This is a genomic window from Cobetia sp. 1CM21F (genome assembly GCF_023161745.1).
In the GTDB taxonomy this organism is placed as follows: Bacteria; Pseudomonadota; Gammaproteobacteria; order Pseudomonadales; family Halomonadaceae; genus Cobetia; species Cobetia amphilecti.
The window spans coordinates 1-57671 of record NZ_JALNTQ010000004.1; the positions used below are offsets into that span (position 1 = coordinate 1).

At 63.7% G+C, this 57671-nt stretch carries 43 protein-coding genes and 1 tRNA gene (1 of these 44 running past the window's edge); 19 read left to right on the forward strand and 25 right to left on the reverse strand.

The annotated features are described in order from the left end of the window. Window positions 1-362 precede the first annotated feature (362 nt). Together MSG32_RS13250 and MSG32_RS13255 are read right to left on the reverse strand one after the other, a co-directional pair. Window positions 363-3305 (reverse strand): FAD-binding and (Fe-S)-binding domain-containing protein, encoded by a 2943-nt coding sequence (locus MSG32_RS13250; RefSeq protein WP_248380180.1) that lies wholly within the window; start codon window positions 3303-3305, stop codon window positions 363-365. 62 nt (window positions 3306-3367) lie between these two features. Further along, on the reverse strand, window positions 3368-5074 hold the full coding sequence (locus MSG32_RS13255; protein WP_248380182.1) for an L-lactate permease: 1707 nt from the start codon (window positions 5072-5074) through the stop codon (window positions 3368-3370). A gap of 426 nt (window positions 5075-5500) precedes the next feature. On the opposite strand from MSG32_RS13255, the gene MSG32_RS13260 reads away from it, so the two are divergent. From MSG32_RS13260 to MSG32_RS13270, 3 genes are all read left to right on the forward strand, one after another. Beyond that, window positions 5501-6292 (forward strand): FCD domain-containing protein, encoded by a 792-nt coding sequence (locus MSG32_RS13260; RefSeq protein ID WP_248380185.1) that lies wholly within the window; start codon window positions 5501-5503, stop codon window positions 6290-6292. Window positions 6293-6375: 83 nt separating this feature from the next. Beyond that, window positions 6376-8775: an ATP-binding protein gene (locus MSG32_RS13265; RefSeq protein WP_248380187.1), complete on the forward strand. Its 2400-nt coding sequence runs from the start codon at window positions 6376-6378 to the stop codon at window positions 8773-8775. Beyond that, on the forward strand, window positions 8772-10307 hold the full coding sequence (locus MSG32_RS13270; RefSeq protein ID WP_248380189.1) for a sigma-54 dependent transcriptional regulator: 1536 nt from the start codon (window positions 8772-8774) through the stop codon (window positions 10305-10307). Before MSG32_RS13265 ends, MSG32_RS13270 begins: the two co-directional genes overlap by 4 nt. Window positions 10308-10370: 63 nt before the next feature. Here the strand turns inward: MSG32_RS13270 and MSG32_RS13275 are convergent, their stop codons facing one another. The 3 genes from MSG32_RS13275 to MSG32_RS13285 all read right to left on the reverse strand — a co-directional run bounded on the left by MSG32_RS13275 (window position 10371) and on the right by MSG32_RS13285 (window position 13455). Next, complete coding sequence (locus MSG32_RS13275) at window positions 10371-11078, reverse strand: metal-dependent hydrolase (RefSeq protein WP_052384803.1); 708 nt, start codon at window positions 11076-11078, stop codon at window positions 10371-10373. A gap of 293 nt (window positions 11079-11371) precedes the next feature. Then, window positions 11372-11914, reverse strand: a complete 543-nt coding sequence (locus MSG32_RS13280; RefSeq protein ID WP_043335714.1) for a gamma carbonic anhydrase family protein — start codon at window positions 11912-11914, stop codon at window positions 11372-11374. A gap of 197 nt (window positions 11915-12111) precedes the next feature. Continuing rightward, window positions 12112-13455 carry a sodium-dependent transporter gene (locus tag MSG32_RS13285; RefSeq protein ID WP_216061189.1) on the reverse strand — a complete coding sequence of 448 codons (1344 nt, stop codon included), beginning with the start codon at window positions 13453-13455 and terminating at the stop codon, window positions 12112-12114. 271 nt (window positions 13456-13726) lie between these two features. Between MSG32_RS13285 and prlC the strand changes: the two genes are divergently transcribed. Both prlC and MSG32_RS13295 read left to right on the forward strand, forming a co-directional pair. Further along, window positions 13727-15775, forward strand: a complete 2049-nt coding sequence (gene prlC, locus MSG32_RS13290) for an oligopeptidase A (protein ID WP_248380191.1) — start codon at window positions 13727-13729, stop codon at window positions 15773-15775. A gap of 147 nt (window positions 15776-15922) precedes the next feature. Next, window positions 15923-16174, forward strand: a complete 252-nt coding sequence (locus MSG32_RS13295) for a YheV family putative zinc ribbon protein (protein WP_043335719.1) — start codon at window positions 15923-15925, stop codon at window positions 16172-16174. Window positions 16175-16309: 135 nt separating this feature from the next. Here the strand turns inward: MSG32_RS13295 and sodC are convergent, their stop codons facing one another. Together sodC and metF are read right to left on the reverse strand one after the other, a co-directional pair. Next, window positions 16310-16879 carry a superoxide dismutase [Cu-Zn] SodC gene (sodC, locus tag MSG32_RS13300; protein ID WP_248380201.1) on the reverse strand — a complete coding sequence of 190 codons (570 nt, stop codon included), beginning with the start codon at window positions 16877-16879 and terminating at the stop codon, window positions 16310-16312. Between the two features lie 159 nt (window positions 16880-17038). Beyond that, complete coding sequence (gene metF, locus MSG32_RS13305; RefSeq protein ID WP_248380203.1) at window positions 17039-17890, reverse strand: methylenetetrahydrofolate reductase [NAD(P)H]; 852 nt, start codon at window positions 17888-17890, stop codon at window positions 17039-17041. Window positions 17891-18287: 397 nt separating this feature from the next. Here metF and MSG32_RS13310 point away from each other — a divergent pair, with 397 nt between their 5' ends. Next, a complete protein-coding gene (locus MSG32_RS13310; RefSeq protein WP_054556323.1) occupies window positions 18288-19217 on the forward strand; it encodes an AEC family transporter in 930 nt (309 codons plus the stop codon). Window positions 19218-19220: 3 nt separating this feature from the next. Here MSG32_RS13310 and MSG32_RS13315 read toward each other — a convergent pair whose 3' ends face one another. The 3 genes from MSG32_RS13315 to MSG32_RS13325 form a co-directional block, all read right to left on the reverse strand. After that, on the reverse strand, window positions 19221-20096 hold the full coding sequence (locus tag MSG32_RS13315) for a UDP-2,3-diacylglucosamine diphosphatase (RefSeq protein ID WP_248380205.1): 876 nt from the start codon (window positions 20094-20096) through the stop codon (window positions 19221-19223). Between the two features lie 178 nt (window positions 20097-20274). Further along, window positions 20275-21447, reverse strand: a complete 1173-nt coding sequence (locus MSG32_RS13320; protein ID WP_248380207.1) for a GGDEF domain-containing protein — start codon at window positions 21445-21447, stop codon at window positions 20275-20277. A gap of 283 nt (window positions 21448-21730) precedes the next feature. Beyond that, on the reverse strand, window positions 21731-23206 hold the full coding sequence (locus MSG32_RS13325; RefSeq protein WP_131431037.1) for an NCS1 family nucleobase:cation symporter-1: 1476 nt from the start codon (window positions 23204-23206) through the stop codon (window positions 21731-21733). A 412-nt stretch (window positions 23207-23618) separates the two neighbouring features. On the opposite strand from MSG32_RS13325, the gene MSG32_RS13330 reads away from it, so the two are divergent. Further along, window positions 23619-24374 (forward strand): aspartate/glutamate racemase family protein, encoded by a 756-nt coding sequence (locus MSG32_RS13330; protein ID WP_248380215.1) that lies wholly within the window; start codon window positions 23619-23621, stop codon window positions 24372-24374. Window positions 24375-24473: 99 nt separating this feature from the next. Here the strand turns inward: MSG32_RS13330 and MSG32_RS13335 are convergent, their stop codons facing one another. The 3 genes from MSG32_RS13335 to metK form a co-directional block, all read right to left on the reverse strand. Continuing rightward, a complete protein-coding gene (locus MSG32_RS13335) occupies window positions 24474-25745 on the reverse strand; it encodes a sodium:proton antiporter (protein ID WP_054556326.1) in 1272 nt (423 codons plus the stop codon). Window positions 25746-25898: 153 nt separating this feature from the next. Continuing rightward, on the reverse strand, window positions 25899-26402 hold the full coding sequence (locus MSG32_RS13340) for a YgjP-like metallopeptidase domain-containing protein (RefSeq protein WP_216061197.1): 504 nt from the start codon (window positions 26400-26402) through the stop codon (window positions 25899-25901). Between the two features lie 133 nt (window positions 26403-26535). After that, window positions 26536-27756, reverse strand: coding sequence for a methionine adenosyltransferase (metK, locus tag MSG32_RS13345; protein ID WP_043335733.1), 1221 nt, complete (start codon window positions 27754-27756; stop codon window positions 26536-26538). A gap of 508 nt (window positions 27757-28264) precedes the next feature. Here metK and tkt point away from each other — a divergent pair. From tkt to MSG32_RS13385, 8 genes are all read left to right on the forward strand, one after another. Further along, window positions 28265-30259: a transketolase gene (gene tkt / locus MSG32_RS13350; protein WP_248380217.1), complete on the forward strand. Its 1995-nt coding sequence runs from the start codon at window positions 28265-28267 to the stop codon at window positions 30257-30259. A gap of 462 nt (window positions 30260-30721) precedes the next feature. Next, a complete protein-coding gene (locus MSG32_RS13355; protein ID WP_248380219.1) occupies window positions 30722-31831 on the forward strand; it encodes a glyceraldehyde 3-phosphate dehydrogenase NAD-binding domain-containing protein in 1110 nt (369 codons plus the stop codon). Continuing rightward, window positions 31828-32991: a phosphoglycerate kinase gene (locus MSG32_RS13360; protein WP_248380221.1), complete on the forward strand. Its 1164-nt coding sequence runs from the start codon at window positions 31828-31830 to the stop codon at window positions 32989-32991. Before MSG32_RS13355 ends, MSG32_RS13360 begins: the two co-directional genes overlap by 4 nt. Before the next feature lie 119 nt (window positions 32992-33110). Next, complete coding sequence (fba, locus tag MSG32_RS13365; protein ID WP_043335741.1) at window positions 33111-34175, forward strand: class II fructose-bisphosphate aldolase; 1065 nt, start codon at window positions 33111-33113, stop codon at window positions 34173-34175. A gap of 181 nt (window positions 34176-34356) precedes the next feature. Continuing rightward, window positions 34357-34731, forward strand: coding sequence for a translation initiation factor Sui1 (locus tag MSG32_RS13370; RefSeq protein WP_043335744.1), 375 nt, complete (start codon window positions 34357-34359; stop codon window positions 34729-34731). A 51-nt stretch (window positions 34732-34782) separates the two neighbouring features. After that, complete coding sequence (locus MSG32_RS13375; protein ID WP_043335747.1) at window positions 34783-35235, forward strand: YbaY family lipoprotein; 453 nt, start codon at window positions 34783-34785, stop codon at window positions 35233-35235. Between the two features lie 92 nt (window positions 35236-35327). Beyond that, complete coding sequence (locus tag MSG32_RS13380) at window positions 35328-36248, forward strand: nuclease-related domain-containing protein (protein ID WP_248380223.1); 921 nt, start codon at window positions 35328-35330, stop codon at window positions 36246-36248. A 149-nt stretch (window positions 36249-36397) separates the two neighbouring features. Then, window positions 36398-37234: a hypothetical protein gene (locus tag MSG32_RS13385; RefSeq protein WP_107335810.1), complete on the forward strand. Its 837-nt coding sequence runs from the start codon at window positions 36398-36400 to the stop codon at window positions 37232-37234. Between the two features lie 118 nt (window positions 37235-37352). Here the strand turns inward: MSG32_RS13385 and MSG32_RS13390 are convergent, their stop codons facing one another. The 6 genes from MSG32_RS13390 to glnA all read right to left on the reverse strand — a co-directional run bounded on the left by MSG32_RS13390 (window position 37353) and on the right by glnA (window position 46386). Next, the gene (locus tag MSG32_RS13390; protein ID WP_248380225.1) at window positions 37353-39104 is read right to left on the reverse strand and encodes a BCCT family transporter; all 1752 of its coding nucleotides are present in this window, start codon (window positions 39102-39104) and stop codon (window positions 37353-37355) included. A 454-nt stretch (window positions 39105-39558) separates the two neighbouring features. Beyond that, complete coding sequence (locus MSG32_RS13395; RefSeq protein WP_043335753.1) at window positions 39559-40896, reverse strand: deoxyguanosinetriphosphate triphosphohydrolase; 1338 nt, start codon at window positions 40894-40896, stop codon at window positions 39559-39561. A gap of 151 nt (window positions 40897-41047) precedes the next feature. After that, window positions 41048-42457 carry a nitrogen regulation protein NR(I) gene (gene ntrC, locus MSG32_RS13400; protein ID WP_043335756.1) on the reverse strand — a complete coding sequence of 470 codons (1410 nt, stop codon included), beginning with the start codon at window positions 42455-42457 and terminating at the stop codon, window positions 41048-41050. Continuing rightward, on the reverse strand, window positions 42454-43548 hold the full coding sequence (gene glnL, locus MSG32_RS13405) for a nitrogen regulation protein NR(II) (RefSeq protein ID WP_264158090.1): 1095 nt from the start codon (window positions 43546-43548) through the stop codon (window positions 42454-42456). The genes ntrC and glnL overlap by 4 nt, the downstream gene beginning before the upstream one ends. Before the next feature lie 263 nt (window positions 43549-43811). Further along, entirely contained in the window at window positions 43812-44504 is a 693-nt protein-coding gene (locus tag MSG32_RS13410) for a DUF4124 domain-containing protein (protein ID WP_054556333.1), read from the reverse strand. Between the two features lie 475 nt (window positions 44505-44979). After that, on the reverse strand, window positions 44980-46386 hold the full coding sequence (glnA, locus tag MSG32_RS13415) for a glutamate--ammonia ligase (protein ID WP_043335758.1): 1407 nt from the start codon (window positions 46384-46386) through the stop codon (window positions 44980-44982). A gap of 642 nt (window positions 46387-47028) precedes the next feature. Here glnA and typA point away from each other — a divergent pair. The 3 genes from typA to rnk all read left to right on the forward strand — a co-directional run bounded on the left by typA (window position 47029) and on the right by rnk (window position 50976). Next, window positions 47029-48837, forward strand: a complete 1809-nt coding sequence (gene typA / locus MSG32_RS13420) for a translational GTPase TypA (protein ID WP_043335760.1) — start codon at window positions 47029-47031, stop codon at window positions 48835-48837. 647 nt (window positions 48838-49484) lie between these two features. Next, window positions 49485-50375 carry a WYL domain-containing protein gene (locus tag MSG32_RS13425; protein WP_043331776.1) on the forward strand — a complete coding sequence of 297 codons (891 nt, stop codon included), beginning with the start codon at window positions 49485-49487 and terminating at the stop codon, window positions 50373-50375. Between the two features lie 187 nt (window positions 50376-50562). Further along, window positions 50563-50976, forward strand: a complete 414-nt coding sequence (gene rnk / locus MSG32_RS13430; RefSeq protein WP_248380227.1) for a nucleoside diphosphate kinase regulator — start codon at window positions 50563-50565, stop codon at window positions 50974-50976. 6 nt (window positions 50977-50982) lie between these two features. On the opposite strand, the gene MSG32_RS13435 is transcribed toward rnk, so the two are convergent. Both MSG32_RS13435 and MSG32_RS13440 read right to left on the reverse strand, forming a co-directional pair. Further along, complete coding sequence (locus MSG32_RS13435) at window positions 50983-52488, reverse strand: coniferyl aldehyde dehydrogenase (RefSeq protein WP_248380229.1); 1506 nt, start codon at window positions 52486-52488, stop codon at window positions 50983-50985. Between the two features lie 358 nt (window positions 52489-52846). Next, window positions 52847-52923, reverse strand: a tRNA-Arg gene (locus tag MSG32_RS13440). A 144-nt stretch (window positions 52924-53067) separates the two neighbouring features. Between MSG32_RS13440 and MSG32_RS13445 the strand changes: the two genes are divergently transcribed. Beyond that, window positions 53068-53562: a c-type cytochrome gene (locus MSG32_RS13445; protein WP_248380231.1), complete on the forward strand. Its 495-nt coding sequence runs from the start codon at window positions 53068-53070 to the stop codon at window positions 53560-53562. Between the two features lie 30 nt (window positions 53563-53592). On the opposite strand, the gene rep is transcribed toward MSG32_RS13445, so the two are convergent. The 4 genes from rep to pyrE all read right to left on the reverse strand — a co-directional run. Then, window positions 53593-55674 (reverse strand): DNA helicase Rep, encoded by a 2082-nt coding sequence (gene rep / locus MSG32_RS13450; protein WP_043331771.1) that lies wholly within the window; start codon window positions 55672-55674, stop codon window positions 53593-53595. Window positions 55675-55773: 99 nt separating this feature from the next. Continuing rightward, window positions 55774-56247, reverse strand: coding sequence for a tRNA (uridine(34)/cytosine(34)/5-carboxymethylaminomethyluridine(34)-2'-O)-methyltransferase TrmL (gene trmL / locus MSG32_RS13455; RefSeq protein ID WP_248380233.1), 474 nt, complete (start codon window positions 56245-56247; stop codon window positions 55774-55776). Between the two features lie 144 nt (window positions 56248-56391). Then, window positions 56392-56952: a YfaZ family outer membrane protein gene (locus MSG32_RS13460; protein ID WP_153636709.1), complete on the reverse strand. Its 561-nt coding sequence runs from the start codon at window positions 56950-56952 to the stop codon at window positions 56392-56394. A 55-nt stretch (window positions 56953-57007) separates the two neighbouring features. Beyond that, window positions 57008-57671, reverse strand: the 3' portion of a protein-coding gene (pyrE, locus tag MSG32_RS13465; protein WP_107335804.1) for an orotate phosphoribosyltransferase. Its footprint extends 11 nt past the window's final position; 664 of the gene's 675 nt are visible here — the last part of the coding sequence; its start codon lies beyond the right edge, outside the window; it ends in the stop codon at window positions 57008-57010.

Genomic DNA, 57671 nt, shown 5'->3' on the forward strand with positions numbered 1-57671 from the left:
TTAAAGAGCGTCGCTGTTAAGCGAGGAGGCATATTCTACCCGGAACGCTTGAGAAGTCAAGCACTTGATGATGAGTCCGTCGACTGCCTCTAAGCATCATCAAGCGGTGAGGAGCGTTGCTCGATCACCTGTTCCGTAAGGAGTGCGGCGTATTCTAGCGAATCGCCCGGGATTGTCAATCGATGAATTCGAAGCGGACTTCAAAAACATCAAGCAAAACAACCACCTGCAAACCTCTTTCACCGCTGGTAACGCCATGCGTCCCCGGCAGCGGATGCGTACTTTACGCACGAACCGCCGTGAGGGCAAGGGCTTTTTCAAGAGATTGTCATCAGGGTGTCATGCATCTCGAACGCCTCCCATCACCTTGGTGCCGATGCTCTATCGACCAGACCGAGAATCGATTGATAGCTGAGCCCGGAGTGCTCACTCAGCCCTATCTCACAGGTGCGCGAGTTGGAAACCCCGTAGTCGCAATCGGCCACTACCTCCTTCAGCCCCTTCAATGCCGAGGCATTGAGCTCCGGTGTACTGAAGCCCTTGTCGCCTGCGAAGCCGCAGCAGGTGATCTCTTCCGGCACGACGACTTCACTGGCGCACTGCCGCGCCAGCGCCACGAACTGCTCTGCCAACCCCATGCGGACACTAGAGCAGGTGACATGCACCGCGACTTTCGCCTTGAGCGGTGTGATCGAGAGATAGGGCAATAGATAGTCGAGCACCAGCTGCACCGGCTCGACCAGAGTCAGCGACACCTCGAGATGCTCGCGTGCATAGGCCTGAGCCTGTGCCAGGCACGGACTGGTATCACAGAAGATCGGCAGCCGTCCGCCGCCACTCGCCTCCACCAGCGCCGTTGCCAACTCGGCGGCCTTGGCATCTCCCGCCTCGAACTGCCCCTTGGACTGGAAGGCCATGCCACAGCACAGCGCCTCCACCCCTTTCGGCAGCACGACCTCGAAGCCGGCCTTGTCCATCAAGGCCAGCGCCATTTCCGTGACACTGCGCGGATCGCGATCATCAGCAGCGACCCCGAAGACACGCGTGGCGCAGGACGGGAAGTAGACGACATGCCCATTAGGCGCTGCACTGCGCCCCAGTGGCTGCGCGAGACGCTTGAGATAATCACGCGGAGCGGCGGCCGGCATGCTGGGAGTCCATTGCTGCACCCTGTCGCCGGACACCTTGCGAGCAGCCTGGGTCAGGCGGCGCATGTTGCGCGTGCCGACGACACCATGCAGCCCATCCGCCAGCCTGAGCACGCCACGCATGCCGCTGGTGACACGCGTGAAGTGCTCACCGGCCCAATGCGCCACCTTCACCTTGCCTGGATGATCGGCACCGGCGTTCTCCTCATGACGCAGCCCCCGGATCAGATCACCGGTATTGATGCCGACCGGACACTGGGTCGCGCACAGGCCATCGCCCGCACAGGTCTCCATGCCCTGATAGGCGTATTCCTTCCTGAGCACTGCCAGCTGGTCGCGCTGTGCATCATCCGGTGCCTCGAGCGCTGCCAGGCGTGCGATCTCACGCCGGATGACGATACGCTGGCGCGGCGTCAGGCTCAGGTTCTTCGACGGGCAGACCGATTCACAGAATCCGCACTCGATGCAGCGGTCCACCAGCGGGTCCGCCGCCGGCAATGGCTTGAGGTTTTCCAGATGCAGGCGAGGGTTGCGCGTCAGGATCACTTCCGGGTTGAGCAGGTTGTCCGGATCGAAGGCCTCCTTGATACGCCACATCAGGGCATAGGCATCCTTGCCCCACTCAAGCTCTACATAAGGCGCCATGTTGCGACCGGTGCCATGCTCGGCCTTGAGCGAGCCACCGTATTCCTGCCCCACCAGCTGCGCGACGTCATCCATCAGCGCCTGATAGCGCGCCACCTCGCCTTCGCGCTCGAAGCCCTGCGGGAAGACGAAATGAAGATTGCCCTCCAGCGCGTGGCCAAACAGGATCGCCTGGGAGTAACCATGCCGCTGGAAGACCTCCGTCAGTGCACCGACGCCTTCCGCCAGCCGCTCGATGGGGAAGGCGACATCCTCGATGATCACGGTGGTCCCCAGGTCACGCACTGCACCGACCGCCGGGAACAGCCCCTTGCGGATCTTCCAGTACAGCGCATAACGCTGCGCATCCTGAGTGAAGGCCCACGACTCGCAGGTCTCGATGCCCTCCAGCACGCGGGCAACCTCGGCCATGCGCGCCTCCAGCTCCTGATGATGCGCGCCCCGCACATCCACCAGCAGCGCGACCGCCTCTCCCGGCAGGGTGCGCAACACGTCCGGCATGCCCGGTGCGTCCTCGACGGAGCGCAGCGCCGCGCGGTCCATCAACTCCACCGCCGCGACCGGCGCCGTCTTCAGCAGCATGGTGGCGCGACAGGCCGCATCGATGTTCGGGTAGTACACCAGCGCCGCCGCCTTGTGCGGCTCCTCGATCACGGTGCGATAGGTAATGGAGGCGATGAAACCCAGCGTGCCTTCCGAACCGATCATCAGATGCTTGAGAATCTCGAGACCATCGGCATAGTCGACCAGCGCATTGAGGCTATAGCCGGTGGTGTTCTTGAGCCGATACTTGTGGCGGATGCGCTCGGCCAGCTCAGGGTCGGCGCGCACACTGGCCGCCATGCGCTCCAGCTCCGCCAGCAGACCACCATGACTGGCGCGAAAGGCCTGCACGCTCTCCGGCGAGGCCGTATCCAGGCAGGTGCCATCGGCGAGAATGACGCGCAGGTCCTCGACGGTGCGATAACTGTTGTGCGCCGTGCCGCAGCACATGCCGGAAGCATTGTTGGCCGCGATGCCACCGATCATGCAGCTGTTGATCGAAGCCGGGTCCGGGCCGATCTTGCGCCCGAAGGGGGCCAGCAGCTGATTGGCACGCGCCCCGATCACCCCCGGCTGCAGGCAGATGCGACTGCCCTGCTCCAGCACCTGCGCCCCTCGCCACTCACCGCCCAGCTGGATGAGCACCGAATCCGTCAGCGCCTGACCGGACAGTGACGTCCCTGCCGCACGGAAGGTCACCGGCAACTTGCGCGCCCGGCACTCGCGCAACACATGCCCCAGCTCCTGCTCGTCATGCACCCGCACCACCAGCTGCGGCACCAGCCGATAGAAGCTGGCATCCGTGCCGTAGGCCAGGGTGCGCAGCGGATCATGGATCAGGCGCTCACCGGGAATGTGCTGCGCCAACGCCTCGCGCAGAGCGTCATAGGCAGCAGCACGCGCCTGGGGTGAGGCATGCCCGCCCATGGCAGGGTGAGCAGTGGAGTCAGGGGCAGCAGCGGCGGTCATGGCCAGTCTCTTTATCAGTCAGTCAGGATGTCTTTCAGGGTATCAGTCAGCACGGATCACGCTTACGGCAGCAGCGGATCACTCAGACCCAACAGGTGGAACGCCAGCATGCCCAGCACGCCGGAGGCCAATAGATAGTAGGCGGTCGGAATCGCCGTCATGCGCAGGGTACGACCCTCACGCCCCAGCAGACCGACGGTCGCCGAGGCCGCCACGACGTTATGGATGGCGATCATGTTGCCGGCCGCGGCCCCGACCGCCTGCAGCGCCACCATCAGCGCTCCCGACAGCCCGAGCTGGGCGGCGACGTTGAACTGGAACTGGGACAGCATCATGTTGGAGACCGTATTGGAGCCGGCGATGAAGGCGCCCAGCGCGCCGATGCCCGAGGCGAACAACGGGTACGCCTGACCGAGACTGTCAGCCACCACGTCCGCCATCACCACCGGCATGGACGCCAGGTCGTTCAGATTGACGCCGGAGTTGATCAAAATGCGCACCATCGGAATGGTGAACACCAGCACGAAGCCGGCGCCGACCAGTGTGCGCCAGGATTCGCTGGCCGCCGCCACCAGCTGGCGAGAGGCCATGCGATGCAGCAGCAGCGTGATCAGGGCCACGAAGACCATGATGCCGCCCGGCAGATAGAGCGGCTGTATCGCGCCGGAGATACCGCTGGCACCCAGCAGGTCAGTGGCACTGAATTGCACGCTGACCAGCCAGCCCTTGAAGTCACTCGATACGCGCGAGGCGACCAGCAGCAGCGCGATCAGCCCATAGGGCAACCACGCCAGCCACAGTGGCAGCGGCTTTCTGCCTGCCGCGGCGGCCTCGACATCATCACGCTCCAGCGTCAGGTCACCCAGCCAATGCTTGGGCCACTCGGCCTCGGGCGGAAAATCCCAGCTGTCCTTCGGCAGTAGAAAGCCGGCACGCGCCGCTGGCACCACGAGGATCAAGCCGACCAGAGCGCCGATCAGTGACGGGAATTCCGGGCCGAGGAAGATACCCGCCGCCACGTAGGGCAGCGTGAAGCACAGGCCGGCGAACAGCGCGAACGGCGCAATCGACAGCCCCTCGCTCCAGCTTTTCTTCGCGCCGAAGAAGCGCGTCATCATCACGGTCATGAACAGCGGCATCAGCAGGCCGACGATGCCATGCACGATGGCGACCTCCGAGGTGATCAGCTGCATGAAGGCCTCCCAGCTGGAATGGTTCGCCAGCAGCTGCTCACCGAGATTGGCCTTGTCGAGGCCCGCATTCACGCCGATCACGATCGGTGTGCCCACCGCCCCGAATGATACCGGCGTCGACTGGATCATCATGCCCACCATCACCGCCCCCAGCGCCGGGAAGCCGATGGCGACCAGCAACGGCGCCGCGATGGCCGCAGGCGTACCGAAGCCGGAAGCCCCCTCGATGAAGCTGCCGAACAGCCAGGCGATGATGATGGCCTGTACGCGTCGGTCGGGACTGACGGTGGTGAAGGCGCCGCGGATCACCGCGATCGCCCCGGAATGCTTGAGCGTATTGAGCAGGAAGATGGCGCCGAAGATGATCCACAGCACCGAGACGGTCACCATCAGCCCCTGCAGCGTGGAGGCCAGAATGCGCGTCAGCGACATCTGCCATACGAAATAGCCGATGGCAGCGGTGACGAGAAAGACCAATGGCATGGCGCGACGCGCGGGCCATTGCAGACCGACGAGCAGGATGCCCGCCAGCAGGATAGGGGTGAAGGCCAGCAAGGCCAGCAGTGGCTCGGACATGACGGAAACTCCGCAGGCGAATTGTTGTGATTGTTGTCTGGCACGGCAGTGAAGGACTCGGGGGTCGGCGCACCCTTGGGGTCAGGCCTTCCGATAAATTGGTAATACCAATTTACCCTGCTGTACTTCGGCATAATCTAGGCGTCGCCTCGAAAGGGGTCAAACATCATGTGGTGCAAGGCATCTAGACATTGGTCAAAGCAGCTTCATTGCGTAAAATTGGTCTTACCAATTATTGATAGCACTTATCTCCCATGCGAGGCGTGGTTATCACACATATTGGTAAGACCAATGTCGGCTGTGGCGTGGAATGCCCACGGGCCACACTGATCATCGGCAGCGCCGCAAGCGCCCCTCTTTTGCATGCCGCACACCGGCATTCCAGCGTTCGGCGCCGCCTTTCACCTTTGCCGCAAGGACACTTCCATGCGTTACGCCCCTGTCCGCCAACCCCGTATCGCCGATGTACTCACCGAGCGCCTCGAAAGCATGATCATCGAGGGCAGCCTGAAACCCGGCGAGCGCCTGCCACCGGAGCGCACCCTGGCCGAGCAGTTCGAGGTCTCGCGCCCCTCCGTGCGGGAGGCCATCCAGAAGCTGGCCGCGCGCGGACTGCTGACCTCACGCCAGGGCGGCGGCACCTATGTCTCTGAAGAGCTGGCGCGCGCCTGGTCGGACCCGCTCAGCGCGCTGCTGGGTCGCCACGGCGAGTTCAATCTCGACCTGCTGGAATTTCGCGATGCGCTGGAGGGCATCAGCGCCTACTACGCCGCCATGCGCTCCACACCTGCCGACAAGGCAATGCTGCGCCAGCGCTTCGAGGACCTGGAGAAGAGCTTCGAGGGACGTGACCCGGAGCGCGAGGCCGGCGCCGATGCCGCCTTCCACCTCGCCATCGCCGAGGCCGCGCACAACGTGGTGCTGCTGCACTCGATGCGCAGCCTGTTCCAGTTGCTGGAGAAGAGCATCGTGGCCAACCTGCGCCACCTGTTCGAGAAGCCGGAATCACGCCCGCGCCTGATTCAGCAGCACCGCAGCCTGTTCGAGGCGATCATGGAAGGCCGCGCCAAAGATGCGCGCAACGCCGCCCATGAGCACCTGGTATTCGTCGAGGATTCACTGCTGGAACTGGAACGCGCCGAGACTCGTGCCCAGCGCGCCTTGCGCCGTGCCCAGCGCGCCTTGCGCCGTGCCCAGGCGGCGCCGGATGGCTCATGACGCTCAGTCATGACGCTCTGGCTGAATATGGAGTTCCGGATATGCAGTGCTTGAGATGAGGGCCTGAACATGAAGGCTTGCCGATGAAGGACACGCGCCTGCCCCAGCTGTGGCGTCTCGTACTGGCGGTCGTGCTACCGCTGGGGCTGATGCTGTGCGTGTGGCAGGCGGTCTCGATGGCGCGCAGCGAGGGTCTGGAGCGCCTGGGGCATGAGGCAGACAACGAACTGCGTCTGACCGCCGCCAGCCTGCGTGGCCAGCTGAATCGCCACGCCTATCTGCCCAGACTGGTGGCAGAAAATGACCAGCTGCGCGACTTTCTCGATCACCCAGAAGACCCCAGCGCGGAAGTGGCGCTCAATCAGCGCCTGGACCGCATGCGTGAGCTGGCCGGCATCTCGGACCTCTATCTGGTCGATGACACCGGCACGACCATCGCCGCCAGCAACTGGCGTTCCGCCAATACCTTCATCGGCCAGAACTATCGCTTCCGCCCCTACTGGCAAGACGCCATCAACGGCGGCGAGGGGCGCTTCTACGGGCTGGGCACCAGCTCCGGTGAGCGCGGTTACTTCTTCAGCGCTGCCGTCACCAGCCCCCAGGGACGACGTGGCGTGGCCGTGGTCAAGGTGCAGATAGAGGCGCTGGAGGCGGCGTGGCTCGACCAGAATGCCGACATCATGGTCACTGATCCGCATGGCGTGATCTTCATCGCCAGCCAGGCGCAGCGGGTACTGCGCACGCTGGAGCCACTCAGCGAGGAGACACGCAACCGGCTGCTCGACACCCAGCGCTACGCCAATCAGCGCCTGCGCCCACTGCGCCTGCATCATCGCGAGGCGCTACCGGAGCTGCTGGGCTCGCCCTTTGAGTCGCGCCGCGACACGACCTCCATCGAGCTGTTGCAGCTGACACCGGGCGACCTCTGGCAGCACGCCTGGTTGAGCCTGTCCCAGCCACTGCCGGACATCGGCTGGCGCCTGCATGTGCTCAAGCCACTGGCACCGCTGCGCAGCGGTATCTGGCAAGCGGCCGGACTCGCGGCCGGTGGTTATGCCTTGCTGTGTCTGCTGGCAGGGCTGGGCTGGCAGCGACTGCGCATCCTGCGTGAGCGTCGCCTGTTCGCCGAGCGCGAGCGCCAGAATCTCGCCAGCAGCCAGCAACGGGTGCGCGGCATCATCGACCGCACTCAGGCTGGCCTGTGCATCCTCGATGAGCGGGTGCGGCTGGTGTATCTCAATCCGACGGCCATCGCGCTGTTCGGCTCGCCCTTGAGTGCCGATGCCTCACCGGGCGACTCACCCCGCCAGCCCAGCGCCCGCGAAGGGCGTGATCTGCGCGAGCTTTTCCTGCCGGCCGAGCGCCACCTGCTGGACCGCCTGACCCAGGCCCGCTCCGTCGGCCCACTGGAAGTGCATGGCCTGCGCGAAGGTGTCGCGGTGCCACTGGAGCTTTCCTGCTCGCCGCTGCCCAGCCCCAACGGTCCGCGCTGGCTGGTCACGGTCTTCGATGTCAGCGAACGCCGTGCCCAGGCCGAACAACTCGCCCAGGCACGCGATGCCTTCGAGCAACGGGTGGTCGAGCGCACCCGCGACCTCGCCGCCAGCAACACGCGCCTGAGTGCCGAAGTCGAGGAGCGCACCCGCGCCGAACGCGAGCTGCGCGAGACGCGTGATGAATTGATCCAGACCGCCAAGCTGGCGGTGCTGGGGGAACTGGCCGCCGGCATCAATCACGAGCTCAATCAACCATTGGCCGCCATCCGCGCCTATGCCGAGAACGCCAGCGCCTTCCTCGCCCGCGCCCAGACCTCCCAGGTCGAGAGCAATCTGCACCAGATCACCGAGCTGACCCAGCGCATGGGCGAGATCAGCGCGCAACTGCGTCAGTTCTCACGCAAGAGCGGTGACCGTCTGGAGGCCATCGATCTCACCACCAGCCTCGACTACGCCCTGCGCCTGCTGCATGCACGCTGCGAGGCACTCGGCGTGACCCTCATTCGCGAAGCGAGTCCAAAGCTGGCGCGGGTGCGCGCCGAGCCGGTACGTCTGGAGCAGGTATTGGTCAACCTGATCGGCAATGCACTGGATGCGCTTGCCGACATGCCCCCGGAGCGCACGGAGCCCCCCAGCATCCAGCTCAACCTGCATGAGCAAGCGGGCAGCGCCGGCAATCAGGTCGTGCTGGAAGTCCACGACAACGGCCCCGGCCTTGAGCCATCGCAACTGGCGCGCGTGTTCGAACCCTTCTATACCCAGCGCGCCGACGGCCAGGGGCTCGGGCTGGGGTTATCGATCAGCGCGCGTATCGTCGCCGACCTCGGCGGCACTCTAGAGGCGCATCCCTCGCCGCTGGGCGGCGCACTGTTCCGGCTGACGCTGCCGGCACTCTCGATGCCCTCACTTTCGACGCCCTCACATCAGCCGACACCCTCACATCCGTCGATGCCACCCACCGCCAACCATTCACAGGAGCCGTCATGAGCGACGTCACGAATACCGACATGCAGGTGCTGGTGGTGGATGACGAACCACACCTGCGCGACAGCCTGAGCCAGAGCCTGATGCTGGCCGATTACCGCACTCGCCCGCTGGCCAGTGCCGAGCAGGCACTGGCGATCCTGCGCGCCGAAGCGCCCTTCGAGGGTGTGGTGGTCACGGACATTCGCATGCCGGGCATGGATGGCCTGAGCCTGCTGCACGCGGCGCATGCCGTGGATGACGAGCTGCCGGTGATCGTGATGACGGGGCATGGCGACATCGATACCGCCGTCGCGGCCATGCAGGCCGGTGCCTGGGATTTCATCGAGAAGCCCTTCGATCGCGAGCGCATGCTCGATGGCGTGCGGCGTGCGGTGGCCGCTCGCCGGCTGGCGCTGGAGAACCGCTCGCTGCGCGAACAGCTGGATACCCAGCGCAACAGCGCCGGCCCCAGGCTGGTCGGCAGCAGTGACATCATGCAGCGCCTGGATGCTCAGGTGTCACGCCTGGCGGCGGTCGATGCCGACACCCTGCTGTATGGCGAGACCGGCGCCGGCAAGGACCGTGTCGCCCGCTGCCTGCACGAGCGCAGCGCCCGCGCCAGCAAGCCCTTCGTGGCACTCAACTGTGGCGGCATGCCGGAGACATTGATCGAGTCGGAACTGTTCGGCCATGAGAAAGGTGCCTTCACCGGTGCCAGCGAGCGCCGCATCGGCAAGCTGGAACACGCCGACGGCGGCACCCTGTTTCTCGATGAGATCGAATCGATGCCGATGTCGTTGCAGATCAAGCTGTTGCGGGTGCTGCAGGAGCGCAGCATCGAGCGACTCGGCAGCAATACACCACGCCCCATCGATATCCGCGTCATCGCCGCCACCAAGCGGGATCTGCGCGAAGCGGCCAGCGCCGGCGAGTTTCGCGAAGACCTCTACTACCGCCTGAACGTGGTCACGCTGTATCTGCCGCCACTGCGCGAGCATGCCGAGGATATCCTGCAGCTGTTCCGGCACTTCGCGATTCTGGCCAGCGAACGCACCAGTCTGGAAGTCCCGCCGCTGGACGCCACCACCCTGCAGGCACTGCTGGCGCATGACTGGCCGGGCAACGTGCGTGAGCTGAGAAACTGTGCGGAACGCCATGTGCTGCTGGGCGGACTGGAGGGCAACATCGGCGACAGCATGGCGGAAGGGCGACCGCTCACCGCGGGCACGAGTGGCCCGGCCGTGAACAGCACGGAAGCCACAGGAGAGACGGACAGAGAAGGCATCACCGCCGGCACGGGCGAGCGGCATGCTTCAGGCGCACCGGGGGAATCAGGCGAGCTGGGGGAACTGGAGCACAACGTGAAGGCAGCCACGCAGGCGCAATCGCTGCCGCAGCGCATGGAGGCGTTCGAGGCCGCGCTGATTCGCGAAGCCCTGGCGGCCAGCAAAGGTCAGGTGGTGATGGCCTGCGAACGGCTGGGCCTGCCGCGCAAGACACTCTACGACAAGCTCAAGAAGCACGGCCTGAGCGCCGAGCCCTATCGTGCCTGATGCATCACAACCAAGGCATCACAACAGCAACTGAGATTCGCGCCGGTCTTCAGCCAGACGGCATCAGACGCCGGCCATCAGCCGTGACAGGCCTGCGCCGAACACGGACAGCGGCCCCTGCAGGTGCATGATGTCCACCAGTACCGACAATGGCGGCAGCCAGGGCGTCATGGCGGCGATCACCGCCACCATCGCCAGCGAGTTGCCCGGCTCACGATAATCGAACAGCTTGAAGGCGGTGCCGAAGCTGCGCTTCAGGCGTGCGCCGACCATGTCGACGCTGTACATCTCATCGAGCAGCAGGTGGATCATGGCGCCGAACAACAGGGCCGCGCCCTGCCACCAGGCCTGCTCTTCACTCTGGCCCAGCACATGCAGGCTGGCGGCCGTCACGCCCAGCGAGCACAGCAGTGACGCCAGCAGCGAGTGCCAGATACCGCGATGGACGGTGAAGCGCTTGAAGATGGCGCTGGCCACATAGCGCACGCCCAGATAGGTGGCGCCGCCTGCCATCATCAGCGGCCCCGCCAGCAGGCGGTCCTGCAGCAACAGCACGCAGGCCATGGTCGCCAGTACCGCAAACAGCGTGAACAGGATACGGATGGCACGCGAGTTGTCGGAATCGATATCCGGCAGGATACCGCCGAAGGTGGTCAGGCTCGCCAGCGGAACCCCCTCCGCCAGCGACCACAGGCCGCCCTGCCAGCCCGCCGCCGCGACGATGCCGCCGGCGAAGGCCGCTACGGTGATATGGGTACGAAAATTGGCCATGAAATACGGGTCGCGAGCCCTCGACGATGTCACTGGACCAGACGCCACACGCTGGCACTGGATATACGTCCAGATTATGACGCAAGCATTTCATGAAAAACAATGGCTTGTCCTGGTTTGTGCGCGCCACTGCCACATCTGCCTTCTAAAGCTCGTGGAATAACCGATCCTGGCTTATGGAAAATCCGCCCCTGGCTTGCGGCAAATCCGGCCCTGAAACGAGCACTCCCCCGCCGGCCTGAGCCAACGGGGGAGTGATCATTGCTGCGTCTGCCGCTCTGTGCGAGGGAGATTCAGTCGACGTAGTCTTCGGCCAGATGCTGATCCTTCAGCTTGACGTAGTTCACCGCCGAATAGGTGAAGAACTCACGCTCACTGTCCTTGATCGGGCGCAGTGCCTTGGCCGGGTTGCCGGCATACACATGCCCGCCCTCGAGACGCTTGCCCGGTGGCACCAGCGCACCCGCCGCGATGATGACTTCATCTTCCACCACCACGCCGTCCATCACGATGGCGCCCATGCCGACCAGCACGCGGTCGTGAATGGTGCAGCCATGCAACACGGCCTTGTGGCCGATGGTGACGTCATCGCCGATTTCCAGCGGATAGCCGCCCGGATTGAAATCACTGGCGTGGGTGATATGCAGTACCGCGCCATCCTGCACGCTGGTGCGCGCGCCGATGCGGATACGGTGCATGTCGCCGCGAATCACCGCCAGCGGCCATACCGAGCTGTCATCCCCGAGGGCGACATCACCCAGCACCACACTGGCCGGATCGACGAAAACCCGCTCGCCCAGTCGCGGCGTCAGGCCCTTGAAGGATCTAATGCTCATGCCTTACCTCCTGAATTAGGCAACCAGCCTACTGCGCCAAACACCGGGATGCCAATAGCGCAACGGCCTGACTCGCGTTGCGATGTTTTCGACACCCCGTCCCGACGCCCCGCTTGCAGGCTCGCCATGCCCCACGCATCGCGCCACGCCGCGCGCTGACTCAACGCCAGATTCACGTACCGATTGCGCAGGCGCGCTTACTTGAAGAAGCTCCAGCCCAGCACGACGACAACCAGCGGAATCGAGATCCAGCGCAGCACCCAACGCCAGATGCGGAAGAAGCCACGCGAGGTGCCGAGGCCTGCCAGCGCACGATTCTGCGGCATCACCCAGGCCGCGAAGATGGCGATCAGCAGCCCGCCGATCGGCAGGAAGAAGTCCGGCGGAATCGTCGTCACCGCATCGAAGACATTCATCTCGCCCAGCACGTGCACGTCCTTGAGGCTCGAGAAGGACAGCACCGACAACAGCCCCATCGCCCACACCGAGACACCGACCACCAGCGCCGCGTGGCGACGCTTGAGACCCCAGCCCTCCAGCACCTCGACGATGGGCTCGGCGATGTTGATCGAGCTGGTCCAGGTCGCCAGCAACAACAGCAGGAAGAACAGCGCCAGCAGCACGCTGCCACCCGGCAGATTGGCGAAGGCGATCGGCAGGCTGACGAACATCAGGCCGGGGCCGGAGGCCGGGTCCATGCCCTGGCTGAAGACCGCCGCGAAGATGGCGATACCCGCCAGCAGCGCCACACCGATATCCAGCGCCGCCACGGCGATCGCGGCCGTCGGCAGGCTCTGGCGCTCCGGCATGTAGGCGCCGTAGGCCATCAGGGCACAGGCACCGACCGCCAGAGTGAAGAAGGCATGCCCCATGGCATTGAGCATCACGTCCAGCGTGATGGCGCTCGGGTTGGGCATGAACAGCCAGCTCAGCGCGGGGCCGAAGCCGGGCGTGCTGATGCTGTAACCGGCCAGCGCCAGCAACAGCACGTAGAGCAGCGGCATCATCAGGTTGTTGAGGCGCTCGAGCCCGGAAGAGATGCCGGCGGCCACCACGCTCATCGTCATCAGCATGAAGACGGTGTGGTTGAAGGTCATCGTGACCGGGTCTTCCAGGAAGGCACCGAAGGAAGCGCCGATCTCCGGCGGGCTCATGCCGCTGAAGTCACCCTTCAGCGAATCGACCAGATACTCGATCGACCAGCCCGACACCACCGAATAGAACGACAGGATGAAGAACATGGTGATGGCGCCGAACAGTCCCAGCCAGCGCCAGTGCGGGGTGCGGCCACCGCTGACGGCCAGATGGGCCAGCGCCTGCATCGGTCCGCGGCGTCCGGCGCGCCCGATCATGATCTCGGCCATCATCACCGGCAGCCCCAGCAACAGCACGAAGCCGATATACAGCAGCAGAAATGCCGAACCGCCGTTCTCACCGGTCATGTAGGGGAAGCGCCAGATATTGCCCAGCCCGACGGCGGCGCCGGTCACGGCCAGAATGAAGGCTCGGCGACTGCCCCAGCGTTCGGTGGTTTCGCTCATGTCTGCTCTCGTGGTCTCGGTACGGGGGAAGGATACGGGCCCCACTCAGGGGCCAAGGCCAGCAAGATAGCAGCCGTACCGGCCTCGGCCAATGCGACATGCGCGTGGCAACACCCGCCTATCGAGGCGATAGATTGAATAACACGCGCCGAGGCCTCACATTCTAGGTATCCCCGCGGCAGCGGTGACGCCGTTTTCACGGCGCAATTGATGCGCAAGTTCTCCTTTACCGCTCACCGCTGCCGCCCACCCGAATGACGCGAGGTACATGATGTCGATCAATCCCCTGCTAGAACGCAACACCCTCCCCCCCTTCGACACCCTCAAGGCCGAGCATGTCGAGGACGCGATCAGCGAGCTGCTGGAGCACAACCAGCAGGAGATCGAGCGCCTGATCGAGGCCACCCGCGATGACACGCGCTGGGACAACTTCGCCGCGCAGCTGGAAGCGCTGGGTGATCGCCTGAGCCAGGCCTGGTCGCCGGTATCGCACCTCAACTCGACCATGAACTCGCCCAAGCTGCGCGAGGCCTATCAGGCCTGCCTCGCCAAGCTGTCGGCCTACTCCACCTGGGTGGGTCAGAACAGCGACCTGGCCGCGGCCTATCAGCGCCTCGCGGACAGCGATGAGTTCGCAAGCCTCGATGAAGCCCAGCAGAAGGCGATCACCAACAGCCTGCGCGACTTCCGCCTCGCCGGTGTCGACCTGCCGCAAGACAAGAAGCAGCGCTACGGCGAGATCCAGGCGCGCCTGTCCGAGCTCTCCAACACCTTCTCCAACCATGTGCTGGATGCCACCCAGGCCTGGCACAAGGATGTCGGCGAAGAGGCGCTGGCGGGCGTGCCGGAAAGCGGCCTTGAAGCGCTCAAGGCCAATGCCGAAGCCAAGGGGCTGGAAGGCTATCGCATCACCCTGGACTTCCCGAGCTTCTTCCCGGTGCTCAGCTATGCCGACAACCGCGAGCTGCGCGAGGAGGTCTACACCGCCTTCGTCACGCGCGCCTCGGAGAAGGGCCCCAACGCCGGTGAGTTCGACAACGGCCCGGTGATCGAGGAGATTCTGGCCCTGCGTCAGGAGCTGGCCGCGCTGATCGGCTTCGACGACTACGCCTCGCTGTCGCTGGCGACCAAGATGGCCGACTCGCCGGCGCAGGTCATCGCCTTCCTGGATGACCTCGCCACCCGCGCCGTGCCGCAGGCGCGTGAAGAGTTCAACGAGCTGGCGGCCTACGCCACCGAGAGCCTCGGCATCGACGACCTGCAGCCGTGGGATGTCGGCTACGCCAGCGAGAAGCTGCGCGAATCGCGCTACGCGATCAATCAGGAGCAGCTGCGCCCCTACTTCCCGGCGCCGCAGGCCATCGACGGGCTGTTCGAGGTCGTCAACCGCCTCTACGGCATCACCTTCAAGCAGCGCGAAGTGCCGGTCTGGCACGAGGACGTCAGCTACTACGAGGTGATCGAGAATGACACCCCGATCGCCGGCTTCTATCTCGATCTCTACGCGCGTGAAGGCAAGCGGGGCGGTGCCTGGATGGATGAGTGCCGCGTCCGTCGTCGCCGCGAGGATGGCAGCCTGCAGTTGCCTGTCGCCTACCTGACCTGCAACTTCACCCGCCCGGTGGGCGATCGCCCGGCACTGCTGACCCACGATGAAGTGGTCACGCTGTTCCACGAGTTCGGTCACGGCCTGCATCACATGCTGACCCGTCAGGAAGTCGCCGAAGTCTCCGGTATCAATGGCGTGGCCTGGGACGCCGTCGAGCTGCCCAGCCAGTTCATGGAGAGCTTCTGCTACGAGCGTGAAGGGCTGGATCTGATCGCACGTCACGTCGACACCGGTGAGCGTCTGCCCGACGACATGCTCGAGCGCCTGCAGGCAGCCCGCAACTTCCAGGCAGCGATGACCATGGTCCGCCAGCTGGAGTTCTCGCTGTTCGACTTCCGTCTGCATCATGAGCTCGACAAGCCGTCGGCCAGCGATGTCCAGGCGCTGCTCGACGAGGTGCGCAGCAAGGTCGCCGTGGTGCCGGCGGTCGAGTTCAATCGCTTCCAGAATGGCTTCAGCCATATCTTCGCCGGCGGTTACGCCGCGGGTTATTACAGCTACAAGTGGGCCGAGGTGCTGTCGGCAGACGCCTTCAGTGCCTTCGAGGAAAGCGCGGTCTTCGATACCGCCACCGGCCAACGCTTCCGTGACGAGGTACTGGCACGCGGTGGCTCGCGTGACGCCGCCGAGCTGTTCCGCGCCTTCCGTGGCCGTGACCCGCAGGTCGATGCCCTGCTGCGTCACTCCGGCATCGGTGCCCAGGCGGCCTGATCTCGCCCCGCCTCGTGATGGCGCAAGCCTGACCACGAGCCGCTGACCATGCGCCCCTGACCTTTACCGGTCGGGGGCGTATCATATGGCGCATCATCCGCCCGAGGCGGGATTGCCAGACCTACCCTGACCCTGACTGGAGGCACCATGTCTACCATCAAGCGCTTCATCGCCGGTGCCGTCTGCCCGCGCTGCGGAGCAATGGACCGCCTGCGCACCTGGGAGCAGAACGAGACCCGCTACCGTGACTGCGTGTCCTGCGACTTCTTCGAACAGCAAGCCATCGAGGAACCGCCGACCCTCGCCGAGATTTCCACACGCGTGAGCGACCCCCGCGAGACGCCGGCGAGCGATGAGGTTCAGCCGGTGCGCATTCTGGACCCCGGCAAGTTGCACTGACATCTGCTGTATCGTTGTGACATGAAAAAGCCCCGCCAATTGGCGGGGCTTTTTCATGTCATCTCGGCAGGATGATCAATCGACCACAGACCAGACTACCGCAGATCTGTCGATCACCGTTCAGTCGACCACACATCAGTCAACTACACCGCAGGCGACGCGCGAGCCGCCACCGCCCAGCTTGGGCGTATCGGTGTAGTTGTCACCGCCGGAGTGGATCATCAGCGCATGGCCGCTGAGATCGCTTTCCTTGAGGCGCGGTGCCAGCACCGGCAGCGAGATCTTGCCAGCGGCATCGACGCTCAGTGCCGGAAGGTCACCGAGGTGGCCATCACCGTAGGGCCCCTGGTGGGTGCCGGTCTCTTCTGGATCGAAGTGGCTACCTGCCGCGGCGGCGGCGACGGTCTCGCCCTCCTTCTCGGCCGGTTCGCAGCTGGCATTGGCATGCAGGTGGAAGCCGTGGATGCCGCTCTCGAGCCCCTCGATCTTCGGCGTCAGCAGCAGACCATCGTCGGTATCCTCGGCCATGACACTGCCGACGGACTCACCGACGCCATCACTGCTGACGCGATGCATTTCCACCTCGGTGGCGGCCTGGGCGACGCCGCCGAACAACCAGGCGCCGAGCGCCACCGTCGCGGCGGTCTTGAGGGGCTTTCTGGACGAGGTCGTAAAGGATGCCGTGTGCTGTGTCTCGTGATTCATGAGCAATCTCTCCATCACTGAGGCCGGCGTCACTGCCGACGCCTTGAGTGGCTTGCGGGCCGCTGTCACAAGCGGCTACCCGTCAGACCTCAGGGCGAGCGACGCCACATTCAATGCCGCTCTTCCAATTACTTGTCGCGAACACCCGGCGCGCGTGACTCAACGAGAAGAGATCCCCAGATTTTCCAGCACCTTGAGACACGGCTCGGCCTGATTGAGGGTATAGAAATGCAGGCCCGGCGCGCCGCCATCCAGCAGACGCTGACTCATGCGCGAGATCACCTCGGTACCGAAGGCCTGGAGGCTCTCGCTGTCATCGCCATAGCTCTCGAGCTGCCGGCGAAGCCAGCGCGGGATGTCCGCCCCGCAGGAATCGGAAAAACGCGCCAGCCGGGTGTAGTTGGTGATCGGCATGATCCCCGGGATGATCGGCTGCTCGATGCCGGCGGCACGCGCGCGCTCCACGAAGTGGAAGTAGGCATCGGCATTGAAGAAGTACTGGGTGATGGCGATATCGGCGCCGGCCTGCATCTTGCGCGCGAAGTTCTCGAGATCGCTGTGGTAGTTGTCGGCCTGCGGATGGCACTCCGGATAGGCTGCCACCGCGATCTCGAAGTGATCGCCGGTCTCCTCGCGCACGAACTCGACCAGCTCGTTGGCGTAACGCAGCTCGCTGCGCAAACCCATCCCGGAGGGCAGGTCCCCGCGCAACGCCACCAGGCGCTTGACGCCATTTTCGCGATATTGCGCCAGGATCTCGCGCAGCTCACCGCGGTCACTGCCGACACACGACAGGTGCGGCGCGGTGCAGATGCCGCTGGCGCTGACCGACTGCACGGTGTTGAAGGTGCGCTCACGCGTGGAGCCACCCGCGCCATAGGTGACGGAGAAGAACTCCGGCTCCAGCGCCGCCAGCTGATCGCGAACCCCCTTGAGCTTTTCACGCCCGGCCTCGGTATTCGGCGGAAAGAATTCGAAGCTGATCCCTGACGGATGTTCGCTTGCACTCATGGGGCGGCCCTCGTGGTCGTCGTGTCCGGCATTGATGTCGTTATCGCCGCACACTTCGCGGTGTGCGTGCAGCAATACACGTCCGGCGCGTCACGCCACCGCCCTTGCACTGCATGTCGAGCATTCTGACCGCCGCCGCCGACCCCGGCCAATGAAAGGTTTTCGCCTCAACTTCAATACCATTCATATAAGAAAGTGCGTGTTTATAACCATTGCTGACAGTGGCGTCCTGCCCCGTAGTCCTGTCCCTCAGTCCTGCCCCTCACCAGGTGCGCAACCACGCGATGCGCAGCCGGATCAAGGAAAGGCGCAATGCGCGACATTCATGAGATGACGCTGACAGGGGCCACACGGCATGATGAGCCAAAAGGACAATGACGCTTCACAAGGAACCGTGATGGACCACATCGATCTGCAGCAACCGCTCTGGATGCTGATCACCTTCGTCGCCCTCGGCGCCCTCTGCGCACGCCGCCTCGCGATCGACCCGCGCCCCATCGCCACCTTGCTGATCTACGTGATCGCGCCGCTGACCTTCTTCCGCGGGCTGGTGCTCGGCGAGCCATCGCTGAGTGACCTGGGCCTGACGCTGGGACTGTTCTCGCTGGCCAGCAGTATCTGCCTGCTGGTGCGCCCGCTGGCCGCGAAGTTCTTCCCGCCGCAGGAAGCCGCCCTGCTCGCCTTCTCCTCCGGCACCGGCAATACCGGCTACTTCGGCCTGCCGGTCGCGATGCTGTTGCTGCCGCCGGAAGGCGTGACCCAGTACCTGTTCTGCCTGCTCGGCATCACGCTGTATGAGTTCACGCTGGGCTTCTACGTCAGTGCGCGCGGGCAGTTCTCGATGCGCCAGAGTCTGGTCAAGATCGTGCGTCTGCCGCTGATCTACGCCTTTCTGGCCGCTCTGCTGGTGGGGACGCTGGGGCTCGAGGTACCGGGGGCGGTGATGGAGGGACTCGACTACTTCAAGTACAGCTACACGGTGCTGGGCATGATGATCATCGGCATGACGCTGGGCGGTGTCAGCCTGCGCGAGATCGACCCGCGCTTCATTCTGGCCGCGACCGGTCTGCGCTTCGTGATGTGGCCATTGCTGAGTCTGGGCAGCGTGATGCTGCTGGGCAGCCTGTTCGCCCTCGACCCGGTGCTGGCGCAGGTGTTGCTGCTGCTGGGCGTGGTACCGATGGCCGCCAATGTGGTCGTGCTGGCCATCGAACTGAATATCCAGCCGGCCAAGGGCGCGATCGCGGTGATGCTGACCACCCTGGCGGCGCCGCTGATCATCCCGCTGTATCTGTCATGGATGCTGGCGATCAGCGGCCTGGGGTGAGGCTCAGGCGCCAGCCATCTCGGGCGTGACGGCGTCGGGCGTCGCGGCCGGCGCCGGGCGCGGCATCAGATGGCGCGGCGCTGTCTCGATGATCTGACCCTGCCAGTCGATCAGGTGCAGCGCGCCTTCGGCATCTTCCGCCAGCGCGGTGCAGTGCTCGACCCAGTCGCCGTCGTTGCAGTAGAGCACGCCTTCCTCGACCCGAAAGCCCGCCTGGTGGATGTGCCCCCCGACATAGCCATCCAGACCTTCGAGGCGCGCCTGACGCATGGCGGCTTCCTCGAACTGGGCCACATAGCGCTGGGCAGTGCCGCTACGACGCTTGAGCGCGCTGGCCAGCGACCAGTACGGCAGCCCGAACATGCCACGCGCGCGGTTGCACCAGCGGTTGAGCGACAGGATGAAGCCGTGCATGCCATCGCCCAGCTTGAGCAGCCACGGCGCGATGCGCACATGGGTGTCGAATTCATCGCCGTGGGAGACCAGCAGGCGACGACCGCTGCCGGTGGTATGGATCGCGCGCCGCTCGATGCTCACGTTGTGCAGCTTCAGGCCGCACAGGCGACGGAAGGCGGCATCATGATTGCCGGGAATGTAGATGACCTCGCAGCCGCTGCGCGCCAGACGCAGCACCCGCGCCACCAGCGCCTGCTGGTCCTTGTCGAGCACCGCACGCTTGCGCATCGCCAGCAGGTCGACGATATCGCCGACCAGATACAGGCGTTCGGGGCGCACGCGACGCAGCAGCTTCGCAAGCAGCGCCGCCTGGCAGTCCGGGGTCCCCAGATGCACATCGGAGATGAACAGCGTGCGAACCTGACCGAGAGCGTCGGAAGCAGGCGGCATTTCAGCACGGGGAGCCGATTGCGGAGCGGTCATGTCAGTCACCTCTGGGTTGCCAGGCGGAATCGACAGGCGAGGCGCAGATGGCCCCTGTCGTTGCCCAGCAAGACTGAGGGGAGGCGATGACATACCCGTAACAGCGACATGAAAAAGCGATGACAGCCATTGCCATCAATCACTTGCAGCATGAATGAGGGGAAGATCGCGGGCTTTTTTATGCCTGAGGGTCGTTGGCGCCCGCCATGGCCCGCCGCCGAGCGCGCTTCTGACGATACATGCGGTCATCCGCGATATGGATCAGATCATCGACATCCACATCGCCCTGCAATACCGGGTCGTGGGTGACGCGCCCGATGCTGACCTCGACCGGGAAGGGGATTTGCTGCTCCAGGCGTTGCTCCTGAAGATGGCGCATCAGCTGGGTCGTCGCCTGCTGGCTGGCCATATCACAGGCACCGGGCATCACGACCAGGAATTCATCGCCGCCCAGGCGGCATGCCAGACCGTCTTCACCGGCCGCCTGGGCGACACTCCGGGCCACCAGCTGGATCAGGCGATCCCCCTCGGCGTGCCCGAAGCTGTCGTTGACGTGCTTCAGGCGATCGACATCCACGAACAGGATCGACATGCATTGCCGAGTGCTCGTGCTCTCGGCCAGCATCCGCTCGAGAAAATCAAAGCCGAAACGGCGATTGGGCAGCCCCGTCAGCAGATCATGATTGGCGCGGTATTCCAGCTCGTTCTGCTGGGTGAGCAACCGCTGATTCATGTCGTGCAATTCGAGATTGCGCGCCTCCAGCGTGCGCTGCAGCCGGATGGTGCGATGGAAGGTCGAGGCTCGGGCATGCGCCAGTGCCGGCGCGATGAAGAGGGTCCCCAGGATGTAGGCACCACCAGCGCCGGCCAATGTCGTCAACGACAAGGGGCTCAGCCACACATAGATGGGCACATAACACAGTATCAGCGGCAGGCTGCTGGCCAGCTGGTAGCGCCAGCCCCACACCAGCCAGGCAGGCATGGCGATCAGCATGCAGGTCGAGAAACTCAGGTTCCACAACGTCAGCGTCAGCGCATCCGGAATCAGCGCGGCACCGAAGCAGAAGAACAGATTGGCGGGTATCGCCCCGGCCAGCAGGATCTTGTCCGAATGCACGCCGCCGCGGCGCAGCTGGAGGATGCACAGCAGGCAGCAGAGGAAGATGATCAGCCGCCCCACCCACAACGCCTGCCAGGCAGACGGCACCTGGAAATAGTCAAACAGCAGGAAGCAGGCGAAGCACGCCATGGCGAACATGATGAAGGTATTGTTGATTCGCGTGCGATAGTGCTGCGCTTCGATATCCGAACCGTCCCTGCCCGGCAATATCAGATGTTCATGAAGCGGCATGTTCCATCCTCGACACTCGGTAGCATCAGCCAATGTTACACCGCGCGCAGAGCACACCTCACTGGAATAAAGAGTTGATCAGTAAACGCAAGATTACCGTCTGCCTGACAAGACAATGTGCTGCGTCATCAGGCCGGCCAGGCGAAGCAAGGGCAAAGAGGTGTCGGCAACAAGAATGTGCCGGCAACACGAACGAAAGCGCCCTGCTGTCGTCATCCATATCGGTGGCGACAGCAGGGCGCTGAAGGTAAAGCCAAGGCAATGCCAGCTCACGGCCTGAGCGTCATGACATCTTCTGGCGTACCCCGGCCGGTACATAGATGCGTGCAGAGGCGGCATCTCCCAGCCAGTACCCCGAGAAGATGCCATAAAGCCCTGCCGCCATCAGACCGCCGATGAACAGCGTGAAGTGGGTGATGTCGCCCAGCGGCAGGAAGCTGATGATCAGCGTCACCGCCGAGGAGACCAGCAGCGCCTTGACCGCCGCGACGTTGACGCCCTTCTCGAAGAAGTACTCGCCTTCCGCGCTGTCGGTGAACAGCGCCTTGGTGTTGATGCCGCCCTTGTTGACCAGATAGTGGTCGAACAGGATCACGCCATACACCGGCCCGATGGCCGCGGCGAGGATGCCCACGGTGTACTGGATGATCTCCGGGTTGTTGAACAGATTCCACGGCGTGATGAAGATGGAGCCGACGGCGGCGAGCATGCCGCCCATGCGCCAGCTGATGCGGGACGGTGCCACATTGGAGAAGTCGAACGCCGGGGACACGAAGTTGGCCACGATGTTGATGCCGATGGTCGCCAGCACCAGGGTCAGGATGCCCAGCGCTGCCGCGACGCCATTGTCGATGCGGGCGACGGTCTCCATCGGGTCATGCAACATCTCGCCGAAGATGGGCTGCGTGCCGGACACCACCACCACGGTGATGACGGCAAACAACAGGAAGTTGACCGGCAGGCCCCAGAAATTGCCGCGCTTCACATCACCGGGGGTAGCGCAGTAGCGCGAGAAGTCTCCGAAGTTGAGCGTCGGCCCCGCGAAGTAGCCCGCCACCAGCGCCGCGGCGATCACCATCTGCCACAGGGCGTCGCTGCCCGAGAGCGTCTTGCTACCCAGCGTGAAGCTGATGTTGTCCCAGCCGGCCTGCCAGACGATCCAGCCCGCCAGCGCGAACATCACCACATAGACGGCTGGCCCGGCGAAATCGATGAAGCGCCGCACCGCATTCATGCCCCACCAGAACACCAGCGCCTGCAGCACCCACATGAACAGGAAGCAGTACCAACCCAGCTGCGAGAGCCCGAACAGCTGGGTCTCGGTCAGCCCTTCCAGCGACGGCACATAGCGCAGCAGCACCAGCATCAAGGCATGCGCCGCCAGATACGTCTGGATGCCGTACCACACCACCGCGATCAGCCCGCGGATGATCGCAGGAATGTTGGCACCATAGATGCCGAAGGACTGACGGCAGACCACCGGGAAGGGCACCCCCGTCTGCTGGCTGGGCCGCGAGATCAGATTGGCGAACACCTGCACCACCAGAATGCCGACCAGCATCGAGACCAGAATCTGCCAGCTGGCCAGCCCCAGGGTGAACAGACTGGCGGCAAAGACGTAGCCACCGACGCTGTGCACATCGGACATCCAGAACGAGAAGATGTTGTACCAGTTCCAGTTCTGCTCGCAGGGGGCGAGGTCCTCATTGATGAGCCGCTTGCTCGCGTTGCTCAGATCAGGGGGAGTCTGGGGTGTCATTGTTGTCTCCAGAGGGGCTTGTGGGCCATGGGCCAGTCACGAGGCGTCATGCCTCGCCATACCCTCCCCTTATCAACAAGCGTGCCAGTGAAACACTTGTTGCGGATTTTCAATCTCCAAGCGTTTTCCCCAAAGCCCGCTCTGCGCAACAACCCCTGCCAGTAATGCCATGCGCGCGGCAACTCCTGAGACATCAAGCACCATCAACTTCCGCTGTATTAGCCATATGCACCACAGCAGCGCGTCACCAATGAAACGAACGTTGCGCCAGCAGGTGTCGCCGGGACTGGCACGGATGCTGCTCGTGTTTTGTGTGCTCCGCTCGCACGGCCTCGCATCCGGCGCGCGCCGTCACGAGAAAGCCCGTCACGAAAAAGCCCGTCACGCGAAAGTCCATCACGAGCCCACCATCATGAGAGAGCCCGCCATGTTGCGTCTCAAGGTCATCAATCCCAACACCAGCCAGGCGATGAGCCAGCAGATGGCGCACTCGCTGCAACGGCAGCTCGCCCGGGACGTCCACCTCGAGGTGCTGACTGCCGAGCATGGCGCCCCCAGCATCGAGACCGCCGTCGAGGAAGCCATGGCGGTGGTCGCGCTGCTGGCGCTGATCGCCCGTGATCGTGAGGGCCTGCTGGAGACCCCGCCCGCCGATGGCTATCTGCTGGCCTGCTTCGGTGACCCCGGCCTCGAGGCCGCACGCGAACTGAGCCCCGTGCCGGTGATCGGCATCGCCCAGGCCGCCATGCACATGGCCACGCTGGCGGCTCCCTCCTTTGCCATCGTCACCAGCATGACCAGCACGCTGCCGATGTCCGAGCAGCTGCTGGAGCGCTATGCGATGCGCCCCCTGTGCAAGGCGCTGCTGGCCTGTGACGTACCGGTACTCGCGCTGTCCGAGGCGCGCACTCCCCCCGCGGCATTGCTGGAGAGCTGTGAACACGCCAGAGCCAGCGGTGCCGGCAGCATCGTGCTGGGCTGCGCTGCGATGGGGCCGCTGCGTGATGCCATCGCGTCAGAGGTCGGCCTGCCGGTGGTCGACCCGCTGCTGGCGGGGCGCGACCTGCTGCTGACCCTGATGCGCCAGCCCGCTGTCGCCCGCGCGAAGCAAGCGGGTGAGGTGAAACCCCTCAGCGGTGTCTTTGCCCGGGGCCTGGCAGCCCTTTGACCCGCCAGCAAACTGCCCTTGGCTGGCGCCTCGCGACCGAAACGCAAACGCCCCCTCACTGCTGCCAGTGAAGGGGCGTTTGCATTGGCCGACTCTGACTCAGTGCTTGTCGTTCGACTCTCCCGAGTGGCTGCGATCGCCGACCACCGCCGTCACCAGCTTGCCGATGCTCAACCCCTGCACGAGGATCGAGAACAGCACGATGATGTAGGTGGTGACCACCAGCGGCTCGCGGAAGTCGCCTTCGGGAATCGCCAGCGCCAGCGCCACCGAGATGCCACCGCGCAGGCCGCCCCAGGTGAGCACGCGCGTGGTGCCTGGGCGGAAGGTGTACCAGCGGCGCAAGAGGCTCAGCGGAAGACCGATCAGCGCCAGGCGCGAGAGCAGAATCACCGCCACCAGCACCAGCGCGATGCCGATCGAGGTCAGCGTGATCGGCATCAGTACCAGTTCGAGGCCGATCAGCACGAACAGCACCGCGTTGAGAATCTCGTCGACCAGCTCCCAGAAGCCGTCCAGATAGCGGCGGGTGTTGTCGGACATGGCGCCATCACGCGCCATGTTGCCGATGATCAGCCCCGCCACCACCATCGCGATGGGGCCGGAGACATGCAGCGCCGAGGCCAGCGCATAGCCGCCCAGCACCAGCGCCAGACTCAGCATCACCTCGACCTGATACTGGTCGATGCTGCGCATCAGCTGGTAGACCAGCGCGCCCAGCGCCAGCCCGAGCAGGATGCCGCCGCCGGCTTCCTCGAGGAACAAGAGCCCCATGTGGCCGAGTTCGACCTCGCCGCTGCCGGCCGACGCCGCGCTCAGCAGCGCGGTGAACAGCACCACCGCCACGCCATCATTGAACAGCGATTCGCCGACGATGCGGATTTCCATGTCGGCAGGCGCGCCGGCACTGCGCATGATGCCGAGCACGGCGATCGGGTCGGTGGGCGAGATCAGCGCACCGAACACCAGGCAATACAGGTAGGGCACCTCGATACCGGCCCACTGGAACAGCCACCAGGCGGCGGAGCCGATCACCAGCGTCGAGATCAGCACGCCCAGCGTGGCCAGCAGGCCGATGGAGCGCCTGTAGGCCTTGAGGCGCGAGAGGTCCACGTGCAGCGCGCCGGCAAACAGCAGGAAGGACAGCATGCCGTCCATCAGCAGGCTGTTGAAGTTGATGCGGCCCAACCAGTCTTCCGCGGTATCGGCCACGACGGTGGTCACCGCGAAGTGATCGAGCCCGATCACGCCCAGCGACAGCACCAGGCCGATGGCCATCACGCCGATGGTCGGCGGCAGGCGCAGGACACGATGATTGAACCACATGCACACGGCAGTGATGGTGATGAACAGTGCAGCGAGATTGAGCATCCGAAAACGGTCCTTTGCAGTGGCGCCGATACCCCTGATGGCATGACGTCCTTGTCATTCTTTCCAGTTCTTCTGTCGCGTGAGCGGCCGCGTGGCTGTCTGAACTGAGCGTGACTGTCCAGATCGGCTCATGGCTACCAGAACGGAGCGCGGCTACCAGAGATCGCCGTGGCGTTCACGGTGGCAGAGATAGAGACGCAGCTCGAACTCACGTTGATGATACTCCGGCTGCATGTGACAGCAGAGCCGGTAGAACGCCTTGTCGTGGGCCTTCTCGCGCAGATGCGCCAGCTCATGCACCACGATCATGTTGAGCAGTGGCTCCGGCAGGCGACGGAACAGCGACGAGATACGGATCTCGTTCTTGGCCTTGAGCTTGTTGCCCTGCACCCGCGACACGAAGGTGTGCAGCCCCAGGGCGTTGTCGATGACGTGAATCCGGTCGTCGTAGATCACCTTGCTGATCGGCGCCGAGCTGCGCAGATACCGATTCTTCAGCGCCATGGTGTAGTCATGCAGCGCCCGCGCACCCTGCAGCTGATGAGGCTCGGGATACTTGCCGAGGAAGAAGGCTGCCGTCTTGCCCGACGCCAGCAGTTCACTCGCCTGCTGTTGGATCTCGGGGGCGTAGCCCTTGAGATAGCGTAGATCAGCCACTGAGCATCTCTCCTGTTGCTGTCCGAAGGAGGGCCAGAGACAAGAAAACCCGCCGAGGCGGGTTTTCTTGTCATGGCGCCGAAAGCGAGGGGCGAGACGTCCGCCACCTGCCAGGCCTGTCGAGCTGGCGAGTTTACAGGCCAGCGGCAGCCTTGAGGCCAGCGGCACGATCGGTCTTTTCCCACGGGAAGGCAGTGAAGGTTTCGGTCTTCTGCTCGCCGCTCACGTCGGTCCAGCTGTAGCTGTGCTCGAACGGCTCACGACCGAAGTGGCCGTAGGCAGCGGTCAGCTGATACATCGGGTGCGCCAGGTCCAGCATGGTGGTGATGGCGTACGGACGCAGGTCGAAGTGCTCGCGCACCAGCTCGACGATCTTGGCATCGCTGATCTTGCCGGTGCCGAAGGTGTTGATCGAGACGGAGGTCGGCTCGGCGACACCGATGGCGTAGGAGACCTGGATCTCGCACTTGTCGGCCAGGCCGCTGGCGACGACGTTCTTGGCCACGTAGCGACCGGCATAGGCGGCGCTGCGGTCGACCTTGGACGGGTCCTTGCCGGAGAAGGCACCACCGCCGTGACGGGCCATGCCGCCGTAGGTGTCGACGATGATCTTGCGACCCGTCAGACCACAGTCACCCACCGGGCCACCGATGACGAAGTTGCCGGTCGGGTTGATGTGGTATTCGGTGGTCTCGGACAGCCACTCGGCCGGCAGCACCTGCTCGATGATCTCGCGCTTGACCATCGCGCGCAGGTCTTCCTGGGACACTTCCGGGTCATGCTGGGTCGACAGCACGACGGCTTCGACGGCGACCGGCTTGCCGGCTTCGTCGTAGCGGAAGGTGACCTGGCTCTTCGCATCCGGACGCAGCCACGGCAGCATGCCGTTCTTGCGCAGTTCCGCCTGACGCTCCACCAGACGGTGAGCGTAGTGGATCGGCGCCGGCATGAAGGAGTCGGTCTCGTTGGTGGCGTAGCCGAACATCAGGCCCTGGTCGCCCGCGCCCTGATCTTCCGGCTTGGTGCGATCGACGCCCTGGGCGATATCGATGCTCTGCTTGCCGATCAGGTTGAGGACACCACAGGTCTCGCCGTCGAAGCCGACGTCGGAAGAGGTATAGCCGATATCGGTGATGACACGACGTACCAGCTCCTCGAGATCCACCCACGCGCTGGTGGAGATCTCACCGGCCACGATGGCAACGCCTGTCTTGACGAGCGTTTCGCACGCCACGCGTGCCTGCTTGTCGCGCGCGATGATGGCATCGAGCACGGCGTCGGAAATCTGGTCGGCAATCTTGTCCGGATGCCCTTCGGACACGGACTCGGATGTGAAGAGTGAGTATTCGCTCATTGGTCCTCGACCCTCTTTTCGGATGCGGGGATGATTCGGCCACTGACGGCAGACTGCGTTGACGACCGAGTAGAAACACGCTTGCGGCGCACGATGAAGCTCAACACGGGCGGTTGAGCCTCGGGGGGGCGAGTTTACACGCCACTTATGTGAGTTCCTAGCGCAATGGGGCCCGTGGGGCCGTCCAATCGAGACCTTTTTGCGACAAGCGCTGCACACAGGGTAATAAGCCATTGCCACCTTTGGACGAGCGCACATCCCGGATGCGATTTGCCGCGCCCTGTCATCTCGGTGACAATACCCGCCCGGAGATCACGCTCGGACGCGAGTCCGCGCGTACAAGGTTCACGCGACGCACTGTCCTTTCCGGCGCACTGTTTCAGGCGCACAGTCCTGAAGGAGACCCAGGCAGCAGCATGCCCTGGCTCTCGGGATGCACTGAGCGTCCGGCGCAGCACGCCGTGATTCATTGCCCCACTCTTGACGCCCGCAGGCGAGGAGCTACTGCATGCCTTCCCGTTTTGACCTGGCCAACGCCATCCGTGCACTTTCCATGGACGCCGTTCAGAAGGCCAAGTCTGGCCACCCCGGCGCCCCCATGGGCATGGCCGACATCGCTGAAGTGCTCTGGAACGACCACCTCAAGCACAACCCGGCCAACCCGAACTGGGCCGATCGTGACCGCTTCGTGCTGTCCAACGGCCATGGCTCCATGCTGCTCTACTCCCTGTTGCACCTCTCGGGTTATCAGCTGAGCCTTGAAGACCTGCAGAACTTCCGCCAGCTGCACGCCAAGACCGCCGGTCACCCGGAATACGGCTACGCGCCGGGCATCGAGACCACCACCGGTCCGCTGGGTCAGGGTCTGGCCAATGCCGTCGGCATGGCGATCGCCGAGAAGACACTGGCGGCGCAGTTCAACCGTCCGGGTCACACCGTCGTCGACCACACCACCTGGTGCTTCCTGGGTGACGGTTGCATGATGGAAGGCATCTCCCACGAGGTCAGCTCGCTGGCCGGCACCCTGGGTCTGGGCAAGCTGATCGCCCTGTATGACGACAACGGCATCTCCATCGATGGCGAAGTCGAAGGCTGGTTCACCGATGACACCGCCAAGCGTTTCGAATCCTACGGCTGGCACGTCGTCTCCAACGTCGACGGCCACAAGCCGGAAGAGATCAACGCCGCCATCGCGCTGGCCAAGAGCCACGACGACAAGCCGAGCCTGATCATCTGCAAGACCGTGATCGGCTTCGGCTCCCCGAACAAGGAAGGCACCGAGTCCTGCCACGGCGCGCCGCTGGGTGATGACGAAGTCGCTGCCACCCGCGAGAAGCTGGGCTGGACCCACGCGCCCTTCCACGTTCCGGAAGACATCTATCAGGGCTGGGACGCCAGCGAGCGCGGCGCCAAGCTCGAGAGCGACTGGGATGCACTCTTTGCCCGTTACGCCGAAGCACACCCGGAACTGGCCGCCGAGTTCACCCGTCGCCTGGAAGGCAAGCTGCCGCACGCCCTGACCAGCGAGAAGATGATCGAGGATGCCCAGGCCGCCGGCGACAGCCCGGCCTCGCGCAAGGCCTCCTTCGAATGCCTGAACCAGCTCGGCCCGCAGCTGCCGGAACTGCTCGGCGGCAGTGCCGACCTGGCTCCGTCCAACCTGACCTTCTGGAAGGGCGCCCAGGCGATCACCCGCGAAGACTTCAGCGGCAACTACCTGCACTACGGTGTGCGTGAGTTCGGCATGGGCGCGATCATGAACGGCGCCGGTCTGCACGGCGGCTTCATCCCGTACGGCGCGACCTTCCTGATCTTCATGGAATACATGCGCAACGCCGTTCGCATGGCCGCCCTGATGGGTCAGCAGGCCGTCTACGTCTTCACCCACGACTCCATCGGTCTGGGCGAAGATGGCCCGACGCACCAGCCGATCGAACAGCTGACCAGCCTGCGCACCACGCCGAACCTGTCCACCTGGCGTCCGGCGGATGCCGTGGAGACAGCGGCAGCGTGGGATGCAGCCATCAAGCGTCACTCCGGCCCGACCGCGCTGATCCTGTCGCGTCAGAACCTGCCGCACCAGAACCGCGACAAGGCCCAGCTGGCCAACATCAGCCGTGGCGGTTACGTGCTGAAGGACGCCGCCAACGGCCAGCCGGAAGTGATCCTGATCGCCACCGGCTCCGAAGTCGGCCTGGCGATGGATGCCGCTGCCGAGCTGGAAGCCGCCGGTCGCGCCGTGCGTGTCGTGTCCATGCCGGCCACCGACCTGTTCGATGCGCAGGACGCGGAATACCGCGAATCCGTGCTGCCGTCTTCCGTCACCGCACGCGTGGCGATCGAAGCCGGTCATCGTGACTACTGGTTCAAGTATGTCGGCCTGAACGGCGACATCATCGGCATGGAGACCTTCGGGGAATCCGCGCCGGCTGGCGACCTGTTCAAGCACTTCGGCTTCACGGTCGAGAACGTGGTCGAACGCGCCAACAAGCTGCTGGGCTGATCACCGCCTGACCCACCCCGTCGATGACGGAGTGGGATGCAGATCGACGCCGCCGCCTCCCGCTGGGAGCGGCGGCGTTTTCGTCTGTGCGACACTCGAGGAGCCCTCAAGCGTCACCGGCTGTCGCCTGTAGTCGACGTGGCTCACACGAGTCGCGGCTTGATGACACGATTCATCCTGCATGAGCGGTCATTCTCCGGCGATCATGCCCGCGACAGACAGCGCAGACGGCGACTACACAACCCCTCCAGTTGGGTAGTGTGACTACGTGTCCTTAGACGAAAAAAACCAGAAATCAGGCGCTTGCGCGCCTTTCGCTCCCTCCGCCCAGCAAAGCGATGCGCTACCATGGACCCCCTGAAAAACACTCGGAACACGACATCCTTGAACCACCAGCCGCCTCTGCCCACCGCCGACGCTCCCCAGGGAGACAAGGCGTCCCGACGCCAGGGAAACGCTCCCTTGCGAGTGGCCATCAATGGCTACGGACGCATCGGTCAGTGTGTGCTGAGAGCGCTGGTAGAACGTGAAGCACGCGGTGAGGCACTGCCGCTGGAAGTGGTCGCGATCAACGAGCTGTCAGACTTGGACACCATCACCTATCTGACCCGCTACGACACCACCCACGGCCGCTTCCCCGGCACGGTGGAACAGCGCGACGGCCAGCTGGTCGTCAACGGCCATGCGATCAGCATCCTGTCCGAGGCCAATCCAGATTGCCTGCCCTGGCGGGCATTGGGGATTGACCTGGTGCTGGAGTGCTCCGGCAGCTTCAAGGACCGCGCCACCGCCGAGCGGCATCTGACGGCAGGCGCCGGCCGGCTGCTGTTCTCCCAGCCCGGCGATACCGACGCCGATGTCGATGCCACCATCGTGTGCGGCATCAACCAGTCGGCGCTGGCCCCCGCCGAGGCGGGGCAGGCAGACAGCGGCATGCGCATCGTCTCGGCGGCCTCGTGCACCACCAATTGCCTGATTCCGATTCTGACGGTGCTGGAAGAGGCCTTCGGGCTGGAGCGCGGCGTCACCACCACGGTGCACTCGGCGATGAACGACCAGCCGGTGATCGACGCCTACCACCAGACGGACCTGCGCCTGACGCGCTCGGCGATGAGTTCGATCGTGCCGGTGGACACCGGCCTGGCCAAGGGCATCAACCGCCTGATGCCGCACCTGGAAGGACGCTTCGAATGTCTGCACCTGCGCGTGCCGACCATCAACGTGTCCTGCATGGACATGTCCATCGAGGTGAAGCGGGACGTGAGCGCCGCTGAGGTCAATGACCTGCTGCGCGAGGCCTGCGCACAACGCCTGCAGGGCCTGATGGGATTGAGCGAGGAGCCGACGGCTTCCATCGACTTCAACCACGATCCGCGCTCGGGTATCGTGGATGCGACCCAGACCCGTGTTGCCGGCGGCCGGCTGATCAAGATGCTGTGCTGGTTCGACAACGAATGGGGCTTTGCCAATCGCATGCTGGACGTCGCCACCCATTGGCACGCCTGCGAGATGACAACGCCTCTGGCGAGGGAAGCTCTCTCCACCGATTCACGACCAAGGAACCCGTCATGAACGTGCAAACGATGACCGCCCTCGACCTGTCCGGAAAGCGTGTGCTGATCCGCGAAGATCTCAACGTGCCGATCCGCGACGGTCAGGTGACCAGCGACGCGCGCATCCGTGCCAGCCTGCCGACCATCAAGGCGGCACGTGACGCCGGCGCACGCGTGATGCTGATGAGTCATCTGGGCCGCCCCACCGAGGGTGAGCCGGAAGACCAGTTCTCGCTGGCACCGGTCGCGACACATCTGGGCGAGCTGCTGGGCAGCCCGGTGCGCCTGATCAACGACTACCTCGACACGGCACCGGATGTCGCCGAAGGCGAGGTCGTGCTGCTGGAGAACGTGCGCTTCAACAAGGGCGAGAAGAAGGACGAGGAATCCCTGTCCCGCGCCTACGCCGCGCTGTGCGATGTCTACGTGATGGATGCCTTCGGCACCGCGCACCGTGCCCAGGCCTCGACCCATGGCGTGGCACGCTTCGCCCCGGACGCCTGCGCCGGCCCGCTGCTGGCCGCCGAGCTGGAAGCCCTCGAGAAGGCACTCGCCGCACCGCGTGCGCCGATGGTCGCCATCGTCGGCGGCTCCAAGGTCTCCACCAAGCTGGACGTGCTCAAGGCGCTGTCCGACAAGTGCCATCAGCTGATCGTCGGTGGCGGCATCGCCAACACCTTCATCGCGGCGGCCGGTTACAACGTCGGCAAGTCCCTCTACGAGGCTGACCTGCTCGATACCGCTCGCGCACTGATGGACAAGGTCGAGATCCCGCTGCCGACCGACGTCGTCGTCGCCACCGAGTTCTCCGACAAGGCCGAAGCCGTCGTGCGTGCCGTCGCCGACGTCCAGGACGACGAGATGATCCTGGATATCGGTCCGGAGACCGCCTCGCGCTTCGGTGCGCTGCTCAAGGATGCCGGCACCATTCTGTGGAATGGCCCGGTCGGCGTGTTCGAGATCGAACAGTTCGCCAACGGCACCGAGCAGCTGGCGATGGCCATCGCCGAGAGCGACGCCTTCTCCATCGCCGGCGGTGGCGACACCCTGGCGGCCATCGACAAGTACGATGTCGAGTCGCGCGTCTCCTACATTTCTACCGGTGGCGGCGCCTTCCTCGAATACGTGGAAGGCAAGGTACTGCCGGCCGTTGCGGCATTGGAAGCCGCAGCAAGCTGAACCCGCCTGTGTCCTCATTGGCGCAGGCTTAGAGTCACGGCCACAAGGTCGCTCCCCGTCAGCTGACGGGGGGCACCCGACGCTTCTCCACTCGATTCCTCAAAAAGACAGGTGATGTCATGGCATTGATCAGCATGCGCCAGATGTTGGACCACGCAGCCGAGTACGGATACGGCATCCCGGCGTTCAACGTCAACAACCTCGAGCAGATGCGCGCCATCATGGAAGCCGCCGATCACACCGATTCTCCGGTGATCGTCCAGGCCTCCGCCGGCGCACGCAAATACGCGGGCGCGCCGTTCCTTCGCCACCTCATCCTGGCTGCGGTGGAAGAATTCCCGCATATCCCGGTGGTCATGCACCAGGATCACGGCACCTCGCCGGCAGTCTGCCAGCGCTCCATCCAGCTGGGCTTCAGCTCGGTGATGATGGACGGCTCGCTGGGCGAAGACGGCAAGACCCCGACCAGCTACGAATACAATGTCGATGTGACCCGTCGCACCGTCGAGATGGCCCACGCCTGTGGCGTGTCCGTCGAAGGCGAGCTGGGTTGCCTCGGCTCGTTGGAAACCGGCATGGCCGGTGAAGAAGACGGCATCGGTGCCGAAGGCAAGCTGGACCACGACCAGATGCTGACCGACCCGGAAGAAGCCGCCGACTTCGTCAAGAAGACCCACGTCGATGCCCTGGCCATCGCCATCGGCACCTCCCACGGCGCCTACAAGTTCACCAAGCCGCCGACGGGTGACACCCTGTCCATCCAGCGCATCAAGGAAATCCACGCCCGCATCCCCGAGACTCACCTGGTGATGCACGGCTCTTCCTCCGTGCCGCAGGACTGGCTGGAAATCATCAACGAATACGGCGGCAAGATTCCGGAAACCTACGGCGTGCCGGTCGACGAGATCGTCGAAGGCATCAAGCACGGCGTGCGCAAGATCAACGTCGACACCGACCTGCGCCTGGCCTCTACCGGCTCCATCCGTCGCTTCATGGCGCAGAACCCGTCTGAATTCGACCCGCGCAAGTACCTGAAGGAATCCGTAAAGGCGATGCGCGACATCTGCATCGCCCGCTACGAAGCCTTCGGTGCCGCCGGTCATGGCAGCAAGATCGACCCGATCAATCTCGAAGCGATGTTCGAGCGTTACAACCGTGGCGAGCTGGACCCGAAGATCAACTGATCGGGCGGCACCCGCCAAGGCCTCCCTGCCCGCACGCGTGCGGGCAGGAAAGAAGAGAAAGGCGACCCATCGGGGTCGCCTTTTTTTATGCGCCTCAGGGTGCCAGCCTCTCGCGCACGCAGGTATCCTTTCGAGATTCCGTTTGGCATTGATCATTCATCACCGTATCGCAGGAGACATCATGGCCTCGCTCAAGGATCAACTGTCCGGGCTTGTCTATTCCACCGAACATGGCGCAACCTGCCCTGAGTGTCGGCGTGCCGAAGCCGAGTGCGAATGTGCCGACCTCGCCGAGCGTGAACGCCTGGCAAGCCTCGATGGCGTGGTGCGTATCCGTCGCGAGACCAGCGGTCGCAAGGGCAAGGGCGTGACCACCGTGAGCGGGATTCCGCTCGCCGAGAAGGAACTCAAGGCCCTGGCCAAGACTCTCAAGCAGCGGTGCGGCACTGGCGGCAGCCTCAAGGACGGCATCGTGGAGATCCAGGGCGATCACCGCGAGACGCTCAAGGCTGAACTCACGCGGATGGGCTATACCGTCAAGCTGGCCGGTGGCTGAACGCCTGCTGCGCGCACCTTTGCCTTCCATCTCGCTGCACAAGGGATTTCCATGCTGAACTTCATCACGCCACGCCGGCCTTCGGCTCGCACGCTCTCGCTCTCTGGCCTGCTGCTGGCCACGCTCGGGCTGGGTGGCTGCATGACCGGCCCGGACTTCACGCAGCTGGAGGCGCGCGTGGTGCCGCAGCAGGCCTTCACGGCACCGCCGGATGCGATGCTGGAAGTGCGCCTGGTGGATGTCTCCCGCGCCGACGCCGAGGCCGGACTGATTGCCAGTACCCGCTATGGCGGCCTGCGTGAAGGGCCTTTCCCGGTCAGCCTGCAGTACGATCGCAATGCCATCGAGGAAGGCCATCGCTATGCGCTGCAAGCCGATGTGCGCAGCGAGGGTCGCCTGTATTGGATCAATGACAGCGCGGTGCCGGTGCTGGGTGACGCCAGCACCTCACAGGGCGAGGTCGAGATCCCGCTCACGCCGCTGCCGCGTGCGCTGGGCCACTGATGGCGCGCTCGCCCGGCCCGATCAGTACGCTCGACTTGACCAGTACGCTCGACTTGACCAGTAGGCCCGTCTCTCACCGATAGGACACCCCAATGGATTGGCTGGAATACCTGTTACCTGTCTTCTTCCTTACCCCTCTGGGTGCCATCGCGCTGGTGGTGCTGGGCATGCGCGGCCTGCATGAGCGGCGCATCCAGTCGCCGCTGACCTGCCGCCAGCTGCGTGAACCGGGCCAGAGCCTGCGTGACCGTCTCGACGAGGCCTTCCAGGCGCTGTTTCTCGACGGGGCGCTCGGGCCGCTCATCACCTTGAGTCCGCTGGTCTATGGCATGGGGCGCATGGTGTTCGGCGAAGAGCAGAACTGGCTTGAGTGGGCCGCCTACGGCCTGGCCTGTGCGCTGCTGGTGCTGGTGTTCGCGCTGCGCCTGACGCGGCACTTCCAGCGCATCCGCAAGCTCAAGCTGGGGCTGGCCTGCGAGCTGTCCATCGGTCAGGAACTCGACCAGCTGATCCGCCCGGAACAGCTGACCAGCATGGTCTATCACGACGTGCCCGCCGATGGCTTCCATATCGATCATCTGGTGGTCACCCCCGCCGGCGCCTATGCCATTCGCACCAAGGCGCGCTCGCGGCCGCTGGATGCGCTGGGCGCACTCAAGGATGAGGTCAAGCTCAAGGATGGTCGCCTGTACTTCCCGGGCTATCGCGAGCGCAAACCACTGCGCGAGACACGTACCGCACGCGACTGGACGGCCGCCTGGCTGAAGCGTGAATGCGGTGTCGACGTGCCGGTGAAGGGGCTGCTGGCGCTGCCGGGCTGGCAGATCGTGCGCGAGGGGACCCAGCGCGAGAATGACCCCGAAGTCGTCAATGGTGAGGGCCTGGCCGAGTGGCTGAGCACCCATTGCATGGCTCCCGAAGCGGGTTGCCCGACCCTGGATGACGCCCTCAAGCAGCGCATCAACGAGGCGATTCTCGACCGCGTTCAGGCCGAGCGCCTCGCCACCAGTTGATCCTCTGCCATGCTCCGGCCCCTAGTAGCCTGGCAGCGCCGGACAAAGGCTTGCCAAGGCGCCCCGCCCGGCGTTAAATACGCGCCGGTCCAGCCTTGGCAACCTTATCGCGCTATCGCAATGATGGCGCTCTTGGCGACATATCCCGCATGAAACTCATCACCTTCGACGCTTTTCGTACCCTCGGCATTCCCGGTGTTCGTTATATCAAGCCGGAGCGCATGCTGGATCACCTCGACGAGATCCGCGCCGCCGATATCCTGCTGTTCCCCGAATACTGGCAGATCACCACCCTGGTCTACGGCCTCGGCAAACGCATCTTCCCCAGTCTGCCCAGCTACGCGATCGGCCACGACAAGGTCGAGCAGACGCGCGTCTTTCAGGCCATCTGCCCGGACAACGTGCCGCCGACCGAGATTCGCGGCGCCAGCCGTCAGGCAATCGACGATATCGAGGCGCGCTTCGGCTACCCGCTGATCGTCAAGGAAGTCAAAAGCTCGATGGGCGTCGGCGTGAAGCTGATCCAGTCGCGTGGCGAACTGGAAGCGCATGCGGCGGAGCATCCGGTGCTGTATGCCCAGCCGCGCCTGGAGATCGACCGCGATCTGCGCATCGTGGTGGTGGGTGGCGAAGTCATCACCGCCTACTGGCGCGTCACGCCGCTGGGCGGCTATCGCTCCAATGTCAGTCAGGGCGGCGAGACGGCCTACGACAATATTCCGGCGCCCGCCATCGCCCTGGCCCTGCACCTGGCCGAGGCATTGAGTGTCGATCATGCCGGCTTCGATATCGCGATGGTCGATGGCCATCCGCTCGTGTTCGAGTTCAACCGCCTGTTCGGCAATCAGGGCATCCCGGACAGCTCGCGGCGCATCGGTGCCGCCATCCTCCGCCATCTGGCGCTCGACAGCAGCGACAACGACCCGACGCCGCCGCTACTGACGCCGCGCCGAGTGCGCCGCGCGACACTCGAGGAAACCGGCTGACATCTTGCGGGCGTGCCACGCCTGCGCCCTTGCCTGCCCTGAACGACAAGACGCCGCCCAATGGGCGGCGTCTTGTCGTCTGGTACTGGCCGTTCAACCGGCCAGGCGGCTCATCTCCTCACAGGCGTGAGGGACGGCTGTGCGGGTCGCCTTCGATATGATCCTTGGGCGGGTCCTGCACCGGCTTGCCGGCGGCGGGAATGTCATCTTCCGGCAGATCCCATGAGCCCTCTTCCGTCCAGGGGTCATCTGCCGGGAATTCCTCGATGTTGATTTCCTTGACCGTGTAATCCGGCTGGTAGCGCAGGTCATAGTGCGCGGCACGCACGATGGAGATGCACAGCATCAAGGCCACTGCCAATAGCGGCACCCCCCCGATGATGGAGGCCGTCTGCAGGGTCTCCAGCCCGCCGATGAACATCAGCACGATGGGCATGAACGACAGGGCGAAGGCCCAGAACAGGCGATTCCAGCGCATCGGCTCTTCATCGACTTCCTTCTGGACCACAGCGGCCAGAATGTAGGAGATGGAGTCGAAGGTGGTCGCGGTGAAGATCAGCGCCAGCAGCGTGAAGGCGAAGATCACCACGTAGTCCAGCGGCAGCGTGTGCAGCATCGCGAAGATGGCCGCGGTCGGGCTCTGGTCATTGAGGATGGTGACCACGTCCAGCTCACCGGACAGCTGCAGGTAGAGGCCGTAGTTGCCCATCACCATGAAGAACAGGAAGCAGCCCATGGTGCCGAAGAACATCGAACCGGCGACCATGGCGCGGATGGTGCGGCCCCGCGAGATACGCGCGATGAACAGCCCCACGCTGGGCGCGAACACCAGCCACCAGGCCCAGTAGAAGATGGTCCAGTCCTGCGGGAAGTGCGTGTCCTCGAAGCCCTTGAACTCGGCGAACGGTTCAAGCCAGGTGGCCATGTGGATCAGATTGCTCATCACGCGGCCCAGCGCATCCAGGCCGGTATTGGCCATGAACAGGGTCGGCCCCGCGATGAAGATGAACAGCAATAGGCCTACCGCCAGCCAGAAGTTGATGTCTGACAGCAGCTTGATGCCCTTCTTGAGGCCCACGTAGGCGCTGTAGCCGAACAGGGCGGTACACACCAGCAGCACCACGATCTGCGTAGTCAGCGACTTGGGCACCCCGAACAGCTCATGCACCCCCTCGTTGATCATCGGCGCTGCCAGACCCAGGGTGGTCGCACCGCCGCCCAGCATGCCGAAGATGAAGCTGATATCGATCAGCTTGCCCAGCCAGCCATGCGCCAGCTTTTCACCCAGCACCGGCATCAGCGCCTCGGAAATCTTCAGCACGCTGTGATGACGCACGTAGTAGAAGTAGGCGATCGGCACGGCGGGAATCAGGTATATCGCCCATGCCAGCGGGCCCCAGTGGAAGATACCGTAGGCCGCGGCCCATTCCGCTGCCTCCGGTGTCTGGCCTTCCACATGGAACGGGGGCGACTGGTAGTAGTAGACCCACTCGATCATCGACCAGTACAGGATGGAGGCCCCGATACCGGCACAGAACAGCATCGCCGCCCACGACACGATGGAGAATTCGGGCTTCTCCTCGGCATCACCGAGCTTTATCTGGCCGATGTCGCTGAAGATGATGTAGATCATGAAGCCGCCGGCCCCCACGCCGAGCAGCAGATAGAGCACACCGAGCTTGCTGGTGACGAAGTTCTTGGCCGCCGATACCCACATCGCGCCCTGCTCGGGGAAGATGACCAGGGGCAGCGTCACTGCCAACAGCAGGAAGATCGAGCCGAAGAAGGTCGGCTTGTCGATCATGTCGAAGGGCTTTTCCGGCCGATCCCCCGCCGCCTTGGCGGATACCTTTCGGGTTTCCTTGCTCATATATAAGCCTCATTTATCGTTATTGCTATGCATGATAACAGCTTATCATGAGTGATTGCGATACACGCATCCCCACTGCGTACAATCCTAGTACAACGATCCAAGCGCCTACGTAAAGTTAATTTAACGCAAGCAAGTCATTTATTAGCGCATGGCAGGCCTTGGCGTTCAGGCCAAGAGAAGAGCAGGAAGCACGACGACAGGGCTGGCAGCGACAGGCAAATCAGCGGGAAAGGCACAGTCAGAACAGGCAGCGCAGAGGTGGATAGCAGCAGGAAAGAAGGCCCATAGGGGTAAGACGCAGGAAAAGCGGCAGATGTCAGACCGGACAGCAGGCCCCCACCAGGAAACAGCACGGCACCGCTGCCGCTCCCTGGCTGGAAATGATGAGGCTGGAAGTAATGAAGCCTGCAGTGATCAGGCTTGAGATGATCGGGCTGATGGTGCCTCGGGCTCAGTCGCCGCGCAGGCGCCCGCCCATCTCCTGGGCGAGATCCACCGCGAAGTGGTCCGTCATGCCGCCGATGAAATCGAGCATGCGCCGATAGCTGCGGTAGAGATCCCAGTCCTTGGTCGGCGTGTTCTCGCCGATCAATGCCAGCACACGTTGATGCTTGAAGCTGGAGCGCCCCTTGGTATGCAGCTCATGCGCAGCGCCGATGAAGGCCTCGAGCAGGATACCCAGCGTGGTGTAGGCGCCGATCTCCAGCTTGGCCTTGCGCTCGTTGCGGAAGATCTTCTGGCGCGCCAGATTCTTGGCTTCCCGCACGCCCCAGCCGAGGTCGGGGTGGCACAGGTCGAGCAGGTCTTCACTGAGCGTGCCGGCCAGCAGTTCCGTCTCGCGCTGCACGAAGGCCTCGGCGACATCATTGACGGCACGCTCCATCGCCGCGCCTCTCAGCGCCGCCACCTTGCGCCGCTGGGAGGTGCCGCGGGCGACCATCTCCTGATATTCGCGCGGCTCGCCACCGCTGATGCCGGTGAGAATCTCGAACACTTCCTCGAACTGCAGGATGCCCATCTCGAGGCCATCTTCCAGGTCCAGCAGCGCATAGCAGATGTCATCGGCGGCCTCGACCAGCCACGCCAGCGGGTGACGGCACCAGCGGCCATCGGCCCGTGCCAGCAACCCGCAGCGCTCGGCGACCTGATCCAGCAGCACGCGCTCGCTCTGATAACAGCCGAACTTGCCGCCCGCCGTGGCGTGCTCCACCGTCCACGGGTACTTGAGCAGCGTGCCCAGCGTCGCTGCCGTCAGGCGCATGCCGCCATGGAACTGGTTGTATTCGATCTGGGTGACGATGCGAAAGCCCTGGGCATTGCCTTCGTAGGTGAGCAGGTCCTCGCGCTCGGCATCGCTCAGCCCGGCCAGCCGACCGTGATCACTGGCGGCCTCGGCGGCGAACCAGTCACGGATGGCGTACTCCCCGGCGTGGCCGAAGGGCGGGTTGCCGATGTCATGCCCCAGGCAGCCGGTCTGGACGATGACGCCGAGATCCGACGGCGTGATCCAGTCGGGCAACTGCTCCTTGAGTTTCTCGCCGACCATCATGCCCAGCGAGCGGCCGACGCAGCCGACCTCCAGCGAGTGGGTCAGGCGCGTGTGGATATGGTCGTTGTCGGTCAGCGGGTGCACCTGGGTCTTGCGCCCCAGGCGACGGAAGGAGCCCGCGAACACGATGCGGTCGTGGTCCTTGTGGAAGGGAGTCCGCCCCATCTCACGCGATACGGTGCCCGGTGCGTCATGCAGGCGACTCGGTTCCAGCAGTCGCTCCCAGCTCATCGATGACATCAGGCAACTCCTTGGCAGGCGCCGAGTACTGGCGCCGGCGAGCAGATAACAGGTGAATGACGCGCATAAAAAAAGAGAACAGGGATTGTGGCACCCTGTTCTCCTTGTCTCCAGCCCGCTCAGGCCTTCCTCAACCCCGCTCAGGCTGTCCTCAGTCCTCGGCCAGCGCCGGCAGCAGCACCTTGAGCTTGCGGGTCAGGGTGTTGCGCCCCCAGCCCAGCAGCTCGGCGGCTTCACCCTTGCGGCCACCGGTATGCTTGAGGGCCGTCTCGATCAGGATGCGCTCGAAGTCGGGCACCGCCTCTTCCAGCAGATGAGTGTGGCCGGCGGCGAGTGCGCGGTCCGCCCACTCGCGGAAGGCACCACGCCAATCGCCGGAGGCCGCCTCGGTGCCGCTGGCATCGCGCAGCTCCGGCGGCAGGTCCTCGATCATCACTTCACGCCCCGAGGCCATCACCGTCAGCCAGCGACAGGTGTTCTCGAGCTGGCGCACGTTGCCCGGCCAGTCGAAGCGCGTCAGGTGTTTCTCCGCGGCCTCCGTCAGCACCTTGGGCTCGGTCGACAGCTCACGCGCGGCCTCGCCCAGGAAGTGGCTCATCAGACGCGGAATGTCTTCGCGGCGCTCCGACAGGCGCGGCAGATGCACGCGAATCACGTTGAGGCGGTGGAAGAGATCCTCACGGAAACGCCCATCCTCGACCAGCTTTTCCAGGTGCTGGTGCGTCGCGGCGATGATGCGCACGTCGACCTTGACCGGCGTGATGCCACCGACACGATAGAACTCGCCATCGGCCAGCACGCGCAGCAGGCGGGTCTGGGTCTCGGCGGGCATGTCACCGATTTCATCGAGGAACAGCGTGCCGCCATCGGCCTGCTCGAAGCGCCCGCGGCGCAGCGCCGTGGCGCCGGTGAAGGCGCCCTTCTCGTGGCCGAACAGCTCCGATTCCATCAGGTCCTTGGGAATCGCCGCCATGTTGAGCGCGATGAACGGCTTGGCGGCGCGCGGCGAGTGCTGATGCAGCGCCTGGGCCACGCGCTCCTTGCCGGTACCGGACTCGCCGTTGATCAAGACGGTGATATGCGACTGTGACAGGCGGCCGATGGCGCGAAAGACTTCCTGCATCGCCGGCGCTTCGCCGATGATTTCCTTGGTCAGCCCTTCCGGCACGGCAGCGGGCGCCTTGGATTCACGGGCATGTGCCACGGCGCGCCGTACCAGCGCCAGCGCTTCATCGACATCGAACGGCTTGGGCAGGTATTCGAAGGCGCCGCCCTGATAGGAGGCCACGGCGCTGTCGAGGTCGGAATGCGCCGTCATCACGATGACGGGCAGGTCCGGGTATTTCTCGCGCACGCGCGCCATCAGGTCCAAACCATCGGTTCCGGGCATGCGGATATCGGTGATCAGGACATCCGGGCACTGACGCATGATGCTGGCTTCGGCCTGATCGGCACGCTCGAAGGTTTCCACCTCGAGGTCGGGTTGTGCCAGAGCGCGCTCCAGCACCCAGCGAATGGCACGGTCGTCATCGACGATACAGACGCGGGCAGTCTCGCTCATGTGTGATCTCCAGAAGTGCCGGCTAGCGGAATGAGTAAACGGAATTCGGTATGGCCGGGGCGCGAGTCACACTCGATCAGCCCCTGATGCTGGTGCAGGATGCCCTGGGCGATCGACAGCCCGAGCCCTGAGCCTTCGGCGCGCCCCGAGACCATCGGGTAGAACAGCGTCTCGCGCAGGCTCTCCGGTATGCCGGGGCCGTTGTCGATGATCGCCAGCTCGCAGACCAGCCGGTGGCGCTCATGGCCCAGCGTGAACTGCCGGCGAGCGCGGGTCCGCAGCGTGATCTCGTAGGGAGCGGCGTCAGGCTGCGGTGAATCGGGCTGTGGCTGCTCATTGAGGGCCTGGGTGGCATTGCGCGCGATGTTGAGCACCGCCTGGATCAACTGACCTTCGTCGCCGATCACCTCCGGCAGGCTCGGGTCGTAGTCGGCGCTCAAGGTGATGGCGCTGCCTTCCGCCTGCAGCAAGGCCCGCACCCGCTCGGTCACCGCATGGACATTGACCGGCGCCTGCAGCGGTGGCCGGTTCGGCCCGAGCATGCGATCGACCAGATCACGCAGACGGTCCACCTCCTCGATGATGATGCGCGTGAACTCCACCATCTGCGGTTCGGGCAGATCACGTTCGAGAAGCTGGGCGGCGCCACGAATGCCGCCGAGCGGATTCTTGACCTCGTGCGCCAGACCACGCGTCAGCACCTTGACCGCCTCTTGGCGGGCGATCAGCGCTTCTTCGCGCGAGATCTGCATCAGGCGGTCACGCGGTTCTATCTCGACCAGCAGTTCATTGGCGCTGATGGGCGTCGCGGTGAAATCCACCGTCAGCGCTTCATTGGCCGCGTTGATGATCTCGGCCTCACGCTGGGTGTAGGGGTGCTGTTCCTCCAGCGCCTTGCGCAGCACATTGATCAGGGTGTCATCCAGCCCGGTCATGTTGTCGGGCGTACTGCCCTTCACACGCACCAGACTCACCGCCAGCAGCGTCTCCGCGGCGGGATTCATCCAGACCATCTGCAGCTGTGAGTCCAGCACCACCACGGCAGTGTTCAGGTGTTCGAGCAGTCGTTGATGCATGGGTTTGTTCGCCATCTGCAGTACGTCTCCCTGTTCTGCAATAACCGCGCCAGTCTGGTGCAGGCACCGAGAACACGGCGTCCGATGCTGTGCAACCATTTCTGGCTCCGCATATTGGCACCAAAATGGTGCAGGCGGAAAATCGCGCTCGAATCCGCGTCGCCTCACTTCGCTGCCAGGTGGCCCGACATCGACTGGCCCAGACACGAAAAAGCCGCCCGAAGGCGGCCTGTCAGCGAAGGAGAAACGCGCGAAGAAAGCAGGCCGCCCAGACGCTGCTAGCCACCGCCAGCATTGGCAGGGTTGTTGGGGTTGCGAGGCAGATTGACGCTGGCGCGCTGCACATAGACCACCTTCGGCTCGCTGGTCTGGCGCACGCGGCCGGTGGAATCCAGCAACTCCGCCTGGATGACATGCTTGCCACGCTCCAGCGCCGGCACCATGAAGACGGTGCTGTGCATGGCGGATTGAGACGGCGCACCGTCCACGGTCACGCGCACCTTGTCTTCCGGGCGCAGCTTGGGCTCGATCCCCAGGCGCACCGCCAGATTGCCCGCCTGCCCGGTCTGCAGCGTCTCCTCGTTGGACGGGCTCTGGATGGTGAAGGTGGTATAGCCACGGAAGGCCACATCCACCGCAGGCGCCCGGGTGCGGGTGCTCTCGCTGGATGAGGAAGAACTCACGCGCGACGGCGTGCTGCGTCGCGGCGGCAGGGATTCCGTCGACGGCACCACGCTGAGCGGCGTCAGCTGCACCTTGCTGCCGCCCGCAGGCTGATCACTGAAGACCACGTTGCCGTTGGCATCGACGTGACGATAGACCTGGGCCGCCTGTAGATCGAACGACAGGCTGGACAGCATCAGCGTCGCTGCCAGCAGCAGGCACTGCAGTGGCTCGGGGCGCGCTGCTGGCAGTGCACGCGAGTCAGTCGCGGGGTTCGCGACGCGCAGGGAGGATACGAAGGGCCACATCCGAAGATTCCTGAAGAGAGTCATGGGAGGCCAGAAGCCGCAGGCAGCTCCAGCGGGTTGAGTCTATCGACAGGCGATCCTGCAGCCTGATGACAAGGCTAACAAGTTACAAAGCTTACCGCGTTGATGCCAGCATTTGGGGCCTTCGACAAGATGCCTGTGTGCATTGACTGTCACGCAAGGCTACCACTGCGCCCTGCATATCTGTCATCAGCATGACCGATCTCAGGGAAAAGGATCAGGGGCAGAGCAAAGGAGCAAAGGATCAGAGCAAAGAGATAGAACGAAGCAGGACCATAATGACAAACAGGGCCACAACGAAAAACAGGGCCACACCTGTCGGTATGGCCCTGCTGTCGTCATCGTCCGGGAATGGCCTTCACCGGGAAGGCACTCCGTCAGATGGCGTGGCTAGCGAATGTCTGCCTCAACCTCTGCAGCGCTTGGACGCTGCAGTACTTGGGCGCTGTAGCACTTAGACGCTGTAATACATGTCGAATTCGAGCGGGTGAGTCGCCATGCGCAGGCGCTGGACGTCTTCGCCCTTCAGCTCGAGGTAGGCATCGATCATGTCGTCGGTGAAGACGCCGCCCTGGGTCAGGAACTCACGATCGCCGTCCAGCGCGGTCAGGGCCTGTTCGAGGCTCTCGGCCACGGTCGGGATGGACTTGGCTTCTTCGGCCGGCAGGTCGTAGAGGTTCTTGTCCATCGCGTCGCCCGGGTGGATCTTGTTCTTGATACCGTCAATACCGGCCATCAGCATCGCGGAGAAGGCCAGGTACGGGTTGGCCGTCGGATCCGGGAAACGCGCCTCGACACGCTTGCCTTTCGGGCTGGCGGTGTACGGGATACGGATGGAAGCGGAACGGTTGCGGGCAGAGTAGGCCAGCATGACCGGCGCTTCGAAGCCCGGCACCAGACGCTTGTAGGAGTTGGTGGACGCATTGGTGAAGGCGTTCAGGGCACGAGCGTGCTTGATGATGCCGCCAATGTAGTAGAGGGCCATTTCGGACAGACCCGCGTACTCGTCACCGGCGAACTGGTTGTCGCCATCCTTCCAGAAGGACTGGTGAACGTGCATGCCGGAACCGTTGTCACCGACCAGCGGCTTGGGCATGAAGGTCGCGGACTTGCCGTAGGCGTGAGCCACGTTGTGGATCACGTACTTGAGTTCCTGAACCTCATCGGCCTTCTTGACCAGGGTGTTGAACTTGACGCCGATCTCGTTCTGGCCGGCGTTCGCCACTTCGTGGTGGTGAACTTCGACTTCCTGACCGATGGCTTCCAAGGTGTTGCACATGGCAGCACGGATATCGTGGAAGCTGTCGATCGGCGGGACCGGGAAGTAGCCGCCCTTCAGACGCGGACGGTGACCCAGGTTGCCGCCTTCCGGCGTGGAATCGGTCGCCCAGGCACCTTCTTCGGAAGAGATCTTGAACATGGAACCGTTCATCTCGTTCTTCCAGTGCACTTCGTCGAAGATGAAGAATTCCGGCTCCGGACCGAAGAAGGCGGTGTCGCCCAGACCGGTGGACTTCAGGAATTCCTCGGCACGCTTGGCGACGGAACGCGGATCGCGCTCATAGCCCTGCATGGTGGCCGGCTCGATGACGTCGCAACGCAGCACCAGGGTGGTGTCTTCGGTGAACGGGTCGAGGAAGGCAGTGCCGTCGTCCGGCATCAGGATCATGTCGGATTCGTTGATGCCCTTCCAACCTTCGATGGAGGAACCATCGAACATCTGGCCGTTCTCGAAGAATTCCTCATCCACTGTACGCGCCGGGATGGAGACGTGCTGCTCCTTGCCCTTGGTGTCGGTGAAGCGCAGATCAACCCACTTGACTTCGTGTTCTTCAATCAGGGCAAGTGTCTTCTCAGCCATGGTAATTCTCCGATGGAGCCGGCGGCTCTGGTTACAGTTGGTGTCAGCGTTGTCTGGGGTTATTGCTCTATTTTGTAAGCCTTTTCTCTCATGGTCGGCGTCGTTATGCCAGCCATCAGACAGGATGCTCTAACAATGCAGCGAGCGTGCCAGAATGGCGCACGCCGCATCGCTCATTTCAGTAAGCTCATGAATATGCTGAAAAAAAACATCACCATCTTCATGCATGCACCACGAAAACCCGACCAAAGATGGGCCGACAAGGTGCAAAAATTCTTGCCGCGCAGTGCAGATTCATCATTTGAGTGCACCAAAAAACGCCATTGCTCCACATTGGTGCAAAACGCTGAATCCCGGGAATTTTTCCGCTCACACCCGATGATCACGTCAGCATCACATTGCGGTCATTTCTTTCTTTCATCCTCATGTTTGCCTCGACTCGCAAGTTTTTTTCATCCGCGACAAGGGCGCGGAAAAGACTTGAGAGACAACCATTTGGGCACTTCAGGCCAATTGAAGGCACTCGCTGACTCGCCTCGTGAATGCACGATGCTGGCAGGAGGCATGCCATGCCCCCTATAATGCGCCCCAAATCACAAGCGCCCGGTACGCGAGCGCCCATTTTCCGCACAGGTTCCCGTCGTGATCGAGAAACTTCGCAACATAGCCATCATCGCCCACGTTGACCACGGTAAAACTACCCTGGTCGACAAGCTCCTGAGTCAGTCTGGCACCCTGGACCGCAAGGCCGAGGGTCAGGAACGCATCATGGATTCCAACGACCAGGAAAAAGAGCGCGGCATCACCATTCTCGCGAAGAACACCGCGATCCAGTGGAACGACTACCACATCAACATCGTGGATACCCCTGGGCACGCTGACTTCGGTGGCGAAGTCGAGCGCGTGATGTCCATGGTCGATTCCGTGCTGCTGCTGGTCGATGCCGTCGATGGCCCGATGCCGCAGACTCGCTTCGTGACCCAGAAGGCATTCGCCCAGGGCCTGAAGCCGATCGTCGTCGTCAACAAGATCGACCGTCCGGGCTCTCGTCCTGACTGGGTCGTTGACCAGATCTTCGATCTGTTCGACAACCTGGGCGCGACTGACGAGCAGCTCGACTTCCCGATCATCTACTGCTCTGCCCTCAACGGCATTGCCGGTATGGATCCGGAAGACCTGAAAGACACCATGGACCCGATGTTCCAGTCCATCGTCGACATCGTCGAGCCGCCGAAGGTCGAGCTGGACGGTCCGTTCCAGATGCAGATCTCCGCACTGGACTACAACAGCTACGTCGGCGTCATCGGTCTGGGTCGCATCAAGCGCGGCGCTGTCAGCCCGGGTCAGCAGGTTTCCATCATCACCAAGGAAGGCGCTGTCCGTAAGGGCAAGATCGGCCAGGTCATGACTCACATGGGTCTGGACCGCGTGCAGACCGACAAGGCGACTGCCGGCGACATCGTCTGCATCACCGGTATCGAGAACCTCGCGATCTCCGACACCATCTGCGACACCGCCACTGTCGAGGCGCTGCCGCCGCTGACCGTCGATGAGCCGACCGTCTCCATGACCTTCCAGGTCAATGACTCTCCGTTCGCCGGTCAGGACGGCAAGTTCGTCACCAGCCGCAACATCCGTGAGCGTCTGGACCAGGAACTGATCCACAACGTCGCACTGCGCGTCGAACAGGGCGAGACTCCGGAGAAGTTCGTCGTCTCCGGTCGTGGTGAGCTTCACCTCTCCGTTCTGATCGAATCCATGCGTCGTGAAGGCTTCGAGCTGGCCGTGGGCCGTCCGGAAGTCATCATCAAGGAAATCGACGGCAAGAAGCAGGAGCCGTACGAAGAAGTCATCATCGACTGTGAAGAGCAGCACCAGGGCTCCATCATGGAAGAGCTGGGCTACCGCAAGGGCGAGCTGACCAACATGAACCCGGATGGCAAGGGTCGTGTGCGTCTGGACTTCATCATCCCGTCTCGCGGTCTGATCGGCTTCCGTGGTCAGTTCCTGACCCTGACCTCCGGTACCGGCATCCTGACCAGCCGCTTCGATCACTACGGTGATCTGAAGGAAGGCGCAGGCGTCGAGCGTCGCAACGGCGTCATGATCTCCATGGTGCCGGGCAAGGCGCTGTCCTACGCCCTGTACACCCTGCAGGAACGTGGCAAGCTGATCATCGGTCACGGTACCGAAGTCTATGAAGGCATGCTGGTCGGTATCCACAACCGCGCCAACGACCTGGTCGTGAACCCGACCAAGGCCAAGAAGCTCGATAACATGCGTTCTACCGGCAACGATGAAAACATCGTGCTGACGCCGCCGATTCGCTTCACCCTGGAACAGGCGATCGAGTTCCTGGATTCCGATGAGCTGGTGGAAGTCACTCCGCTGCACATCCGTATCCGCAAGAAGTACCTGAAAGAGAACGAGCGCAAGCGCGCCAGCAAGTAAGCTGGCCCAGCCTGCCCCCTGCCTGATGGCAGGGGGAGTGCTCAAACGCAAAAGACCCGCCAACTCGGCGGGTCTTTTGCGTTTGAGCACTTTTCGCTGTTGCCGCAAAGGACAGCATGACCATCTCTCTAATACTTATGAATGTCATTGCAGGAAGTGCGTCGCTATTAGGGCTCGCAGAATAAGGGAACTTTGCGCGATACCTTGGCCTGAGGCATCTCTAACACTTAAATGAGGGTTATATGAGGCATATTCGTGTTGCGCATATAGCGTCTTCATTCAGAGCATGCCACACGCGGCCAACGCCCCTGCGCAACGTAATGTCTTGATCTGTTGATAGCGCGCAATCACACGTCACCGAGCGAGGATAAATCGTCGAATTCTAATGATGCGTCGCGTTTGGACGACGCAAAAACGAGACGTCGATGCGCAGTCACTAGGGTCAACGCAACGGAGCAGGTATCTTCTGCCGGAGCTTTCTTTATGCATATCCTGCAGTTAACGAAGACTTGTTCGCCACACGCCACCCGGAGCAGGGTCCTCTTACCGATCCTCGTGAGCACTCGCCATGTGTCGCCATTGCCAAGCCAGGTGTGTGCAATGCGTCACGAATACGCTCCAGAAGACCCGTATGAAAGGATTCAGCAATGAGCATCAAGCAACGCCTCGAAGTCCTGCCATGGGACACGCTGGCGCGTTACCGCCTGATCGAGATCATCGCCTTGTGGGAGGGGCGAGTCACTTCGCGTCATCTGGGCAACGCCTTCGGTATCGCCAGACAGCAAGCCTCGCGCGTCATGAAGACCTACCGCGAGACGGTCGCCGAGAACAATCTCGAGTATGACCCCGTCATCAAGGGCTACCGTCCGTCGGCGAATTTCTGCCCCATGCTGACGCGGGGTGAGGTCGATGAATACCTGCAATTGCTGGGCAATCACGACAATCTGAATCCGCATTTCACCGGGTTGGGGCTAGGCCAGGCAAACACCGAGGCCCTGCGCCTGCCGTCACGCAGCGCCAGTCCGCCGGTGGTCAGGGCCTTGATTGAAGCCGCCAGTCAGGGCGCACGCCTCGAGGTGACCTATGCCTCTCTCAACTCTCCCCAGGGGGAGGAGCGCATCCTGTGTCCGCATACGCTGGTCTACGCCGCTGGCCGCTGGCATGTGCGCGCCTTCTGCGAGAAGAACCGGGCTTTTCGTGACTTCGTGCTGTCTCGATTCCGTGCGGTGCCGGAGCTGTTCGGTGAAGCCCTCGAAGGCAGCCAGCGCGAGTGCGATGAAGGCTGGGAGACGCGCGTCACCTTGAAGCTGGGCGCCGACCCGCGCCTGACGCCCGCCGAGCGCGGCCTGATAGAACAGGACCACGGCATGGTGGATGGCGAGCTGCACCTGCCGACACGCGGCGCCCTGGTGCAGTACGTCCTGCGCGAGCTGGGCATCAATCCGGACCATCTGGAAGAGTCTCCGCGCGCCCAGCAGCTGGTCGTGCTCAATCGCGACGAGATCACTGACTGGCTGTTCGTCAGCTCCAGCGCCTGACGCGGGAGTGAGCGGGTCAGTCCTCGCGCTGACCTCAGTTGCCTGAATGGGCTATCCATCGCCGAGCGAAGTTTATATGATGACTTCTGCACACAGTCCTTCGCCCTTCCCGGCGGAGGGCTGTTTTTTTGGTGTCCAGCAAGGCCTTGCTCGCAAGGGGCTGACACCACGACTGACAGGAGGTCTCATGGCCACACTTCCCTCGATCATCATCAATCGTCTGGACGCCGAGCGCCTCGAGCGCCTGATTGATCACGTTGCCGCCGCCGACCGTCAGGTGGCAGAACAGCTTGAGGATGAGCTGGAGCGCGGCGAGGTCGTCGAGCCTCACGAGGTGCCCGCCGATATCGTCAGCATGAACAGCCGCGTGGAGTTCACGGACCTGACCCGCCAGCAGACTCTGGTGCGTACGCTGGTCTATCCGCATGCGCTGCCCGGCCAGCAGGATGGCCTGTCGGTGCTGGCGCCACTGGGAGCTGCCCTGCTCGGCCTCAAGGTCGGTAGTCTCATCGAGTGGCGGCTGCCGGATGGCAGCCTGCACGAGGTGCGTATCGAGGCGCTGCATTACCAGCCGGAAAGTGCCGGCGACCTACACCGCTGACAGCGCCTAGCGCATCAGCAGGCGGCGGATAAGACCATGGATGGCGCGCGCTGTCGGCCCGTCGGCATAGGGCGGATACATCAGCCGCGCGCCATTCATGCGCCCCTTGGCGAAAATTCCCTTGGCCTTGCTGAACGTCTGGAAGCCTTCCTTGCCATGATAATGGCCCATCCCGGATGGCCCGATGCCGCCGAACGGCATGTCATCCTGCGCCACATGCAGCAGGGTGTCGTTCAGACACATTCCGCCCGCATGCGTGCCTTCGGTGACGCGCTGCTGTTCGTGCTTGTCGTGGCCGAAGTAATACAGCGCCAGCGGCCGGGGCCGAGCGTTCACATAGGCCATCGCGACGGATAGCGTATCCGCCGGTGCCTCCAGCAGCGTGTCCTTCACACTCGTCTCGCCCTCCGCCTCATCCGCTGCCCCCGGATCCGCCAGGCCGACGATCGGCAGCAGCGGGCCGAAGATTTCCTCCTGCATCACGCGCATCTCATCCGTCACATCGAGCAACGCCAGCGGCGGCATCAGACGCTTCTCGACCAGCTCAGGGTCATTCCAGTCGGGACTGTCGACCAGAGGCCTGAGTGTCGCGCCCTTCGCCAGGGCGTCCTCGAGCACCTCTCGCAAGCGCTGGTACTGACGCTGATTGATGATGCGCGAATAGTCCTGCGTCTCGCAGAAGCGCGGATAGAAGCGCTGGAAGGCCTCACCCAGCGCCGTGACCAGCAGCGAGACCTGGTCCTCACTGCACAGCACGTAGTCCGGCGCGACGCAGGTCTGGCCGGCGTTCATGCCCTTGCCGAAGGCCAGCCGCCCCGCCGCTTCACGACGCTGCGCCTCATCCGCCATCAGTTCACGCGACATGATCACCGGCGACTTGCCGCCCAGCTCCAGCGTCACGGGGGTCAGGTTGTCCGCCGCGGCGCGCATCACATGCTTGCCGACCGCCGTGCTGCCGGTGAACAGCAGATGGTCGAAGGGCAAGGCCGAGAAGGCCGCCGCCACATCGGCCTCACCGATCACCACGGCCACCTGCACCTCATCGAAGGCGTCGAGCAGCATCACGCGCAGCGCCTCGGCGGTCTCGGGGGTGAACTCGCTCATCTTGATCATCACCCGATTGCCGGCACTCAGGGCGCTGATCAAGGGGCCGATCGCCAGATAGAGGGGATAGTTCCAGGGCACGATGATGCCGACCACGCCCAGCGGCTGATAGACGACGCGCGCAGAGGCCGGCTGGAAGGCGGCGCTGACATGGCGCTTCGAGGGCTTCATCCAGCCCTTCAGGTGACGGCGTGCATGACGAATGCCTTCGTAGCTCGGCACCAGTTCGGCCAGACGCGTCTCATGGGCGCTGCGGTGGCCGAAATCGGCGCTGATCGCCGCGATCAGGGCCTCTTCGTGTGACTTGAGCGCATCACGCAGCGAGGTCAGCCAGGCCTGGCGCTCGTTGGCGCTGGGCATCGGCGACAGGCCGTAGGCGGCGCGCTGGTCTTCCAGCAGCGCCTGCATGCGCGTGATTTCCCGGGTGGCAGTCTCGCTGGCCTCATTAGACGAGCCAGCAGGCGAAGCAGCAGATTCAGGCGAAGCAGGATCAACAGGGGCGGCAGTCGTCATGAGAACATCCAGTGAGGGCCGGCGAAGCCAGCAGCGAAGGCAGACAGCCACGAGTATGGCGTACCAGGCGACAGCGACCCGCGCGAGCAGAAGCGCCGGCGTAGCTCATCCCGTTTTAGAACACTCGTTTGATGACGTCAAAGAAAGTCGCCTGCGCCGCTGGTGCACGCCTCAATGCAAAAAGCCCCCGCACCGTGAGGTACGAGGGCTTTTCGGGTGTCGGCCGGCGATGGCGCCGGTGACGGGAATTCGTTGGCGCGCCCAGCAGGATTTGAACCTGCGACCCCTGCCTTCGGAGGGCAGTACTCTATCCAGCTGAGCTATGGGCGCGCATGCCAGGGTTGCAGTGAACCGAGGCGCGCTTATGGTAACGTCTTGATTCTACGATGTCGAGATATCCCGCCAGCCACGCGGTTGCTGCGCCTCCGGCGAGCGCTATACTGGCTCGATACACAGCCCCAAAAGGTGCACGCCATGCAAGCTCGCCGGCCAGCCGCTTTTCCCCTCAAGCGCTCTTCCCTGTCACTCTCATTGAGCGCGATGCTGTTCAGCATGCTTGTCAGCGCGTCCACACAGGCTGCAGACAACTCCCGCGAGGCAATTGCCGAGCGACTCAAGCCGGTGGGCGAGCTATGCGTGAAGGGCGATGCCTGCGCCGGTGATGGCTCGGCAGCGAGCTCGCAGCCGGCGGACAGCGGCGCTGGCGGACAAGCCAGTGCCGCCAGCGCGATAGACGGCGAGAAGGTCTACGGTGGCATCTGCATGGCCTGTCACACCACTGGCGCCGCCGGTGCCCCGCGCCTGGGCGAGGCCGGCGACTGGGAAGGCCGTCTCTCCAAGGGCGACGAGACGCTCTACACCCACGCCATCGAAGGCTTCAATGCCATGCCGGCCAAGGGCGGCAACCCGGCGCTTTCCGATGAGGAAGTGAAGGCCGCGGTGGATTACCTGCTCGACTCCGTGCGCTGAGTCTCAGCGCACAGTACCCGACAGTAAACATCAGCCCAGCAGCGAACGCAGGCCCGCGATGGCATCCCGCCCGCGGGCCACTTTCTTCTCCTGATCCTGCGGCTTGTCGGCCCGCCCTTCCCACTCGAGGTCTTCCGGGGGCAGCTCATCCAGGAAGCGGCTCGGCACGCAGTCCATCATCTCGCCGTAGGTCTTGCGCTGGCGCGCCAGCGTCAGCACCAGGGTGCGCCGTGCCCGCGTGATGCCCACATAGGCGAGACGGCGCTCCTCCTCCACTGTCTCCATCTCGATGGAGTTGCGGTGCGGCAGCAGGTCTTCCTCCAGCCCCAGCACGTAGACATGCGGAAACTCCAGGCCCTTGGAGGCATGCAACGTCAGCAGCTGCACGCGGTCGGAGTCATCTTCCTCGGCCTGCTGCTCGAGAATGTCGCGCAGCACCAGGCGTGAGATGGCCGCCGCGACATCGCCGGTCTCGGTATCGCCGATCATCGCCTCGCTGCCCTCCAACTCCTCCACCTCTTCCTGCGGATTGCCGCTGATCGACTTCTCGAGCTGATCGACCAGAATCCAGACGTTGGCCATGCGCCGCTCGGCGATCTTGGGCGCACTGGCGTTTTGATACAGCCAGCCTTCGTAATCCACCTCGCGGAACAGCTCACGGATCGCGCTGATCGACTGGCCGGCGTCCATCTCGCGGCGCACGCGGTCCAGCGTGTGGGTGAAGCGGCCGAGGCGGTCCAGCGCCCGCTCGCTCAGCTGCTCGCGCAGGCCCATCTCGCTGCAGGCGGCGTAAAGCGACACGCCACGCCCGGTGGCGTAGTTGGCCAGCTTCTCCAGCGTGCCCGGCCCGACCTCACGCCGCGGCACATTGACGATGCGCAGGAAGGCGTTGTCGTCTGCCGGATTGATCAGCAGACGCAGGTAGGCCATCGCGTCCTTGATCTCGTTGCGCCCGAAGAAGGAGGTGCCGCCGGAGAGCTTGTAGGGAATCTGGTAGTGCTGCAGCTTCAGCTCCAGCAGGCGCGCCTGGAAGTTGCCGCGATAGAGCACCGCGAAGTCACGCCATTCGGCGCCTTCCTTGATGCGCCGCGTGAGGATCTCGCCCGCCACGCGCTCGGCCTCGGCCTCCTCGTTGCGATTCATGATGATTCGGATCGGGTCGCCATCGCCCATCTGCGACCACAGCGTCTTGTCGTAGACGTGGGGATTGTTGGCGATCAGGGTGTTCGCCGCGCGCAGGATGATGCCGGTGGAGCGATAGTTCTGCTCCAGCTTGATCAGGTTCAGGCGCGGGAAGTCCTCACCGAGGGTGACGAGGTTCTCGGGGCGCGCGCCGCGCCAGGCGTAGATCGACTGGTCATCGTCGCCCACCACCGTGAAGGTCTGGCGCTCCTGCATCAGCATCTTCACCAGCAGGTACTGGCTGATGTTGGTGTCCTGATACTCATCGACCAGCATGTAGTGGATGCGCCGCTGCCAGCGCGCCAGCACCTCGGGGTGATCACGGAACAGCACCACCGGCAGCAGGATCAGGTCATCGAAGTCGACCGCGTTGTAGGCCTTGAGATGCCGGTTGTATGCCTCGTAGATCACCGCGGCGTACTGGGCGTCTTCATCCTCGGCATGCGACAGCGCCGCCCCGGGCAGGATCAGGTCATTCTTCCAGGTGGAAATCTGGCTCTGCACCGCGTTGATCTGCTCGGCGTCGGTGTCGGCTTCCTTGTGCATCAGCTCCTTGATCAACACCTTGGCGTCATCGGTGTCGAACAGCGAGAAGCCCGGCTTGTAGCCCAGCGTCTTCAGCTCACCGCGGATGATGGTCAGGCCGAGGGTGTGGAAGGTCGAGACGATCAGCCCGTGGCCCTCGCGGCCCTTGAGCATCTTGCCGACACGCTCCTTCATCTCGCGCGCCGCCTTGTTGGTGAAGGTCACGGCGGCGATGTTGCGTGCCTTCATGCCGCATTCCTGCACCAGATAGGCGATCTTGGTCGTGATCACGCTGGTCTTGCCTGATCCGGCACCGGCCAGCACCAGACAGGGGCCATCGATGGCGCGCACGGCTTCCTGCTGGCGGGGGTTGAGCTTGGCGAGGCGATCACGGATCTCGGTCATCACGGTGTCCTGCTGGGCGAAGAAAGGGAGCGGAAATGCATCTCACGCGGGCGATGGTCGATCAATCGAGGCCTGGCCGGTCAATCGAGGGCTGGCCGATCAATCGAGAATTGCGGCGCCAGCGAAATCCAGCTGACGCCAGCTTTCATAGACGACCACGGCCACGGCATTCGACAGGTTCATGCTGCGGCTGTCGGCCAGCATCGGCAGGCGCAACACCTGCTCGCGGGGCAGGCTGTCGAGCATCGCCTGTGGCAGGCCGCGGGTCTCGGGGCCGAATACCAACGCATCACCGGCCTGGAAGCTGGCCTCATGCGGCGCGGTGCGACCGCGCGTGGAGAGCGCGAAGATACGCGCAGGCTTCACCGCTGCGACGAAGTCATCGAGGCTGACATGGCGCTGCACACGTGCCCACTCATGATAATCGAGACCGGCACGGCGCAGGCGCTTGTCATCCAGCTCGAACCCCAACGGCTCGATCAGATGCAGGCGGTAACCGGTATTGGCACACAGCCGGATGATGTTGCCGGTATTGGGCGGAATCTCGGGCTGATAGAGCACGATATCGAGCATGAGCAGACTCGCGGCAGAAGGCGAAAACAGGGGGTTGGCCGGCGATGCTCACCTGGCCATGACAACGCAAAGCGGGCCCCGAAGGGCCCGCCATCTTACCGCAATGCGTGACTCACGCGGAGCACGCGTTGCCGAGAACCCGCCTCAGAACTGCAGACGCATGCCGACCAGCGGGCCGGAATCCAGCGTGCGTTCGTCACGGTTCTCGAAGTCGGCCTTCACCTTGCGGTAGCCGACATAGCCTTCGACGTTGTCGATGACCTGATACCGTGCGCGCAGGCCGTATTCGTAGCTGTGCTCGAGGTCGTTGCTGGTCGCGACGTCCGGGGTCACGTAGCCGTAGCCACCCAGCGAGACGCGCGGTGCGCCCGGCAGGTAGTAGTAGCCGTAGCCGCCGAGACCCAGACCGCCGCCGTCACCGTGGTCGGTGTCGTACTGGCTCCAGCGTGCGCCGAGGCCCACGTCGTATTCGCTGGTGCGCTCGGTGCCCAGCAGCTGGACGTGACCGGCCGTGACGTCATCGTGGTCATCGCTGGACAGGATACCGCCGCCAAGCTGGACGCCATTGCCGATCTCGCCATTGATTTCGCCCTGAACGGCTTCACTATTCAGGTTGAGGTCAGCGTTGCCGGCCATGGCCGGGGCGGACAGACTGGCAGCGAGGATGGCTGCCGAAAGGCCGAGAATGTTACGGTGAGCTGTCATGTATGCACCTCTGTACGTGACTGGGAAGGTAATGCTGCGCGGGTCATGAACGCTCTCAGGCGCCCTGGAGACCGTATTGCGCACGGTAGTCGCGAATCGCGACCGCATGCCCAGACAGTTCCTGCTGTGCGTATTGTTCCAGATATTCGAGCACCTGGTCGAGCGTCACGATACTGACCACGGGCATGGAGAAACGTGCCTCCACTTCCTGAATGGCGCTGTTCGCCTTCAGGCCTCCCTGACCATCGGGAGCGCGCTCCTGACGGTCCAGTGCGATCACGACGCCCGCCGCCTTGGCACTCTCGGCGTGGATGATCTCCATCACTTCGCCGATGGCGGTGCCGGCGGTGATGACATCGTCGATGATCATCACGCGGCCTTCGAGGGGCGCGCCGACCAACGAGCCCCCTTCACCGTGGGTCTTGGCTTCCTTGCGATTGAAGGTGAACGGCATGTCACGATCATGATGATCAGCCAGCGCCACGGCCGTCACGGCACCCAGCGGGATACCCTTGTACGCCGGGCCGAACAGCACATCGGCCTCCAGGCCTGATTCGACGATGGCACGCGCATAGAAGCGTCCCAGACGCGCCAGGGCCTGTCCGGAGCGGAATAGACCAGCATTGAAGAAGTAGGGGCTCACCCGCCCGGACTTGAGCGTAAACTCGCCAAACCGCAGCACGTCCTGCTCGATGGCAAACTCAATGAACTCCCGCTGG

Bases quoted from the DNA above. Each gene is read 5' to 3' on its own strand.
- tkt (WP_248380217.1), top strand. From the start codon at position 28,265: ATGCCTTCCCGTTTTGACCTGGCCAACGCCATCCGTGCACTTTCCATG.
- MSG32_RS13295 (WP_043335719.1), top strand. From the start codon at position 15,923: ATGTCTACCATCAAGCGCTTCATCGCCGGTGCCGTCTGCCCGCGCTGC.
- trmL (WP_248380233.1), bottom strand. From the start codon at position 56,247: ATGCTCGATATCGTGCTCTATCAGCCCGAGATTCCGCCCAATACCGGC.
- MSG32_RS13285 (WP_216061189.1), bottom strand. From the start codon at position 13,455: ATGAGCGAAACCACCGAACGCTGGGGCAGTCGCCGAGCCTTCATTCTG.
- metK (WP_043335733.1), bottom strand. From the start codon at position 27,756: ATGAGCGAATACTCACTCTTCACATCCGAGTCCGTGTCCGAAGGGCAT.
- fba (WP_043335741.1), top strand. From the start codon at position 33,111: ATGGCATTGATCAGCATGCGCCAGATGTTGGACCACGCAGCCGAGTAC.
- MSG32_RS13425 (WP_043331776.1), top strand. From the start codon at position 49,485: ATGAGCATCAAGCAACGCCTCGAAGTCCTGCCATGGGACACGCTGGCG.
- MSG32_RS13260 (WP_248380185.1), top strand. From the start codon at position 5,501: ATGCGTTACGCCCCTGTCCGCCAACCCCGTATCGCCGATGTACTCACC.
- glnL (WP_264158090.1), bottom strand. From the start codon at position 43,548: ATGGCGAACAAACCCATGCATCAACGACTGCTCGAACACCTGAACACT.
- MSG32_RS13395 (WP_043335753.1), bottom strand. From the start codon at position 40,896: ATGTCATCGATGAGCTGGGAGCGACTGCTGGAACCGAGTCGCCTGCAT.
- MSG32_RS13330 (WP_248380215.1), top strand. From the start codon at position 23,619: ATGAGAGAGCCCGCCATGTTGCGTCTCAAGGTCATCAATCCCAACACC.
- ntrC (WP_043335756.1), bottom strand. From the start codon at position 42,457: ATGAGCGAGACTGCCCGCGTCTGTATCGTCGATGACGACCGTGCCATT.
- rep (WP_043331771.1), bottom strand. From the start codon at position 55,674: ATGACCGAGATCCGTGATCGCCTCGCCAAGCTCAACCCCCGCCAGCAG.
- MSG32_RS13325 (WP_131431037.1), bottom strand. From the start codon at position 23,206: ATGACACCCCAGACTCCCCCTGATCTGAGCAACGCGAGCAAGCGGCTC.
- MSG32_RS13250 (WP_248380180.1), bottom strand. From the start codon at position 3,305: ATGACCGCCGCTGCTGCCCCTGACTCCACTGCTCACCCTGCCATGGGC.
- glnA (WP_043335758.1), bottom strand. From the start codon at position 46,386: ATGGCTGAGAAGACACTTGCCCTGATTGAAGAACACGAAGTCAAGTGG.
- MSG32_RS13370 (WP_043335744.1), top strand. From the start codon at position 34,357: ATGGCCTCGCTCAAGGATCAACTGTCCGGGCTTGTCTATTCCACCGAA.
- MSG32_RS13380 (WP_248380223.1), top strand. From the start codon at position 35,328: ATGGATTGGCTGGAATACCTGTTACCTGTCTTCTTCCTTACCCCTCTG.
- metF (WP_248380203.1), bottom strand. From the start codon at position 17,890: ATGAGTGCAAGCGAACATCCGTCAGGGATCAGCTTCGAATTCTTTCCG.
- MSG32_RS13390 (WP_248380225.1), bottom strand. From the start codon at position 39,104: ATGAGCAAGGAAACCCGAAAGGTATCCGCCAAGGCGGCGGGGGATCGG.
- sodC (WP_248380201.1), bottom strand. From the start codon at position 16,879: ATGAATCACGAGACACAGCACACGGCATCCTTTACGACCTCGTCCAGA.
- prlC (WP_248380191.1), top strand. From the start codon at position 13,727: ATGTCGATCAATCCCCTGCTAGAACGCAACACCCTCCCCCCCTTCGAC.
- MSG32_RS13410 (WP_054556333.1), bottom strand. From the start codon at position 44,504: ATGTGGCCCTTCGTATCCTCCCTGCGCGTCGCGAACCCCGCGACTGAC.
- MSG32_RS13360 (WP_248380221.1), top strand. From the start codon at position 31,828: ATGAACGTGCAAACGATGACCGCCCTCGACCTGTCCGGAAAGCGTGTG.
- MSG32_RS13255 (WP_248380182.1), bottom strand. From the start codon at position 5,074: ATGTCCGAGCCACTGCTGGCCTTGCTGGCCTTCACCCCTATCCTGCTG.
- MSG32_RS13320 (WP_248380207.1), bottom strand. From the start codon at position 21,447: ATGCCGCTTCATGAACATCTGATATTGCCGGGCAGGGACGGTTCGGAT.
- MSG32_RS13385 (WP_107335810.1), top strand. From the start codon at position 36,398: ATGAAACTCATCACCTTCGACGCTTTTCGTACCCTCGGCATTCCCGGT.
- MSG32_RS13435 (WP_248380229.1), bottom strand. From the start codon at position 52,488: ATGCAGGCGCTGCTGGAAGACCAGCGCGCCGCCTACGGCCTGTCGCCG.
- MSG32_RS13335 (WP_054556326.1), bottom strand. From the start codon at position 25,745: ATGCTCAATCTCGCTGCACTGTTCATCACCATCACTGCCGTGTGCATG.
- MSG32_RS13315 (WP_248380205.1), bottom strand. From the start codon at position 20,096: ATGACCGCTCCGCAATCGGCTCCCCGTGCTGAAATGCCGCCTGCTTCC.
- MSG32_RS13375 (WP_043335747.1), top strand. From the start codon at position 34,783: ATGCTGAACTTCATCACGCCACGCCGGCCTTCGGCTCGCACGCTCTCG.
- MSG32_RS13460 (WP_153636709.1), bottom strand. From the start codon at position 56,952: ATGACAGCTCACCGTAACATTCTCGGCCTTTCGGCAGCCATCCTCGCT.
- MSG32_RS13265 (WP_248380187.1), top strand. From the start codon at position 6,376: ATGAAGGACACGCGCCTGCCCCAGCTGTGGCGTCTCGTACTGGCGGTC.
- MSG32_RS13310 (WP_054556323.1), top strand. From the start codon at position 18,288: ATGGACCACATCGATCTGCAGCAACCGCTCTGGATGCTGATCACCTTC.
- MSG32_RS13445 (WP_248380231.1), top strand. From the start codon at position 53,068: ATGCAAGCTCGCCGGCCAGCCGCTTTTCCCCTCAAGCGCTCTTCCCTG.
- MSG32_RS13275 (WP_052384803.1), bottom strand. From the start codon at position 11,078: ATGGCCAATTTTCGTACCCATATCACCGTAGCGGCCTTCGCCGGCGGC.
- MSG32_RS13280 (WP_043335714.1), bottom strand. From the start codon at position 11,914: ATGAGCATTAGATCCTTCAAGGGCCTGACGCCGCGACTGGGCGAGCGG.
- rnk (WP_248380227.1), top strand. From the start codon at position 50,563: ATGGCCACACTTCCCTCGATCATCATCAATCGTCTGGACGCCGAGCGC.
- MSG32_RS13270 (WP_248380189.1), top strand. From the start codon at position 8,772: ATGAGCGACGTCACGAATACCGACATGCAGGTGCTGGTGGTGGATGAC.